General features: G+C 59.7%; 50 protein-coding genes and 1 pseudogene (2 of these 51 only partly in view). 25 read left to right on the top strand and 26 right to left on the bottom strand.

Annotated elements, in window-relative coordinates:
• The 4 genes in view from bioC to bioB are tightly spaced (at most 53 nt apart) and all read right to left on the bottom strand, a layout consistent with a single transcriptional unit that may run on beyond the window.
• Positions 1–805, bottom strand: the 5' portion of a protein-coding gene (bioC, locus tag B3I26_RS03405; RefSeq protein WP_296255076.1) for a malonyl-ACP O-methyltransferase BioC. 44 nt of this gene lie to the left of the window's left edge; only the first 805 of its 849 coding nucleotides appear in the window; its start codon is at positions 803–805; the stop codon falls past the left edge of the window.
• On the bottom strand, positions 798–1,529 hold the full coding sequence (locus B3I26_RS03400) for an alpha/beta fold hydrolase (RefSeq protein ID WP_296255075.1): 732 nt from the start codon (positions 1,527–1,529) through the stop codon (positions 798–800). The genes bioC and B3I26_RS03400 overlap by 8 nt, the downstream gene beginning before the upstream one ends.
• Entirely contained in the window at positions 1,522–2,712 is a 1,191-nt protein-coding gene (gene bioF / locus B3I26_RS03395) for an 8-amino-7-oxononanoate synthase (RefSeq protein WP_296255073.1), read from the bottom strand. The genes B3I26_RS03400 and bioF overlap by 8 nt, the downstream gene beginning before the upstream one ends.
• 53 nt (positions 2,713–2,765) lie before the next feature.
• On the bottom strand, positions 2,766–3,821 hold the full coding sequence (bioB, locus tag B3I26_RS03390) for a biotin synthase BioB (protein WP_166595644.1): 1,056 nt from the start codon (positions 3,819–3,821) through the stop codon (positions 2,766–2,768).
• Between the two features lie 107 nt (positions 3,822–3,928).
• Here bioB and B3I26_RS03385 point away from each other — a divergent pair, with 107 nt between their 5' ends.
• The 5 genes from B3I26_RS03385 to rarD all read left to right on the top strand — a co-directional run bounded on the left by B3I26_RS03385 (position 3,929) and on the right by rarD (position 9,920).
• Positions 3,929–4,663, top strand: coding sequence for a ComF family protein (locus B3I26_RS03385; RefSeq protein WP_296255071.1), 735 nt, complete (start codon positions 3,929–3,931; stop codon positions 4,661–4,663).
• A 125-nt stretch (positions 4,664–4,788) separates the two neighbouring features.
• Entirely contained in the window at positions 4,789–5,553 is a 765-nt protein-coding gene (locus B3I26_RS03380) for a TOBE domain-containing protein (RefSeq protein ID WP_296255070.1), read from the top strand.
• A gap of 105 nt (positions 5,554–5,658) precedes the next feature.
• Complete coding sequence (locus B3I26_RS03375; protein ID WP_296255068.1) at positions 5,659–7,587, top strand: PhoX family protein; 1,929 nt, start codon at positions 5,659–5,661, stop codon at positions 7,585–7,587.
• A 216-nt stretch (positions 7,588–7,803) separates the two neighbouring features.
• Positions 7,804–8,778: a serine/threonine protein kinase gene (locus B3I26_RS03370; RefSeq protein ID WP_296255067.1), complete on the top strand. Its 975-nt coding sequence runs from the start codon at positions 7,804–7,806 to the stop codon at positions 8,776–8,778.
• A gap of 248 nt (positions 8,779–9,026) precedes the next feature.
• Positions 9,027–9,920, top strand: coding sequence for an EamA family transporter RarD (gene rarD, locus B3I26_RS03365; RefSeq protein WP_296255065.1), 894 nt, complete (start codon positions 9,027–9,029; stop codon positions 9,918–9,920).
• Between the two features lie 224 nt (positions 9,921–10,144).
• Here rarD and B3I26_RS03360 read toward each other — a convergent pair whose 3' ends face one another.
• A complete protein-coding gene (locus B3I26_RS03360; RefSeq protein ID WP_296255063.1) occupies positions 10,145–10,663 on the bottom strand; it encodes a glycine cleavage system protein R in 519 nt (172 codons plus the stop codon).
• A gap of 474 nt (positions 10,664–11,137) precedes the next feature.
• Here B3I26_RS03360 and B3I26_RS03355 point away from each other — a divergent pair, with 474 nt between their 5' ends.
• On the top strand, positions 11,138–13,315 hold the full coding sequence (locus tag B3I26_RS03355) for a malate synthase G (RefSeq protein ID WP_296255062.1): 2,178 nt from the start codon (positions 11,138–11,140) through the stop codon (positions 13,313–13,315).
• 139 nt (positions 13,316–13,454) lie between these two features.
• Here the strand turns inward: B3I26_RS03355 and B3I26_RS03350 are convergent, their stop codons facing one another.
• Positions 13,455–13,901, bottom strand: a complete 447-nt coding sequence (locus tag B3I26_RS03350; protein ID WP_296255061.1) for a response regulator — start codon at positions 13,899–13,901, stop codon at positions 13,455–13,457.
• 225 nt (positions 13,902–14,126) lie between these two features.
• Between B3I26_RS03350 and B3I26_RS03345 the strand changes: the two genes are divergently transcribed.
• The 8 genes from B3I26_RS03345 (at position 14,127) to B3I26_RS03310 (ending at position 24,352) form a co-directional block, all read left to right on the top strand.
• Positions 14,127–16,061: a putative nucleotidyltransferase substrate binding domain-containing protein gene (locus B3I26_RS03345; RefSeq protein WP_296255060.1), complete on the top strand. Its 1,935-nt coding sequence runs from the start codon at positions 14,127–14,129 to the stop codon at positions 16,059–16,061.
• 10 nt (positions 16,062–16,071) lie between these two features.
• Positions 16,072–16,791: a 3'-5' exonuclease gene (locus B3I26_RS03340; RefSeq protein ID WP_296255059.1), complete on the top strand. Its 720-nt coding sequence runs from the start codon at positions 16,072–16,074 to the stop codon at positions 16,789–16,791.
• A gap of 241 nt (positions 16,792–17,032) precedes the next feature.
• The gene (locus B3I26_RS03335) at positions 17,033–17,551 is read left to right on the top strand and encodes an RNA polymerase sigma factor (RefSeq protein WP_296255057.1); all 519 of its coding nucleotides are present in this window, start codon (positions 17,033–17,035) and stop codon (positions 17,549–17,551) included.
• Positions 17,552–17,553: 2 nt separating this feature from the next.
• Complete coding sequence (locus B3I26_RS03330) at positions 17,554–18,537, top strand: FecR family protein (protein WP_296255084.1); 984 nt, start codon at positions 17,554–17,556, stop codon at positions 18,535–18,537.
• A 311-nt stretch (positions 18,538–18,848) separates the two neighbouring features.
• Entirely contained in the window at positions 18,849–21,284 is a 2,436-nt protein-coding gene (locus tag B3I26_RS03325) for a TonB-dependent siderophore receptor (RefSeq protein ID WP_296255056.1), read from the top strand.
• Between the two features lie 83 nt (positions 21,285–21,367).
• Positions 21,368–22,501: a PepSY-associated TM helix domain-containing protein gene (locus B3I26_RS03320; RefSeq protein ID WP_296255054.1), complete on the top strand. Its 1,134-nt coding sequence runs from the start codon at positions 21,368–21,370 to the stop codon at positions 22,499–22,501.
• Positions 22,498–22,695, top strand: coding sequence for a hypothetical protein (locus tag B3I26_RS03315; protein ID WP_296255053.1), 198 nt, complete (start codon positions 22,498–22,500; stop codon positions 22,693–22,695). The genes B3I26_RS03320 and B3I26_RS03315 overlap by 4 nt, the downstream gene beginning before the upstream one ends.
• Before the next feature lie 343 nt (positions 22,696–23,038).
• Complete coding sequence (locus B3I26_RS03310; protein WP_296255052.1) at positions 23,039–24,352, top strand: MFS transporter; 1,314 nt, start codon at positions 23,039–23,041, stop codon at positions 24,350–24,352.
• Between the two features lie 238 nt (positions 24,353–24,590).
• Here B3I26_RS03310 and creD read toward each other — a convergent pair whose 3' ends face one another.
• From creD to B3I26_RS03290, 4 genes are all read right to left on the bottom strand, one after another.
• Complete coding sequence (creD, locus tag B3I26_RS03305) at positions 24,591–25,964, bottom strand: cell envelope integrity protein CreD (protein WP_296255051.1); 1,374 nt, start codon at positions 25,962–25,964, stop codon at positions 24,591–24,593.
• Between the two features lie 111 nt (positions 25,965–26,075).
• Positions 26,076–27,497, bottom strand: coding sequence for a two-component system sensor histidine kinase CreC (gene creC / locus B3I26_RS03300; protein ID WP_296255050.1), 1,422 nt, complete (start codon positions 27,495–27,497; stop codon positions 26,076–26,078).
• On the bottom strand, positions 27,497–28,180 hold the full coding sequence (gene creB / locus B3I26_RS03295; protein ID WP_296255048.1) for a two-component system response regulator CreB: 684 nt from the start codon (positions 28,178–28,180) through the stop codon (positions 27,497–27,499). Before creB ends, creC begins: the two co-directional genes overlap by 1 nt.
• A 59-nt stretch (positions 28,181–28,239) precedes the next feature.
• A complete protein-coding gene (locus B3I26_RS03290; protein ID WP_296255047.1) occupies positions 28,240–28,740 on the bottom strand; it encodes an ATP-dependent zinc protease in 501 nt (166 codons plus the stop codon).
• A 196-nt stretch (positions 28,741–28,936) separates the two neighbouring features.
• Here B3I26_RS03290 and B3I26_RS03285 point away from each other — a divergent pair, with 196 nt between their 5' ends.
• Positions 28,937–29,830: an acyltransferase gene (locus B3I26_RS03285; RefSeq protein ID WP_296255046.1), complete on the top strand. Its 894-nt coding sequence runs from the start codon at positions 28,937–28,939 to the stop codon at positions 29,828–29,830.
• A gap of 46 nt (positions 29,831–29,876) precedes the next feature.
• Here the strand turns inward: B3I26_RS03285 and B3I26_RS03280 are convergent, their stop codons facing one another.
• Positions 29,877–30,428, bottom strand: coding sequence for a DUF2780 domain-containing protein (locus B3I26_RS03280; protein ID WP_296255045.1), 552 nt, complete (start codon positions 30,426–30,428; stop codon positions 29,877–29,879).
• Positions 30,429–30,639: 211 nt separating this feature from the next.
• Here B3I26_RS03280 and B3I26_RS03275 point away from each other — a divergent pair, with 211 nt between their 5' ends.
• The 4 genes from B3I26_RS03275 to B3I26_RS03260 all read left to right on the top strand — a co-directional run bounded on the left by B3I26_RS03275 (position 30,640) and on the right by B3I26_RS03260 (position 33,300).
• Positions 30,640–31,233 (top strand): fasciclin domain-containing protein, encoded by a 594-nt coding sequence (locus B3I26_RS03275; RefSeq protein ID WP_296255044.1) that lies wholly within the window; start codon positions 30,640–30,642, stop codon positions 31,231–31,233.
• Positions 31,234–31,380: 147 nt separating this feature from the next.
• Positions 31,381–31,935: a sigma-70 family RNA polymerase sigma factor gene (locus B3I26_RS03270; RefSeq protein WP_296255043.1), complete on the top strand. Its 555-nt coding sequence runs from the start codon at positions 31,381–31,383 to the stop codon at positions 31,933–31,935.
• Positions 31,932–32,606, top strand: coding sequence for an anti-sigma factor (locus tag B3I26_RS03265; RefSeq protein WP_296255042.1), 675 nt, complete (start codon positions 31,932–31,934; stop codon positions 32,604–32,606). Before B3I26_RS03270 ends, B3I26_RS03265 begins: the two co-directional genes overlap by 4 nt.
• A gap of 322 nt (positions 32,607–32,928) precedes the next feature.
• Positions 32,929–33,300: a hypothetical protein gene (locus B3I26_RS03260; protein WP_296255041.1), complete on the top strand. Its 372-nt coding sequence runs from the start codon at positions 32,929–32,931 to the stop codon at positions 33,298–33,300.
• 45 nt (positions 33,301–33,345) lie between these two features.
• Here the strand turns inward: B3I26_RS03260 and fdhA are convergent, their stop codons facing one another.
• From fdhA to alaC, 8 genes are all read right to left on the bottom strand, one after another.
• Positions 33,346–34,545, bottom strand: a complete 1,200-nt coding sequence (gene fdhA / locus B3I26_RS03255; protein WP_296255039.1) for a formaldehyde dehydrogenase, glutathione-independent — start codon at positions 34,543–34,545, stop codon at positions 33,346–33,348.
• A 197-nt stretch (positions 34,546–34,742) separates the two neighbouring features.
• The gene (purU, locus tag B3I26_RS03250; RefSeq protein ID WP_296255037.1) at positions 34,743–35,600 is read right to left on the bottom strand and encodes a formyltetrahydrofolate deformylase; all 858 of its coding nucleotides are present in this window, start codon (positions 35,598–35,600) and stop codon (positions 34,743–34,745) included.
• Between the two features lie 202 nt (positions 35,601–35,802).
• Positions 35,803–36,435: a sarcosine oxidase subunit gamma gene (locus tag B3I26_RS03245; RefSeq protein ID WP_296255035.1), complete on the bottom strand. Its 633-nt coding sequence runs from the start codon at positions 36,433–36,435 to the stop codon at positions 35,803–35,805.
• A 123-nt stretch (positions 36,436–36,558) separates the two neighbouring features.
• Positions 36,559–39,579 carry a sarcosine oxidase subunit alpha gene (locus B3I26_RS03240; protein WP_296255033.1) on the bottom strand — a complete coding sequence of 1,007 codons (3,021 nt, stop codon included), beginning with the start codon at positions 39,577–39,579 and terminating at the stop codon, positions 36,559–36,561.
• Entirely contained in the window at positions 39,576–39,899 is a 324-nt protein-coding gene (locus tag B3I26_RS03235) for a sarcosine oxidase subunit delta (RefSeq protein ID WP_296255032.1), read from the bottom strand. Before B3I26_RS03235 ends, B3I26_RS03240 begins: the two co-directional genes overlap by 4 nt.
• 21 nt (positions 39,900–39,920) lie before the next feature.
• On the bottom strand, positions 39,921–41,171 hold the full coding sequence (locus B3I26_RS03230) for a sarcosine oxidase subunit beta family protein (RefSeq protein ID WP_296255030.1): 1,251 nt from the start codon (positions 41,169–41,171) through the stop codon (positions 39,921–39,923).
• Between the two features lie 15 nt (positions 41,172–41,186).
• Entirely contained in the window at positions 41,187–42,440 is a 1,254-nt protein-coding gene (gene glyA, locus B3I26_RS03225) for a serine hydroxymethyltransferase (RefSeq protein ID WP_296255028.1), read from the bottom strand.
• 911 nt (positions 42,441–43,351) lie between these two features.
• Entirely contained in the window at positions 43,352–44,569 is a 1,218-nt protein-coding gene (gene alaC, locus B3I26_RS03220; protein WP_296255026.1) for an alanine transaminase, read from the bottom strand.
• 230 nt (positions 44,570–44,799) lie between these two features.
• Between alaC and B3I26_RS03215 the strand changes: the two genes are divergently transcribed.
• Positions 44,800–45,387 carry a hypothetical protein gene (locus B3I26_RS03215; RefSeq protein ID WP_296255024.1) on the top strand — a complete coding sequence of 196 codons (588 nt, stop codon included), beginning with the start codon at positions 44,800–44,802 and terminating at the stop codon, positions 45,385–45,387.
• A 177-nt stretch (positions 45,388–45,564) separates the two neighbouring features.
• On the opposite strand, the gene B3I26_RS03210 is transcribed toward B3I26_RS03215, so the two are convergent.
• On the bottom strand, positions 45,565–46,302 hold the full coding sequence (locus tag B3I26_RS03210; RefSeq protein ID WP_296255022.1) for a TraX family protein: 738 nt from the start codon (positions 46,300–46,302) through the stop codon (positions 45,565–45,567).
• A gap of 99 nt (positions 46,303–46,401) precedes the next feature.
• Between B3I26_RS03210 and B3I26_RS03205 the strand changes: the two genes are divergently transcribed.
• A complete protein-coding gene (locus tag B3I26_RS03205; protein ID WP_296255020.1) occupies positions 46,402–47,442 on the top strand; it encodes a low specificity L-threonine aldolase in 1,041 nt (346 codons plus the stop codon).
• 145 nt (positions 47,443–47,587) lie between these two features.
• Here B3I26_RS03205 and B3I26_RS03200 read toward each other — a convergent pair whose 3' ends face one another.
• Together B3I26_RS03200 and B3I26_RS03195 are read right to left on the bottom strand one after the other, a co-directional pair.
• Positions 47,588–47,890: a cell division protein ZapA gene (locus tag B3I26_RS03200; protein ID WP_296255019.1), complete on the bottom strand. Its 303-nt coding sequence runs from the start codon at positions 47,888–47,890 to the stop codon at positions 47,588–47,590.
• Positions 47,887–48,120, bottom strand: a complete 234-nt coding sequence (locus B3I26_RS03195; RefSeq protein WP_296255017.1) for a hypothetical protein — start codon at positions 48,118–48,120, stop codon at positions 47,887–47,889. Before B3I26_RS03195 ends, B3I26_RS03200 begins: the two co-directional genes overlap by 4 nt.
• Positions 48,121–48,441: 321 nt before the next feature.
• Between B3I26_RS03195 and B3I26_RS03190 the strand changes: the two genes are divergently transcribed.
• From B3I26_RS03190 to B3I26_RS28795, 3 genes and pseudogenes are all read left to right on the top strand, one after another.
• Positions 48,442–50,067 (top strand): methyl-accepting chemotaxis protein, encoded by a 1,626-nt coding sequence (locus B3I26_RS03190; protein WP_296255015.1) that lies wholly within the window; start codon positions 48,442–48,444, stop codon positions 50,065–50,067.
• A gap of 212 nt (positions 50,068–50,279) precedes the next feature.
• Positions 50,280–51,050: pseudogene (locus tag B3I26_RS28800) on the top strand (MCP four helix bundle domain-containing protein); the annotation flags it as partial.
• On the top strand, positions 51,033–51,905 hold the full coding sequence (locus B3I26_RS28795; protein ID WP_414707590.1) for a methyl-accepting chemotaxis protein: 873 nt from the start codon (positions 51,033–51,035) through the stop codon (positions 51,903–51,905). The pseudogene B3I26_RS28800 and the gene B3I26_RS28795, both read left to right, overlap by 18 nt.
• 126 nt (positions 51,906–52,031) lie before the next feature.
• Here B3I26_RS28795 and gbcB read toward each other — a convergent pair whose 3' ends face one another.
• Positions 52,032–53,132: a glycine-betaine demethylase subunit GbcB gene (gene gbcB, locus B3I26_RS03180; RefSeq protein ID WP_296255011.1), complete on the bottom strand. Its 1,101-nt coding sequence runs from the start codon at positions 53,130–53,132 to the stop codon at positions 52,032–52,034.
• A gap of 330 nt (positions 53,133–53,462) precedes the next feature.
• On the opposite strand from gbcB, the gene gbcA reads away from it, so the two are divergent.
• Entirely contained in the window at positions 53,463–54,761 is a 1,299-nt protein-coding gene (gene gbcA / locus B3I26_RS03175; RefSeq protein ID WP_296255009.1) for a glycine-betaine demethylase subunit GbcA, read from the top strand.
• Positions 54,762–55,590: 829 nt separating this feature from the next.
• Here the strand turns inward: gbcA and B3I26_RS03170 are convergent.
• The 3 genes in view from B3I26_RS03170 to dgcB are tightly spaced (each overlapping or abutting the next) and all read right to left on the bottom strand, a layout consistent with a single transcriptional unit that may run on beyond the window.
• Positions 55,591–56,394 (bottom strand): electron transfer flavoprotein subunit beta, encoded by an 804-nt coding sequence (locus tag B3I26_RS03170; protein WP_296255008.1) that lies wholly within the window; start codon positions 56,392–56,394, stop codon positions 55,591–55,593.
• The gene (locus tag B3I26_RS03165; RefSeq protein ID WP_296255006.1) at positions 56,384–57,604 is read right to left on the bottom strand and encodes an electron transfer flavoprotein subunit alpha/FixB family protein; all 1,221 of its coding nucleotides are present in this window, start codon (positions 57,602–57,604) and stop codon (positions 56,384–56,386) included. Before B3I26_RS03165 ends, B3I26_RS03170 begins: the two co-directional genes overlap by 11 nt.
• Positions 57,604–57,671, bottom strand: the final stretch of a protein-coding gene (gene dgcB / locus B3I26_RS03160) for a dimethylglycine demethylation protein DgcB (protein ID WP_296255004.1). 1,882 nt of this gene lie beyond the right edge of the window; only the last 68 of its 1,950 coding nucleotides appear in the window; its start codon lies beyond the right edge, outside the window — the gene reads right to left on this strand; the stop codon is at positions 57,604–57,606. The genes B3I26_RS03165 and dgcB overlap by 1 nt, the downstream gene beginning before the upstream one ends.

Below are 57,671 nucleotides of genomic sequence, written 5' to 3'. Positions count from 1 at the left end.
AGGTCGCCGGCAAACCTTCTTCCTGGCGGAACCCTTCATAGGCCGCCATCAACGCCTGAATGCGTGCCCGGCCAGTCAATCCTCCCGGACGACCCGGGTTGATATTGTGCGCGCCCAACGCTTTTAGCTCGTGGGTCAGGCTGCGTACATCCGGGTAATGCAGCACGTGCGGCATCACGTTCAGGCTGCTCACCTGCAAGCCACTGGCAGCGCAAAGTCGCTGGTATTGCTCGAACTCGCGAAAGCGATTGACGTGCACCATGCCGTCCACTGCTTGCCAGCTGTCGCGCAGTTCATACAGGGTGCCGACGCACAGACTGGCAAAGCCGAAAATACCTCCCGGCTGCAAGACCCGCTCGGCTTCGGCGAGCACAGAGGCAAAATCCGAACACCATTGCACAGCCAGGCTCGAGAACATCAGCCCAACACTCTCTTCGCGCAACGGCAGATTTTCCGCATCGCCTGCTACGAAATGCTGCGCACCGCCAAGTGGTCGGGCATGGTTGAGCATGCCTTCGGCAATATCCAGCGCAACGCCTTCACTGCCGGGCAGCCGCTGCGCCAGCGTCCGGCTGAAATAACCGGTACCGCTGCCCAAATCGAGCCAGCGGGCGGGCGTCATTTCAGGCAGGCGCGACATCAATTCGCTGCCGACCGCACGCTGCAGATCCGCAACGCTGTCGTAGCTCGGCGCCGCCCTGGAGAAAGACGCTGCCACCTGACGCTTGTCTGGCAGCGCGCTTTGGGTGTTCGCCTGTTGCTGTCTCACGGCCTTCAATACCGCGCAATGGGAAAGATCAGTCATCACCGGACTCATGTAGGAACGCCTGGACCGCTGCAGCCACGCCGTGGGGGTTCTCCAGGATGAACGCGTGGCTGGCCCGTTCGATCACGCCCACTTCGATATCGGGCAACAAATTGAGCAGATCCGCCGAAGCTTCGGCGGGTACCAATGCGTCAAGCCCGCCGAACAGGTGCAGTTGCGGACCGCGATAGGCTTGCAATGCAGATCGGGTGTCCATTTGTTCGAGCAGTTTCAGGCCTTCGATCAGACCGTTGCTGGTGCCGTGGGGCGCGCCAGCCTTGAGCTGCCGCGACAATGCACGGGACTCCTCTGCGCCCTGCACACACAACAGACTGAAGCGCTTGAGCGTGACCTCAGGATCGGTCTTGCAGCCGGCGATGAATGCGTCGAAGTCAGCCTGCGGCATCGCGTTTGGCCATTGGCTGCGGGCCACGAAACATACATTGCTGGCGAAGGTTGTCAGGCCACAACAGCGCTCGCCACGTCGCGCTGCCAATTCAGCGGCAAGCATGCCACCCAAGGACCAGCCACCCAGCCAGACGTTGTCAGGCAGGGTCGAATCGAGTTCGTCAAGCCAGTCGCTCAGATCGTCATTATCCAGATCAGGCAATGGCTCGATCTCGACCCGCAGATGTTCGTCCAGCCCGCGTAACGCTGCGGCCAAGGGCTCGAGTGGCGAAACGCCAAGTCCCCAGCCCGGCAGCAGGATCAATCGATCACGCATATCGCGGCTCCACCGATTCACACGTGTCCAGCAGCGGGAAACACTGCTCCAGTGCTTGCAACAATAGCTGCACCTGAGCCTCGCTGTGGGCCGCGGACAAGGTGACACGCAAACGCGCGCCCCCGGCCGGTACGGTGGGTGGGCGGATTGCCGTGACCATCAACCCGCGCTCGCGCAACATTTGGGATAAACGCAAGGCGCGCGCGCTGTCGCCAATCAGAATCGGCTGAATTGGCGTGAAACTGTCCATCAATGTAAGGCCCAGCGCCCGCGCACCGTCGCGGAACTGCTTGATCAGTGCTCGCAAATGCTCACGGCGCCAGTGCTCGCGGCGCAGCAATTCCAGGCTTTTCAGGGTCGCACAGGCCAGGGCGGGAGGCTGGCTGGTGGTGTAGATGTAGGGACGGGCGAACTGGATCAGGGTTTCGATCAGCTCGTCGCTGCCGGCGACAAAGGCGCCTGCCGTGCCAAACGATTTGCCAAGGGTGCCGATCAGCACCGGCACCTCATCCATGCTTAAGCCAAAGTGCTCGACGATCCCCGCCCCATTGGCGCCAAGCGGCCCGAAGCCGTGGGCATCATCGACCATCAACCAAGCGTTTTTTGCTTTTGCTACCTTGGCCAGCGCAGGTAAATCGGCTATGTCGCCGTCCATGCTGAACACGCCGTCGGTCACCACCAGGGTGTCACCAACGGCCTTTTCGAGGCGGCCATTTAGGCTCTCGGAATCGTTGTGCAGATAGCGAGAGAAGCGCGCGCCACTGAGCAACCCGGCATCGAGCAGCGAGGCGTGATTGAGGCGGTCTTCCAGCACCGTACCGCCTTGTCCCACCAGCGCCGTGACAGTGCCAAGGTTGGCCATATAGCCGTTGGAGAACAGCAACGCCCGCGGACGACCGGTTAGATCGGCCAAGGCTTCTTCGAGTTCATGGTGGGGGGTACTGTGGCCGATGACCAAATGCGAAGCCCCGCCGCCGACACCCCAGCGCTCGGCACCGGCTTTCCATGCGGCAACAACATCGGGGTGGTTCGCCAGCCCCATATAGTCGTTATTGCAGAAAGCCAGCAACGGCTTGCCGTCGACCACCACTTCAGGGCCTTGCGGGCTCTGCAGCAGCGGACGCTGACGGTAGAGATGTTCGGCACGACGGGCAGCGAGACGTGCGCTCAGATCGAAAGACATGCAGGCCTCAAGGCGTTAGATCGCGCATTTCATGCAGCAGAATCGGTGACGAATCAAACCGCGGCGTCGTAAAACATCTCGCTGCTTTTCTGTTCGATCAAAGCCTGTTCGATCGCCGCCTGGTGCACTTCATCGGAATGCTCCTCACGCGCTTCGGGCTGGATGCCGAGGCGCGAGAACAGCAGCATGTCCTTATCGGCCTGTGGGTTGGCAGTGGTCAGCAGCTTATCGCCGTAGAAAATCGAGTTGGCGCCAGCAAAAAAGGCCAAGGCTTGCATCTGGTCATTCATGGCTTCGCGGCCCGCAGACAAACGCACGTGGGACTGCGGCATCAGGATGCGCGCCACGGCGAGCATGCGGATGAAATCGAAAGGATCGACGTCTTCGGCATTGGCCAGCGGCGTGCCAGCCACTTTTACCAGCATGTTGATTGGCACCGACTCCGGGTGCTCTGGCAGGTTGGCCAGTTGAATCAGCAGATTGGCGCGGTCGTCCAGCGACTCGCCCATGCCAAGAATGCCGCCTGAGCAGATCTTCATGCCTGCATCGCGCACATAAGCCAAAGTCTGCAGACGCTCGCTGTAAGTGCGGGTGGTGATGATGCTGGTGTAAAAGTCCGGCGAGGTGTCGAGGTTGTGGTTGTAGTAGTCCAGGCCGGCGTCGGCCAGGGCTTTGGTTTGATCCTGATCGAGTTTGCCCAGCGTCATGCAGGTTTCAAGGCCCATGGCCTTCACGCCTTTGACCATCTCCAGCACGTACGGCATGTCTTTGGCCGAAGGGTGCTTCCAGGCAGCCCCCATGCAGAAACGGGTCGAACCGATGGCCTTGGCGCGCGCAGCTTCTTCCAGCACTTGCTGGACCTGCATCAGCTTTTCTTTCTCAAGCCCGGTGTTGTAGTGGCCGGATTGCGGGCAGTACTTGCAGTCTTCCGGGCAGGCGCCGGTCTTGATCGACAACAGGGTGGAGACTTGAACGCGGTTAGCGTCGAAATGAGCGCGATGCACGGTTTGCGCCTGAAACAGCAGGTCATTGAAGGGCTGTGTAAACAGCGCCCTGACCTCGGCTAAGGTCCAGTCGTGACGCAAAGTGGCATTAATGCTGGCGCTCATGGGCGGCTCCTTGATGTTTTCGGCAATACCCGGGCGGTTCGGCTCAAGCGACAAACCCTAAAGTCCACAGGCGCAACACGGATGTTCGGCATATTTAAGGAAGAGACATGCGCTGTCAACTGCACAACGGACGCCAGGTTTACATCTGGTTAAAAAACGTACAAATCTGCCTGCTGTGCGACGAGCAGACCGACTCGGACACTTCAATTTGCACGGCCTGCGCAAGCGACTTACCGTGGCTGACTGATCAATGCGAGCGCTGCGCGCTGCCGCTGTCGATGTCTGGCCTGACCTGCCTGCAGTGCATGCGCCGACCTCCGGCGTTCGACGAAGTCATCGCTGCGTGGCTTTACGACTTCCCCATCGACGTGCTGGTCACACGTTTCAAGCATCAAGGGAAGTGGCCGTTGGGTCGGCTGCTCGCCGAACTGCTCGGTTTGACGTTGCAACACCGCTTCGATGAAGGTCTTGCGCGACCCGACATGATGATTCCAGTGCCGCTGGCCAATAAAAGATTGCGGCAGCGCGGGTACAACCAGGCCGCAATGCTGGCGAATTGGCTGGGCGAGCAACTGCGCTTGCCGGTGGATGAACGGCTGGTCAAGCGCATAAAGGAAACACCTGCGCAACAGGGGCTGGATGCGAAGGCGCGCAAGCGCAATCTGCGAGAAGCGTTTGTTTTGGCCGAGCCTGCTGATGTGAAGGGTAAGCATGTGGCGCTGGTCGATGATGTACTGACCACCGGCTCCACTGCTGACGCAATTGCCCGGTTGCTGGTCAGGGCGGGGGCAGACAGGGTGGATGTGTATTGCCTGGCAAGGACGCCGAAGCCTGGCGACTGATCATCTCAATCTGGCGTATCGGCAAGATTGCCGCCGCCTGCAAGCCGGACGGCGTCGGTGGAGCGTGTTGCCCTTGAGGAAAGTGCCTTACACTCGACGCTCTTTTCTCAAAACAAATCCTGCCAATGTCGCTACCACCTTCCCTCACCCAACACATGGTCCGCCGCCCGCACCGCATCGCGCTGTTGCAGCACATTGCCGAACAGGGCTCGATCACCCGCGCGGCGAAGAGTGCCGGACTCAGTTACAAAGCGGCGTGGGATGCCATCGACGAGTTGAACAACCTGGCGCACAAGCCGTTGGTCGAGCGCAGCGTCGGCGGGCGTGGTGGCGGCGGCGCGCGGTTATCGGCGGAAGGTGAGCGGGTGTTGCGGCTTTACCAACGCCTGCAGGCGCTGCAGACCCAATTGCTGGAGACGCCTGAGGAATCCAGCGACCTGGCGCTGCTCAGCCGCTTGATGCTGCGCACCAGCGCGCGCAATCAGCTCCACGGCCAGGTCGCCGACATTACGCCGTTTGGACGCAATGACATGATCAGGCTGACCTTGGCAGGCGGTCTCTCACTCCAGGCGCAGATCACTCACGACAGCACCTTGCGACTGGAGCTGGACACCGGCACTGATGTCTTCGCGCTGATTAAAGCCAGTTGGCTGGAGCTACTGCCACCCGAGCAGTCGGCAACAACTGGATACAATTGCTTGAGCGGCAAAATCGATGAAATTCTCGACGGCGAAGAAGGCCCCAGCGAGGTCAGGATCGGCCTGTCCAGCAGCCAGACGTTGTGTGCGGTCGCCGAGCCCGATCACCTGAAGGCCTTGAATCTGAAGGTGGGTAGCGAAGTGAAGGTGCAGTTCGCGCCCTCTTATGTACTGATCGGCACGCCGCTATAGGTTTGCGCGCCACGCCGCGTCAAAAAGCGAGTCTCATTATCAAACGGACACAATAGCGTCATGCGGGCTGAATAAGGTTTGCGCCAAAACCGCAGGAAGCCCGTGATGAAATTACTCGAAGAACACCAACCCACCGACCTCGAAACGCTGGTGCTAAAAGACAGCGCCGGCCTCACTCGTCGGGGCTTTATCAGCGCCGGCGCCCTGTGTGGCGCCGCGCTGTTTCTGGGTGGCAATGTACTCAGCCGTAGCGTGATGGCCGCCAGCGTCAGTGCCGCAAACAGCGCATTGCTCGGTTTCGACAGCATCCCCTCCTCCACCGCCGACAACATCAGCCTGCCGCCGGGCTACACATCCTCCGTCCTGATCAGTTGGGGGCAGCCACTGCATGCCGGTGGCCCAGCCTTCGACCCTAGTGGCAAAGGCACAGCCCTAGCGCAGGAGCAACAATTCGGCGATAACAACGACGGCATGAGCCTGTTCACGTTCCCCGGTGACGATGCCGACCACGCCACGCGTGCGCTGATGGCGATCAATAACGAGTACACCAACTACCGCTATCTGTTCGATCACGGCAAAGACCCGCAATCGGCCGACGATGTGCACAAGGCGCTGGCCAGCGAAGGCGTTTCGGTGATCGAGGTGAGGCGCCAAGGCAGTCAGTGGACGTTCGCTCAGGGTTCTAAATACAACCGGCGCATTCATGGCAACACGCCAATTCGGCTCAGCGGCCCCGCAGCCGGTCATGAGTGGCTGAAGACCGAAGCCGACAAGACTGGCAAAGCGGTACTGGGCACCTTCCAGAACTGCGCCAACGGCAAGACGCCCTGGGGCACGTACCTGACCTGCGAAGAGAACTTCACCGACTGCTTCGGCAGCAGTAATCCTGCTCAGACATTCGATGCAGCTGCCAAGCGTTACGGCGTGGTCGCCACCAGCAAGGAGGTGAACTGGCATCCTCACGATCCGCGCTTCGATATGGCAAAGAACCCCAACGAATTCAATCGCCACGGCTGGGTGGTGGAAATCGATCCGTTCGATCCCTCGTCCACGCCCGTCAAACGCACAGCGCTGGGCCGCTTCAAGCATGAAAACGCAGCGCTTGCCGAAACCCAAGATGGCCGCGTGGTGGTGTACATGGGCGACGATGAACGCGGCGAGTTTATTTACAAATTCATCAGCCGCGACAAGGTCGACCATGAGAACCCGAAGGCTAATCGCGACATCCTCGATCATGGCACCTTGTATGTGGCGCAGTTCGATGATGGCGACGGCAACCCGGACCGCCCGAAAGGCCAGGGCAAGTGGATTGAGCTGACCCATGGCAAGAACGGCATCGACGCCGCCAATGGTTTCGCCGGTCAGGCCGAAGTGTTGATTCACGCAAGGTTGGCCGCCAGCCTGGTCAAAGCGACGCGCATGGACCGCCCGGAGTGGATCGTGGTGAGCCCCAGCGACGGTCAGGTTTATTGCACGCTGACCAACAACACCAGACGCGGTGAAGACGGCCAGCCGGTCGGCGGGCCGAATCCTCGTGAGAAGAACCAGTACGGTCAGATTCTGCGCTGGCAGGAAACCGGCGCGGATGCAGCGTCGATGGACTTTGCCTGGGATCTATTCGTGGTCGCAGGCAATCCGGGTGTACACGCGGGCAAACCGCAGGCGGGGTCGCACAATATCACCCCGCAGAACATGTTCAACAGCCCGGATGGCCTGGGGTTCGACAAGGCGGGGAGGCTGTGGATCCTGACCGACGGGGATTACTCCAACGCCGGGGACTTTGCCGGAATGGGCAATAACCAGATGCTCTGCGCCGATCCCGCGGGCGGCGAGATTCGCCGATTCATGGTCGGCCCGGTGGGCTGTGAAGTGACTGGCATCAGCTTCGCCCCGGACCAGAAAGCGCTGTTCGTGGGGATTCAGCACCCCGGCGAAAAAGGCGGCTCGACCTTCCCCGAGCACCTGCCCAATGGCAGGCCAAGGTCATCGGTGATGGTGATCACGCGGGAAGATGGTGGGGTGATCGGCGCTTGAATGGCCGGTTTGGCTGATTCAACGGATCACAAAACGCCCAATAGCAGTCCGGCTCGCCGGTGGCAGATCCCACCGCCGCCACAGCCGGCAAGCGGATTGCTACGCCATCAGCGGCAGCGCGACAGCGGTCTGGTTTTAATCCATTGATCGCAATGACCTCGCTCTGCGTTACCATGACTGGCCCGACGCGGCAGCCTGCTGCGCGCAGGAGTTAGCATGGCCCACCCGTTTGCAACACTCACACCCGACCTGGTGCTGGATGCCGTTGAAAGCATCGGTTTTGTCAGCGACGCGCGTATTCTTGCGCTCAACAGTTACGAGAATCGCGTCTATCAGGTTGGTATCGATGAAAGCCAGCCGCTGATTGCCAAGTTCTACCGTCCTAATCGCTGGACCAGCGAAGCCATTCTCGAAGAACACAGCTTCACTGCCGAGCTGGCCGACGTGGAAATCCCAGTGGTTGCGCCTCTGATTCACAACGGCCAGACCTTGTTCGAACACGCAGGCTTTCGTTTCACCCTGTTCCCGCGTCGCGGCGGCCGGGCCCCTGAGCCAGGCAATCTCGAACAGCTCTATCGCCTCGGCCAACTGCTGGGCCGGATTCATGCCGTCGGTGCCACTCGCCCGTTCGAACACCGCGAAGCGTTGGGTGTGAAGAACTTCGGGCACGATTCGCTGAATTACCTGCTGGAAAACAATGTCATACCGCGCAGCCTGCTGCCCGCCTACGAGTCAGTCGCCAAGGACCTGCTCAAGCGGGTCGAAGACGTCTACGCTGCCACGCCGCATCAGAACATCCGCATGCACGGCGACTGCCATCCCGGCAACATGATGACCCGCGACGAGATCTTTCATATCGTCGACCTGGACGACTGCCGCATGGGTCCGGCGGTGCAGGACATCTGGATGATGCTTGCCGGTGATCGCCAGGATTGCTTGAGTCAGCTGTCGGAACTGATGGACGGCTATAACGAATTTCACGATTTCGACCCGCGCGAGCTGGCGTTGATCGAGCCACTGCGTGCCTTGCGCCTGCTGCATTACAGCGCCTGGCTCGCCCGCCGTTGGGACGATCCGGCGTTTCCTCACAGCTTTTCCTGGTTCGGCACCGAACGCTATTGGGGCGATCAGGTGCTGGCGTTGCGCGAGCAACTGGCCGCGCTGAATGAGGAGCCGTTGAAGTTGTTTTGAAGCGCGTGGACGCTTCCGCCCGAAGGGCGTAGGCGTTCGTCCTGCTACGGATCGTAATCAGCCCGACTTGCCGGACGCGGCAGCAATCGAGGCGTATTTGTCGAGTCAGTTACACCGAATCAGCCAGATTTACTGCCGCTGCGCGCCAGATCGCTGGCAAGCGACGCTCCCACGCCCTTTGGGCAGAAACAGATCGCACGCAGTTCAGTACCTCCTAACACCATAAAAAACTTGCCGAAGGACCACCCATGCAAGCTGCCAACCCGCGTCGCGGGTACATTCTTGGCCTTAGCGCCTACATCATCTGGGGATTGTTTCCGATCTACTTCAAGGTGCTTGCTCAAGTGCCTTCTGTAGAAATCATCGTCAATCGCGCAATCTGGTCAGCGATTTTCGGCTCGCTGCTGTTGCTGGTGTGGAAACATCCGGGCTGGTGGCGGGAACTGCGAGACAACCCCCGGCGCCTTGCCGTGCTGGCGGTGAGCGGGTCGCTGATTGCGGCCAACTGGCTGATCTATGTCTGGGCGGTGAACAACAACCACATGGTCGAGGCCAGTTTGGGTTATTTCATCAACCCGCTGATCAACGTCATGCTGGGCATGGTGCTGCTGCGCGAAAGACTGCGTCCATTGCAGTGGGTGGCGGTAATCCTGGCGCTCATTGGCGTTGTGCAACAGGTCTGGCAGGTAGGCAGCCTGCCATGGATCTCGCTGGCGCTGGCGTTGACCTTTGGTTTCTACGGGCTGATTCGCAAAAAGGCGCCGGTCGCAGCACTGCCAGGGCTGGTGGTAGAGACCTGGATTCTGGTGCCGCTGGCAGTCGGTTGGTTGCTGTTCCACCCTACGGCGCACAGTGCACAGGCTGAATTCTGGACGACCTCAGAGGCTATCTGGCTGGCGGCCGCGGGCCCTGTCACGCTGATACCCCTGGTGTGCTTTAACGCGGCCGCCCGGCATCTGCCCTACTCTACGCTGGGTTTCCTGCAGTATATCGCCCCAACGCTGGTGCTGGCATTGGCGGTGTTGATCTTCGGTGAACACATGCCTTCAACCACCGTGGTGACGTTCTGCTTCATCTGGGCGGGTCTGATTATTTATAGCGTCGATGCATGGACGGCCCCCCGTCGCAGCGGAACAAGCTGATCAAATAATGCACAACAAGCGGCAGACCAGCTAACACATGGCCTGCAGGGAGATTTACTCAGGTTATCCACAGCCCCACCAAGGTTATCTGTGCACAATCCGCTGAACTTGCTCATTTTTTGATCAAAGGGTGCGAGTCCGTGATCCACGTGGGCCTCACGGTGCTATCCGCAGGTTATCCACAGGCAGGCTCACGATAAATCTGGATAAGTGACAGGCCTCGTTCACTCCTCGGCCTCGATCCTCAACTCCACCATCAACTCATCCGCCAACGCCTCAAGCCGCTCCTGCAACGTGTCCTTCGATAAGGTCGGCGGCAAGCCCAGCAACGCATGGGCGCGAAAGAGGGTTTCACTGCTCATGGGTGCTGGCTCCACATAAGTCACCAGGCGCTCGACGTTGACCCCTTGCTCAGTCAGCAATCGCGTGACGTCGCGGACAATGCCAGGGCGATCATTGCCCACCAGTTCCATGTGGATGTGCTGAAAGTGCGACGCGGGCTCGGTCCCGATCTCGGCAAACTGTACGCGGATGCCGTAGGCGGACAGGCTTTGCAATGCATCGCGCAACCGCGCTTGAGACTCGGCGGGCACATCGACGCGCAGAATGCCCGCGAACTGCCCGGCCATGTGCGTCATGCGGCTTTCCAGCCAATTACCACCGTGATTTGCAATGCACGATGCGATCTGTTCGACCTGGCCGGGTTTATCCGGGGCAAATACGGTGACAATGAGATGATCCACGGTCGACTCCCTCTTCTAGATAGGTCTACTGCCCGGTTTTGCACGCGTGCACGGGGGTCGCGCAAGTATAGGCAAGACTTGGAGACGCACCGTGGAACTTGCCTGAGCGACGATTTGTGTACCACTTTTATAATTATCTGGAACAATTCACAGTTTTTTTGAGAACATATGCAGCTCCGGGGTGACCAATTGTTTAAATCTGGTCGCTCGGTGACATTTCCAGTCCGATTTTCACATCGCAATTCATCATGTAGTATTCCGCCGCGTTCACTACATAAAGATCGGGAAGATGCCTGACCCAGCATCGCTGCTCCAGTGAAACCTGTTCTGCAAAGCGCAATCCGCCCTTTCCGTCAGGTGCCCCGGCTCAACTGCCAGCAATGGTGGCTGCCTGGGAGAGCAGTGATGTCGATGGCTTTAACAAAAGCGCGCTCGAGAATGAAGCGCAGATAGCTGAGCAGAGTGAGGCAAGCAATGACTGAACACGTTCAAGTCGGTGGTCTTCAGGTCGCCAAAGTCCTTCTGGACTTCGTGAACAACGAAGCCCTTCCTGAAACCGGTATCGAAGCCGCCGTGTTCTGGGCCGGTGCCGACAAGCTTATCCACGAGCTGGCGCCGAAGAACAAAGCCCTGCTCGCCAAACGTGACGACTTCCAGGCGCGCATCGATGCCTGGCACCAGTCCAATGCCGGCAAGGCCCACGACGCCGCGGCATACAAGGCTTTCCTGCAGGAAATCGGTTATCTGTTGCCAGAAGCGGCGGACTTCCGGATCACGACGCAAAACGTCGATGAAGAAATCGCACGCATGGCCGGGCCACAGCTGGTGGTGCCGGTGATGAACGCCCGCTTCGCGCTGAACGCCTCTAATGCCCGCTGGGGTTCGCTGTACGATGCGCTGTACGGCACAGACGCCATTTCGGAAGAAGGCGGCGCAGAAAAAGGCAAAGGTTATAACAAGGTTCGCGGCGACAAGGTCATTGCCTTCGCACGCGCCTTCCTCGACGAAGCCGCGCCATTGGCCGCTGGTTCCCACGTTGACTCCACCCGCTACCAAATCGCCAACGGCGTGTTGATCGTCAGCCTCAAGGGCGGCAGCAATACCGGTCTGCGCGACGACGCGCAACTGATCGGCTTCCAGGGCGAAGCGTCCACGCCGACCGCGATTCTGTTCAAGCACAACGGCCTGCACTTCGAAATCCAGATCGACGCCACAAGCCCGGTCGGCCAGACCGACGCGGCGGGCGTCCAAGACGTGCTGATGGAAGCAGCGCTGACCACCATCATGGACTGTGAAGACTCCATCGCTGCGGTCGACGCCGACGACAAGGTGGTGGTCTACCGCAACTGGCTGGGCCTGATGAAAGGCGATCTGTCCGAAGAGGTATCCAAGGGCGGCACGCGCTTCACCCGCACCATGAACGCCGACCGCGTGTATACCTCGCCGCAGGGCGAACCGGTGACACTGCATGGTCGCTCGCTGCTGTTCGTGCGTAACGTCGGTCACCTGATGACCATCGACGCGATTCTCGACACGCAGGGCAATGAAGTGCCGGAAGGCATTCTCGACGGCTTGCTGACCAGTCTGGCTGCGATCCACAACCTCAAGGGCAATACCTCTCGCGCCAACAGCCGCAGCGGTTCGGTCTACATCGTCAAACCGAAGATGCACGGCCCCGAAGAAGTGTCGTTCACCAACGAGCTGTTCGGTCGCATCGAGGAGGTATTGAGCCTGCCGCGCAACACGCTGAAAGTCGGGATCATGGACGAGGAGCGCCGCACCACGGTCAACCTCAAGGCCTGTATCCAGGCCGCCAGCGAGCGTGTGGTGTTCATCAACACCGGCTTCCTGGATCGCACCGGTGACGAAATCCACACCTCCATGGAAGCCGGCCCGGTGGTGCGCAAGGCGCAGATGAAGGCCGAAAAATGGATCGGTGCCTATGAGAACTCCAACGTCGATATCGGCTTGAAGTGCGGCCTGCAAGGGCGCGCACAGATCGGCAAAGGCATGTGGGCGATGCCGGACCTGATGGCGGCCATGCTTGAACAGAAGATCGCTCACCCGCTGGCCGGCGCCAACACCGCGTGGGTGCCTTCGCCGACCGCAGCGGCCTTGCACGCACTGCATTATCACAAGGTTGACGTGTTCGCGCGCCAGGCCGAACTGGCGCAGCGCGCACCCGCGTCGGTCGATGACATCCTGACCATCCCGCTGGCGCCGAATACCGACTGGACGGCCGAGCAGATCCAGAACGAACTGGACAACAACGCCCAGGGCATCCTCGGTTACGTGGTGCGTTGGATCGACCAGGGCGTGGGTTGCTCGAAGGTGCCGGACATCAACGACATTGGCCTGATGGAGGATCGCGCGACGCTGCGTATCTCCAGCCAGCACATTGCCAACTGGTTACGTCACGGCGTAGTCAGCGAACAGGAGGTGATGGAAAGCCTCAAGCGCATGGCACCTGTCGTTGACCGTCAGAACGCCAGCGATGCGCTGTATCGCCCTCTGGCACCGAACTTCGACAGCAACATCGCCTTCCAGGCGGCGGTGGAACTGGTGATCGAAGGCACCAGGCAGCCCAACGGCTATACAGAACCTGTGTTGCATCGTCGTCGTCGGGAGTTCAAGGCGAAAAACGGGTTGTAATTCAGCAGCAATAAAAAGGCGGCGTGCCTGCATGGCACGCCGCCTCTTTCATGACCCGCGACTGCGGTCGGTCAACAACATCTATATCGCGTGGCACAGTGCATCGCGGGCAAGCCGCTACACTGCGCCGGTGGTGAACCTACTCCATCCCCAACTCCCGTTTGACCAATCGCAACAGCTGCTTGGTATTGATCGGTTTGAGCAGGAAGTCCACCACGCTCAGGTGCATGGCATCGATGGCGTCGCGCACATGCGCATCGCCCGACACGATGATGATCGGCATCGCAGCCCGATCCGAATCCCTGACCTGCCGGATCAAGTCCAGGCCATTGCAAGGCGCCATTCGCAGATCGGTGATCAGCAGCGCAATGGAGGGCCGGGTTTGCAACAGGTGCATGGCGCTTGTACCGCCAGCAGCAGTGATACAGGTGATGTCGTTAAGACTGAGGATTTCGGAAAGAATTTCCCGAGCATCCTTGTCGTCATCGACGATCAACACCCGTTGTGGCGACTGCGATGGAGGCGCAAGCATCACCTCGTTAAGGGCCTCGCGCTCTTCATCACTCAAAATGTTGTGATCGAACATACCCGTCTCATCTTCCCGTCGACTTCATTCTGACAGCGCAAACAGACTGAATACGTTGCGCACTTTGTTGCTCCCTGCCAGGCCATTGCGACCTGCGCATGCTGTGGTTGTACACCACCGCGCTTTGCGCTCCAACGCGTTTTCCCGCGACCTAAGACTTACGTCCAATGGGAACTGCCCGATAAGCCGCCGACCATGACGCCATAACAACAAGCGGTATCGGTCATGAGCAAAGCGGACGCGTTCACCCAGGCTGGCAAGACGGCCATATTGCAGAACATCCACGGCACCATGCAATTCCTGCAAAAATTCCCGCCATTCAATCAGATAGAGAATGCTCATCTCGCGTATCTGGTTGAACAATGCCAGCTGCGTTTCTACGCTACGGATGAGAGCATCATCAAGCCTGGCGATGGGCCAGTAGAGCATTTTTATATCGTTAAACAAGGCCGTGTTGTCGGCGAACGGCCGCATGCGGCCAAGGGCGGCACCCAAACCACTTTCGAAATCACCACCGGCGAGTGTTTCCCCCTTGCGGCGCTCCTGGGCGAACGCGCCACGCGAACCGAGCATCGGGCGGCCGAAGACACCTTCTGCCTGCAGCTGAACAAACAGGCGTTCATCAAGCTGTTCGCCCTCTCCAGCGCCTTCCGCGACTTCGCCCTGCGCGGCGTCAGCAGCCTGCTCGATCAGGTCAACCAGCAAGTAAAGCAGAAGGCCGTGGAAACACTCGGCACTCAGTATTCGCTAAACACGCGCCTGGGAGAACTGGCGATGCGTCACCCGGTAACCTGCTCGCCGGACACAGCGCTGCGCGTGGCGGTCAAGCAGATGGACGAGCAACAGGTGGGCAGCATCGTTATCGTCGATGAAGCTAATGCACCGTTGGGGATTTTCACCCTGCGCGATCTGCGGCAAGTCGTGGCGGACGTCAACGCTGACTTCGGCCAGCCGATCAGTCACCACATGATTCAAGCGCCCTTCTATCTCAGTCCCGACGCCAGCGCGTTCGATGCGGCGATTGCCATGACCGAGCGCCATATCGCCCATGTCTGTCTGGTCAGAGATCAGCGCTTGTGCGGCGTGGTGTCCGAGCGCGACCTGTTTTCCCTGCAACGGGTGGATCTGGTGCATCTGGCGCGGACCCTGCGCAACGCGCCGCGTATCGAGTCGTTGAGCAACCTGCGGGGCGACATCGTCCAATTGGTGGACCGAATGCTGGCGCACGGCGCCTCATCGACACAGATCACACAGATCATCACCCTGCTCAACGATCACATGGTCTGCCGCGTCATCGAGCTGACCCTGGAAGAACGAGGCGATCCTGGCATCCCGTTCAGCTGGCTGTGCTTCGGCAGCGAAGGCCGGCGCGAGCAGACGCTCTACACCGATCAGGACAACGGCATCCTGTTCGAAGCTCCCGACGCAGCCGAGGCCGCGCGCATTCGCGGGCTTTTGCTGCCGATCGCCGAGCGGATCAATCAGGGTTTGGCGCAGTGCGGTTTTGCGTTGTGCAAGGGCGGGATCATGGCCAGCAACCCTCAGTTGTGCCTGTCGCGAATCGAGTGGGGGCGGCGTTTTGGCTCGTTCATTCGCGAGGCCACGCCTGAGAACCTGCTGTCTTCGAGCATTTATTTCGACTTGCGCGTGGTATGGGGCAATGAGAGCGGCGCTGAGCAACTGCGCCAGAGCATCCTGGGGCAAGTGGCGGACAACACACTGTTTCAGCGCATGATGGCTGACAACGCGTTGCGTCAGCGACCGCCGGTGGGGCGTTTCAAGGACTTCGTGGTGGCGCGCAAAGGCAGCGAGAAGGACACCTTGGACCTCAAGACCCAAGGCCTGACACCCTTTGTGGACGGTGCGCGTTTGCTCGCGCTGGCCAACGGCATTGCCGCGAACAATACCCTCGAACGCCTGCGCCAACTGGTCACCAAGGAAGTCATCGACCCGCTGGACGGCGCCGCCTACGAAGAGGCGTACCACTTCATTCAGCAAACCCGCATGCAGCGCCACCAGCAGCAGAGCCGACAGAACCTGCCGTATTCCAACCGGATCGATCCTGATGTGCTCAACCATCTGGACCGGCGAATCTTGCGCGAATCGTTTCGCCAGGCACAGCGGCTGCAAACCAGCCTGACCGTGCGTTACCAACTTTAAGCGACCGCCCATGAACCTGTTCCAATGGCTCAAGCCAGCCAAACGCGGCAAGACGCCCGACCTGACACCCGAACACCTGCAGCGCCTGAGCCAGTTGCCTCGCGCCACCGCGCTTAGCGAAAAGTCACTGCGCGAGCAACGCTGGGTGGTGCTGGATCTTGAGACCAGTGGCCTGAACATGAACCGTGACCAAGTGCTGTCCATCGGCGCCGTGGTCATCGAGGACGGCGCCATCGATCTGGGCCAGCTGTTCGAGCGCACCTTGTTGCGACCCGATCACAAGCTCAGCCCAAGCGTGTTGATTCACGGTCTGGGACCGAGTGCCATCGCAGCGGGCAGCGAGCCGGTTGAAGCGTTGCTGGATTTCATGACATTCGTGGATGACAGTCCGCTGTTGGCGTTTCATGCCCCCTTCGATCAGCACATGATCAGCCGCGCATTGAAGGAAAGCCTGGGCTACACGCTGCAGCATGCATTTCTGGACGTCGCCGAACTCGCGCCGCTACTGTTTCCACAGGCGTGCCTGCGCCAGGCCGGGCTCGATGACTGGACCGGTTTTTTTGGCCTGCAGGCCGAGCAACGCCATCACGCCAGCGCTGATGCGCTGGTGACCGCCGAGTTGGCGCTAATCCTGTTAAGCCATGCCCGGCGTCAGGACATGGACAGCCCGGCGCGGCTGCAACAAGGTCTGGCGAAATGGAGACGCGGGCGGCAGTCGCATTCGTTTTGACGTGTCCCCTTTACCCTGAGGACTCTGTACTGGCGCGGCGGCGATAACTTCCGTTGAATCACTGCCGCCGGCGGGCCGGGCTGCTACAGAAGATTGCGGCGCAGCCTCCCCCATCTGTTGCCATTTCCTACATTAAAGGCGCCGTTCAGCGCCTTACAATGCGAGCCATTGCCAGCATTCACTGGCTCTGACACAATCGCGAATAATTCTCGTTAGTTACTTTGTTCTCCTCGGGGCGCTCGTGTCGTCACTTCAAAGTCCTCAACATCAGCTTGTCGGAACGCTCTATCGCGACCATCGTGGCTGGTTGCTGGCGTGGCTCAAGCGTAACGTCGCCTGCCCGCACCGCGCCGAAGACCTGAGTCAGGACACCTTCATTCGTCTGCTGGGCCGTGAGCACTTCGATGCGCCGCGCGAACCCCGTGCGTTTCTCGTTCAAGTTGCCAAAGGCTTGCTCTTCGACCATTTCCGCCGCGCAGCGCTGGAGCAGGCCTACCTCAACGAGCTGATGCTGGTTCCGGAAGGCGAGCAACCGTCACTCGAAGAACAGCAACTGATTCTCGAAGACCTCAAAGCCATAGACCGCATGCTCGGCAAGCTGTCGAGCAAGGCGCGTGCAGCGTTCCTGTTCAACCGCCTGGATGGCTTGAGCCACGCTGAAATTTCCGAGAAGGTCGGCGTTTCCGTTCCCCGGGTCCGGCAATACCTGGCTCAGGGCATGCGCCAGTGTTACATCGCGCTGTATGGCGAGCCGACATGAGCATCACCACACGGCCGGTTTCCTCGCAGGTACTGGACGCAGCTATCGCCTGGCAGTTGTGCCTGGACCGCGGACAGGGCAACGAGGCCGAGCGAGACGAGTTCGCCAAGTGGTATGCCGCCAGCGAGGAACACGCTCGGGCATGGACGCAACTGGGGATACTCGATCAACGCTTCGTGCGCACCACAGGCCCGGCACGCTCGGCACTGATGCGCTCTCGCGAGGCCCTTGGCCGACAGGTGCGCAAACTGGGGCGCGGAGTGGCCGGTTTCGCATTGGCGCTGGGGCTGACGCTGTTTCTGGGTGATCGTTTGTTGCCGGTCCACTATTGGTTGGCAGACCAGCGCACCGCCACCGGTGAACAACGTACCATCAGGCTGTCGGACAATACCCTCATTCACCTCAATACCCACAGCGCGCTGGATGTGCGATTCGACGCAAGGCAGCGCCGGGTCATTCTTCAGGAAGGCGAGATTTTCGTCGAAACCGGCAGCCACGAAGACCCTCGGCCATTCATCGTCGAGACCGTTGAAGGCCAGATGCGGGCGCTGGGTACGAAATTTCTGGTCAAGCGCCGTGACGATGGGACCCTGCTTAGCGTGCTGCAATCGGCCGTCGCGGCGCACCCGCAGGCGTCCGCCAGCGAAATGATCTTGCGCGAAGGCCAGCAGATGCTGATTCAACGTCACAGCCTTGGGCCGATGGTGGCGATGGCCCCAGGCGCGGATGCCTGGATGCGCGGCATGCTGGTGGTGGACAACGCCCCGCTCAGCGACGTGGTTGCGGAAATCAGCCGTTATCGGCAAGGCCATCTGGGCGTTGCACCAGAAGTGGCCGATTTGCGGATTACCGGCAGCTTCCCGCTCAACGACACTGACCTTGCCCTGAAGGCGTTGATGCCCACACTGCCCGTGACAATCGAAGCGCGCACGCAGTGGTGGGTGACCGTCGTCGCCAGCGATGAGAAACAGACTCGCAAGTTGTGATCCTGCGCAATACAGGCTCTTTTCTGCCCGGAGGGCATAGGAGTACCGCTTGCTGGCGGTCTGTTCGGAATCGGCAGTCAACCCAGACGATCCGGGCGAGTTAAATCGAACGCGTTCGCCGGACTTGCTACGGCTGCGCAGCAGATCGTCAGTGAGCTGGACGCCTGCGAACCTGAGTCAGAATCGAAAGCGGACCGCAATCAGCAAACACGCCAGATTGTAAATCTAAATTATTTTCGATTCGCCTCTATCACTTTTCCAATCTCGTCCGGCACATAGGCATTGAGCCCAATTCAACCCAGGAGCCGCCCATGTCCCGCACGCTTCAAACCCTTCTGCGCCCCAGCCTGTTGGCTGTCGCCGTCGCCCTTGCCTTTCCGCTGACGAGCACGCAATTGATGGCGGCTTCGCAGGCGTCCAGTGTTCGTGCGTACAACCTGCCTGCCGCATCGCTTTCCACGACACTCACGCAGATCGCCAGCCAGGCTGGCCTGGCGCTGTCGCTGGACCCGTCGCTGGCTGCCGGCCGTACGTCGGCGCCGGTTCAGGGCCAGTTCGACGCGCCGGGGGCATTGGCTCAGGCGCTGCGTGGAACGGGTCTGCAACTGAGCCAGACATCGGCTGGCACCTACAGCCTGATTGCAGCACCGGAAGGCGTGATTGCGCTGCCTGAAACCAGCATTCAGGGGCGTCAGGACAGCGTTGAAAGCGCATGGGGACCGGCGCAGGGCTACGCAGCGACCCGCACGGCTGCCGGCACCAAGACCGACACCGCCCTGGCCGAAGCGCCGCGCTCCATCTCGGTTGCCACTCGCCAGCAGATGCAGGACCGTGCGGTACAGAACCTCGACGACGCGGTGCGTTACATGCCGGGCGTGGTTGCCTCCAGCTACGGCAGCGACAGCCGTGCCGAGTGGCTGAAAATCCGTGGTTTCGAGCCCACCCAGTTCCTCGACGGCCTGCCACTGCCCAAAGGCGCGTATGTGATGCCCAAGCTGGAAACCTGGGACCTGGAGCGCGTGGCCGTGCTGCGTGGCCCGGCTTCCTCGGTTTACGGTCAGACCCCACCGGGCGGCATGCTCGATATGGTCAGCCGTCGCCCTGATGCAGAATCCAGCCACGAAATCCAGGTCCAGGTCGGCAGCTACAACCGCAAGCAGATCAGCTTCGACAGCACCGGCAAGATCGACGACGCCGACAACTTCGAATACCGCGTCAGCGGTGTGGTGCGTGACAGCGGCACTTCGGTTGATCACATCGACGACAAACGCTACAACATCGCCCCCAGCCTGACCTGGAACATCGACCCGGACACCAAGCTGACATTCCTCAGCCAATTCAACCGCGACGATACCGGCAGCACCAGTCAGTTCCTGCCGATTCAGGGCACCAAATACCCGTCCGCGGCCGGGCACGTGAAATACCACGAGAACCTGGGCGACCCGCACTGGGAATACTACGACAAGACCTATTACGCATTGGGCTACGCGTTCGAACATCGCCTGAACGACGTCTGGCAGTTCAAGCAGAACCTGCGTTACACCAAAAGCGACCTGTCCTTCCATACCATCACGGCAGGCGGCTACTACGGCTCCGTGGCGGACGACGGCACGCTGGCGCGCGGCGCTAACATCGTCAACGAGGACATGAGCCAGTTCGCCGTGGACAACAACTTCCAGGCCGACTTCGAAACCGGCGCGCTCCAGCACACCCTGCTGCTGGGCTTGGATTACCAGCGCATCAACCACAATTACAAGTGGCTATATGGCCGCGCGCCCGATGGCAACATCATCACTCATCCATACGGTCTGGACTTCAGCAACGTTCCCTACACCGCTTATCAAAACTACAACCAGAAGACCGATGACGTCGGTGCCTATTTCCAGGACCAAATGGCACTGGATAACTGGCGTCTGACCCTGGGCGGTCGTCAGGACCTGCTCAAGACCGACACCAGGTTTTACAACTCCAATCAAAGTGACGATCGTACCGACAGCGCCTTCACCGGCAACGCGGCACTGAGCTATGTCTTCGATTCGGGTTTCACTCCGTACGTGTCCTACGCCGAATCGTTCCAGGCCGAACAGGGCGGGGCCAATGGCAATGCGTTCAAGCCGGGCACCGGCAAACAGTATGAAGTGGGTCTGAAATACCAGCCGCCGGGCACTGACCTGCTGTTCACCGCCGCGGCGTATGACCTGACCCGTAGCGATATCGTCCTGAGCGACATTCTAGGTGTGCAACGTCCGCTGGGCGAAGCCAAGGTTCGTGGCTTCGAACTGGAAGCGGTGGGTAACGTCACCGACAACCTGAAAGTGACAGCGTCGTACACTTACGCCAACAGCAAGATGACCAAAGTCACCGACCCGCTGGACAAGAATCGTCCTCTGCCGCTGACGCCGGAAAACCAGGCGTCGATCTGGGCTGACTACACCTGGCACACCGGGTTGCTCGATGGCTTCGGCCTGGGCTTCGGCGCACGCTATGTCGGCGAGACCGACAACATCGCCATCGGCAGCTACGGTTATGTCGCCGACAAAAACTACGGCCACAGTAACCCTTACACCGTGTACGACGCTGGCGTGCATTACGACCTGGGTCGCATGAGCAACGCGCTCAAAGGGGTCAGTGTGTCGGTCAATGCCAACAACGTCTTCGATAAGGAATACATCTCGACTTGCGACGGCTTCTATTGCTACTTCGGCGATCGTCGCAACGTACTCGCCAGCGTGGACTACAAATGGTAATCGTTTAAACTCCTCACGTCGTAAAACAAGGGTCGCTCCAAACAGCGGCCCTTTTTGCATTCGTTCATTCCGGTAAGCGCACCATGAAGAGCCAAACCATCCGCCGCTGGTCGTTCATCCACACCTGGAGCAGCCTGATCTGCACGCTGTTTCTGCTGATGCTGGCGATCACTGGCTTGCCGCTCGTGTTCCATCACGAGATCGATCACCTGCTGGGCAACGCTCCGGAGCTCAGGGAAATGCCCGCCAACACGCCGCGCATGGACCTGCAGCAACTGGTGCAAGCCTCTGAGGCCCATCGTCCGGGCGAGGTGGTGCAGTATTTCGGCTGGGATGAGGACGAGCCCAATGGCATGTATTCATTCATGGGCAAGACCGCAGGCGGCGACCCGAACGACACGCATACCTTCATGCTCGATTCCCGTACCGGACAAGCGGTGGAAACGCCTTCGGCCAATGGCGGCTTCATGATGGTCATGCTGCGCTTGCACGTTGACATGTATGCAGGGCTGCCCGGCAAGCTGCTGCTGGCGTTCATGGGACTGCTTTTTGTATTAGCGATTGTTTCGGGCGTAGTGCTGTATGCGCCGTTCATGCGCCGACTGGATTTCGCCACCGTACGCCCGAACAAATCCCCGCGCGTGCGCTGGCTCGACCTGCATAACCTGATTGGCGTCGTAACCCTGACCTGGGCATTCGTGGTCGGCTTGACCGGCGTGCTCAATGCCTGTGCCGACCTTGTGATTGCGCAGTGGCGCAATGACGCGCTGGCGGCCATGGTCGCTCCCTACCGTGACGCGCCGCCGCTGGCAGATCGCGCCCCGGCGACACGTTTGCTGGATATCGCCAAGGCCACCGTGCCCGGTGCCGAGCCATCGTTCATCGCGTTTCCGGGCTCACGCTTTTCCAGTGAGCACCACTATGCGGTGTTCATGAAAGGCAACACGCATCTGACTTCACACTTGCTGACACCGGTGCTGATCGACGCCAAGGACCTGAAGGTAACGGCCATCGTCAGCAGCCCGTGGTACATGGATGCGTTGCTGCTGTCGCAACCCCTGCACTTCGGTGACTACGGTGGCATGCCCATGAAGATTCTCTGGGGCGTGCTCGACGTGCTGACCCTCATCGTGCTGGGCAGCGGCCTGTACCTGTGGTGGGTGCGGCGTCGTGCGGCGGCGACGGTCAATGTTCACCACGCAGTGGAGGCGGCATGACCCGGCACAGGAAACACCCGGCATTCTGGAAAACCTTTGCCAAGCCCGTCTGGATCGCAGTGCTCACAGCCGCAGGCCTGTTCGCGGCGCTGCTGGGCGATGGCGCCTGGGACGTGCTGTCGTGGGTAGGCATGGGCATTCCGGCGTGGTTGAGCATCAAGGGACTACTGGTGCGGCGGCGCGCTTCGAGCTAAGCATGCCTCGCATCGCCCCTGCGCCGTAGCACGGCTTGCCGCAATAACATCAAGGTGATCGATTCCACTAACGAGCTGCTCAGGAGCAGTCGTCATACGACCTCTCAGTTCAGGTTGTTCGGCCTCAGCACAGCGGCGCCTTTAACACATGCCCTTTAAACATGAAGCGTGGCCCATGGCGCCTACCGCCAAGCGTTTCGTCACACCTCTGTGACATAAAGAAATACAATCGCCAAAAAATCAGTTTGCATTGACAACAAAAGATGCCTTTGTCTAAATCTGCTGTCATACGACGACGTATAACGATCGTCGCAGAATAAAAACAATAGCCAGAGTGGACTCGATGAAGATAAAAGGCATCCGTTGGTGGATGGTCGCCCTGATTACAGGCGGCCTCATCGTCAACTATCTCGCACGCAACACCCTCTCCGTTGCCGCTCCGACCATGATGAGCGAGCTCAACATTTCCACCGAACAGTACTCGCACGTCGTGATTGCCTGGCAGATGGGCTACGCGTTCATGCAGCCGGTCGCGGGCTATGTGATTGATGCCATCGGCACCAAACTCGGTTTTGCGCTGTTCGCCGTAGCGTGGTCGGTTGCCTGCGCATCGGCAGCCGTGGCGACGGGGTGGCAGAGCCTTGCGTTCTTGCGCAGCTTGCTGGGCATCACAGAAGCCGCGGGGTTTCCTGCGGCCATCAAGGCCACCACTGAATGGTTTCCAGCCAAGGAACGTTCGGTCGCCATCGGCTGGTTCAACATCGGCTCATCCATCGGTGCACTGCTCGCCCCGCCACTGGTGGTATGGGCCATCCTGCACAATGGCTGGCAAGTGGCGTTCATCATTGTCGGCGGCTTGGGTCTGTTATGGAGTGCGGGCTGGTTGCTGCTTTACAAACACCCGCGCAATCAGCGTCTACTGGGGGATCAGGAGCGCAATTACATTCTGGCCGGGCAGGAGTCCCACCTCAAAGACGCTCCGACCCAGCGGGCCAGCTGGAAAAAGATAGTGGGCACTCGCAACTTCTACGCCATCGCGTCGGCGCGGATGTTGTCCGAGCCCGCCTGGCAGACCTTCAACGCCTGGATTCCGCTGTATTTGATGACCGAGCGACACATGAACATCAAGGAAATCGCCATGTTCGCCTGGCTGCCTTTCCTCGCGGCCGATATTGGCTGTGTGCTCGGCGGCTATCTAAGCCCGTTTTTCCACAAGCATCTGAATGTGTCGCTGCTGACCTCTCGCAAAATGGTCATGGTCTTCGGCTCGCTGTGCATGATCGGCCCGGGCTGCATCGGCTTGGTCGACAGCCCTTACGTGGCCATTGCCTTACTGTGTGCGGGCGGTTTTGCCCATCAGACCCTCTCCGGAGCGCTCTACGCCATCACCTCGGACTCCTTCGGCAAAAACGAAGTGGGCACCGCGACTGGCCTGGGCGGCATGTTCGGTTTCCTGGGCGCGGCGTTGTTCACCCTGGTGCTGGGAATCATGGTCACCAAAGTCGGTTACTCACCCTTGTTCGTAGCCTTGGCTGCGTTCGATCTCGTGGCAGCAGCCATCATCTGGTTTGTCACCAAACCCCTGGTGACGCCCGCCGCGACGGTGCAATCCAGTGATGCACCGTCCAAGTCCCCGGACGTTATCCCCACTGTGTAAGACCGTCATCCCCATGAGAGCGAGCTTGCTCGCAAAGGCGCAATCACCAGACCGAGCCAATCTGGAATCGAATGCCCTTTCGCACGCAAGCTCCCTCCCGCGAGGGGGCGTGTTTGATCCGCCCAGGTGCGAAGGCTCGAGGCGAGCTGCATTCGCGAAGAGACCGGATGACAGCCACGTGTCGATCTCAGCCGCCAGGCCCTCCCCCACCCGTTGATCCTCCCGCAACCCGATCCAGTTACTCATGGCTCGCCTCTGCCGACGCTTCGGCAGGTTTGGTCGTGCGCTGTGCAATGGCGTACCAGTCCAGGTTGCGGGTCAACACCATGAACACTACCAACAGGCTGAAAAGCAGCAGCGAGCCCATCAGCAGCGCATAGTCTTCGGCACTGAGCAGCCCGTAGAGCAAGGCGTACAGCGCACCCAGCCCCACACCAAAAGCCCAGCCGCGGGCCACGCTGCGCAGCACATGACAGACATAAAAACCGAGCAGCGCGACGCAGCCGCTCGCCGAAATCAGGTACGCCAGACCGAACCCGATATGCTCGGACAACGACAACAGCAGCAGATAGAAAAGCGCCAGTGCAGCCCCCACCAACGCGTATTGCACCGGGTGTACGGCCAGCCCCTTAAGCACTTCGAACAGCAGGAAACCGGCAAACGTCAGCGCAATGAACAACAGCGCGTATTTGATCGAGCGATCGCTCTTCAGATACTGGTCGACCGGGGCAATGAAGCTCACGCCAAAACTTCGGTCCGTGAACTCATTGCAGACCGTGTCTGCAGCGCAGCGATTGAGGGTGTCTTGCAGGTTGGTGGAAAAGAACGACGTTTGCCACGTGGCGGTGAAGTCGGTCTGGGATATTTCCCGGGTGGTCGGTAGGTAATTACCCATGAAACTGGGGTGCGGCCAATCCGCTTTCAGACTCACCGTGCTGGACTTGCCCACAGGCGTGATCTGCAACTGCCCGGTGCCTTGCAGCCGCAGATCGAAAGCGAAGCTCAGACGCCTCTTTTCAGCCCCGGTTTCCAACGGCAGCATTGCCCGCACGCCTTCGCCGAGCAATGGCACATCAGTCCCTGGAATGAACGCCCGTTTCTCGCCATCAAGGTTCAGCTCAAGGGCGTTTTCGATGCCACGGATATCCGAAATGCCGATCGCGAGAAACGGCTCATCGAATTGATATTCGGCAAACTCGTCGCCGATCCCGAAGTGCTCGGGCAACACGAATTGGCCGCTGATGGTGTTATCGGCGTGAAACAGCCGAGCCTCATAGATGCCCCTGGCCCGGACCTCGGTCTTCACATCGCCGTTAAGTTCGAATTGATCCGGCAGGAAATACAACCGGCCGCGCTCTTCGACCGTTTCCTCATAACGTTGCTGGCTCGCATTGAGCCGGGAGACCTGAACCTTTTTGCGGTAAGGCACTATCACTAGCGGCCCGCTGATTTGCTGGCTATAGCTTGAACTGCGGGCGATGTCTGCGACGACCTCGTCGCGTCGATTCTGCCGATCCTCAACGATCCCGTGGATCATGATCAACGGGATCATCAGCAGCAGGATCAACAGCCCGATCATCCCCAATTTGTATAACGACATGCCCTTGCTCATACGGCTCTCCCGGTTTTCGATCGGCAGAGTGTGCAAAGCCTGTGTGCAGAGATGATGGGGGGAATGTGGAGATTGTGTGGAGTGCGGCTGGCACTGCAACTGAACCCAGCGTTACGACCGCAGGGTCAGGCTCACCAAAACCCCACCTGCAACGTTGGCAATGCCGAACGCGCCACCATGCAATTGCACCACTTCCTCGACAAAGTTGAGCCCGAGCCCCGTACTCTTGCGTCCGCTGTCGGGTCTTGGCAGTGAATAAAAGCGCTCGCTCAAGCGAGGCAACGCATAGTCCGGGATGGGCTCGGCGCTGTTGAAAAGCATCACCTTCAGCTCATCGCCCTTCTGCTCGGCATCGAAACGCAGGGTGCCGTTGACCGGCGTGAAATCCAGCGCGTTTTCCAGCAGATTGGCAAACGCCTGTCTCAGCAGGAACCGCTCGCCGATCAGCCTGACCTGCGACGTGATCAACTGCTCGACCTCCAACTGCTTGCCGGTGATGCGAACGTGCTGCGCGGCCAGCGTTTCGTCGATCAATTGAGCCAGGACAATGACCGCGTGCTCTTCCAGCCCCTGGCGCTGCTCGACCATCGCCAGATTCAACAACCGTTCGACCAGTTGCTGAACCCGCGCGCTTTCGCGATCGATGTTGCCGACGAAGCGGCGTCGCTGCTCAGCCGGCATGTCTTCATGCAGCAGTTCCGCCGCGCCGCGAATCGCTGCCAACGGGCTCTTCAACTCATGGGTCAGCGTGTGCACATAACGCTCCACGTACGCCTTGCCTTCCAACTGTGTACGCATGTGCTCTACGGCAGCGGACAGCTGCGCCAATTCGCCTCCTCGGTAGTGCGGCAGTGCAACGCGGTGGCCCTCGCTGACAGCCTGAGCGTAGGCTGTCAGACGCCGCAACGACTTGCTCAACCACCACGACAATAAACCTGCGAACAGCAACCCCAGCACCATCAGGCCCGCGCCGTACCAGAGCAAACGCCGCTCGGTCCGGTCGACATAGGGCTGCAATGAGCTATTGGGTTTGGCGACCGTCACCACGCCGATGATCTGGCCGTCGTTGCGGATCGGCGCACCGACGTGCATGACTGAGGAGTTCTTATCCTGTGGATCGCTGCGGGTCGAACGAGCGCCATATTCGCCGCGCAAGGTCAGGTAGACATCATTCCAGCGCGAGTAGTCCTGGCCCACGGCCTCGCCGCTGGAGTCGAGCAACACGATGCCATGAGTGTCGGTGACATAAACCCGGTTATTTACCTGATTCTTCGGCATGCCCCAGATGTTCGCTCCGGGCTGTCGCAAGCCGTAGGCTTTGAGCACCTCTGGGTAATGACTCTGGCTCAACGTGCCGTTTCTTACATCGTTGCGCAGCACTTCGGCCAGCAGATTGGCGGTATCGACCAGCGTTTCTTCGGTGGATTGGCGCACGCCCGGGCGCACTTCCTTCATCACGGTATTGAGCACGAAGAAGCCGGTCAGGCCGATGAATAGCGCATAAACCAGAAAGATCCGCAAACCCAGGCGCATCAGCTGCGATCCGGGCTATAGCTGTAACCCAAACCGCGATGCGTCTGAATCGGCTCGGCGTCGGCAGCAATCAGGCGCAGTTTGGCGCGTACGCTTTTGATATGGCTGTCGATGCTGCGCTCATAACCGGCATCGCTGGGTACGCCGACGGCATCGAGCAATTGCTCGCGACTGAACACCCGCTGCGGTTGCTCCAGCAGACATTGCAGCAGGCGGAATTCATGACGGGTGAGGTTCAGCGTGTGCCCCCGGTAGCTGATCAGCACCCGATCGGCGTCGATCGAAAATTGCCCGGCACGGGTAGATGACGGCTCAATGCGCGGCGTCGTACGTTTGAGGATTGCCCGAACTCGTGCGGTGATTTCACGCGGGCTGAACGGCTTGACGACGTAATCATCCGCACCGATTTCAAGACCGACGACGCGATCGATTTCGCCATCGCGAGCACTGAGAAACATCACCGGTACTTCGCTGAAACGGCGCAGTTGCTTGCAGGTTTCAAAACCGCTGATGTCGGGTAAGCCGATGTCGAGGATGATCAGATCGGCGGGGGTATTGCGCTGATGCTCGACGGCCGCCAGCCCCAGGGTTAACCAAGTCGTGGTGAAACCCTCGCCCTGCAAGGCATAGACGAGGGTGTCGGCGATGGCGGCTTCGTCTTCGACAATCAGAATGTGGGGCATGGCATCCGAGCACCGGTTCTAAAGCCGGAACGGTGCCGGATATCAGCCCTGCACGTCAATCAGCACTCGGGTTTGTCGGCCGTGTAACGGCGTGCAGGGTTTACTGCCGCGCCGAATTCACGCAAGGCTTTAGCGCCGATCAGCAGCGGATAGTTGAAGTGGCTGCGGTCCACGAGGTTGACCTCGACGGTACGCTTGACGTTGCCCAGGCACAGTTCAAGGTCCACCACAGGGCGCTTGGTCGGGTCCACCGGCTCGTCTTCATCCTCACCGTCTGCGCGGCCCTTGATACGGCTGATACGCGAAACCTTGTGCTCGTAGACCTTGTTGTCTGCGTCCTTGGTTGCCAGGCGGAATCGCACCCAGTCATCGCCATCGCGCTTGAACAACTCGATGTCCTTGGCCGACAGCGATGCAGTGAGCGCGCCGGTGTCCATCTTGGCCTTGAACGTCTCGCTGAATTCGGAGACCTGGATGTACTCGTAGCGGCCATACAACGTCGGTTCGGCGGCCATGACAGGCAACGCCAGCAGGGACAAAAGCGCCAGAAGGGATTTCACGTAACAGGTTCCTCGCAATGAATGGGCGTCGCACGGGCCCGATTTTAGACCGCAACTTTGTGTATCGTTCGCTTACCAAAGAAGAACCTGACGCTACACCTCCGCAGGTGAAACATCTGTCGACGACCGTCGGATTTGGCTACTGCGACCTACCTGCTTATCATTGCCCGCCCTTTTCATCCGCCACGAGTGATTTATGCGTCACCTGCTCACTGGAATTGCTGTCACGCTGCTGCTCTTGCTCAACACACTGGTGCTGTTTGGGCCGCTGATGATCTTCGCGCTGCTCAAGCTGATATTTCAGAGCGAAATGCGTGATCGCTGTTCGTGGGCCGTGATGTGGATCGCCGAGACCTGGATCGAGGTCAACAAGCTGATCTTCAGCCTGTGCCTTCCGACCCGCTGGGAAATCAGCGGCCATGAAGGCCTGCGCGGCGACACCTCATACCTGGTGATCAGCAACCACCAATCCTGGGTAGACATTCCGGCACTGGTCCAGGCGCTCAATCGTCGCACGCCGTTCTTTAAATTCTTCCTCAAGAAAGAGCTGATCTGGGTGCCCTTTCTGGGCCTGGCCTGGTGGGCGCTCGACTACCCCTTCATGAAGCGCTACACCAAGGCGTTTCTGGCGAAGAACCCTGAGCTTAAGGGCAAGGATCTGGAAATCACCAAAGAGGCGTGTGAGCTGTTCAAGCGCCAGCCGGTCACGGTAGTGAATTATCTGGAAGGCACGCGCTTTACGCCCGGCAAACATGCCGAACAGGCATCGCCCTATCATCACTTGCTCAAGCCCAAGGCCGGCGGCGTTGCTTTTGTGCTGGCGACTATGGGCGAGCAACTGGACGCTGTGCTGGATGTCACTGTGGTCTACCCGAGCGAGCGCATTCCTGGCTTTTGGGACCTGATTTCGGGTCGGGTGCCACGAGTGATCGTCGACATCCAGACCCTCGAACTCGACGCCGCATTGTGGCAAGGCGATTACGAAAACGATCCGGCGTTTCGGGAATACGTCCAGGCGTGGGTGAATCGGTTGTGGGTAGAGAAAAATGCACGGATCGAGGCGTTGCGTGGCGGTGTGCCACGCGCCTGACGCCTGCCTTCAGCAAGTTCAGCGTTGAGTTCGCCCCCCTCTGGAATTACTTGGCTCCCCAAGCCCCGCTCAACGCTGAAAGCGCAGAACCACTGGCGCCTTGCTGACCGAGGTATTGCAGGATCACCGGAACGAATTGGCTCACCATCGCGCTGTCCATGCCCAGCGCGCTGAAGGCTTTGTCCACGTCGCCCATGCTCTGCACGTTGCCCAATGCGTTATTGATGGCCGAGTTGCTGCTGCCTGATTTGCCTAGCATGCTGCCCAGGCCACCCAGGCTGCCGAGCGCAGAGGTGCCAGAGAGCTGATCCAGACCCGGCACCGATTGGCTCAGCTGTGTGTAGTCGTTGCCGGAAAGCTTATTCTTGGCCAGTCCCAACAGCGCACCGGTGCCACCGACTGCCTGTTGCGGGGTGACATTCAATTGCGTGCCCAAGGTATTGAGCAGACCGGCGGCTTCAGGCGCTGCGGTGGCCTTCTGCTGACCGCCGGTGGCGTTGGAAACGGCGTTTGCGGCGTCGTTAAGGTTGAACGCGAAAACCGGTGTTGCCGCCAGCGCTATCAACGTCGCCAATGCAGCGCCGCGTGCGTTTTTCATTGAAACCTTCATTGAAACAACCTCTCTTGCCGGGGAACCGGCCTTGGCCGGCTAACCACGCGTTGGACCCCGCTGCGCAAGTAAGTTCAAAGGGGCCGGCGTCGGCGCCCGCGACCGATTTGTACCGGGTCGCTGCATCCACTTCATGCAGCGCTGCGTATCCCTCGCACGGACAGACATTTTCTTTCCGACAAAAACAGGGATTTTGACCATGAAACGCTATTCGATTAAATCTCCACTGATCGCAAGCCTGCTGACCCTGGCGTTATCTACCACCCTCGTAACAGGCACCTCACACGCCGCCGACAGGATGCATCAGGACGTCATGGTGGGCGGGCAAGCCATGTCGCCGGGCAAGACCATCGTCGACAACGCAATGAATTCGGCCGATCACACGACATTGGTCGCCGCAGTGAAAGCAGCGGGCCTGGTTGACACACTCAAAGGCAAAGGCCCCTTCACCGTGTTCGCACCTGTCAACTCAGCCTTTGCAGCGCTGCCTGCCGGCACGGTCGATACGCTGCTCAAGCCGGAAAACAAAGCCACGCTGACCAAGATTCTCACCTACCACGTGGTGCCGGGAAATCTGGACATGGTGGAACTGAGCAAGCGGATCAAAGCCGGGGGCGGCAAAACCGAGCTAACCACGGTCGCCGGAGGCAAGCTTTGGTTGATGATGAATGGCCCGCACAACATCGTGATCAAGGATGAAAAGGGCAATGTCGCAGACATCAGTACGTACGATGTCATGCAGTCAAACGGTGTGATCCATGTGATCGATAAAGTGCTAATGCCTAAAAGTTGATGGCGCATTGCCGGTGCTGCCGCGAGCAGCATCGGTTTCCTCTCTACAACGCGAGTAAAAAAGGTGTTTGGAACTGCGACTCAACCTAGACTAATCTGCCAGCATTCTGGCCCTCATCATGGCCGCCGCCGCACCCATCCCGGGAGAATGCTTATTTCCTCTGTCGACGCCGATGAATTACGGCAACTGCTTGCCCAATGCTCGCTCGGCAACCGCCGCGCTTTCGAAAATCTCTATCGCAAGGTTTCCGGGCATCTGTTTGCCGTGGCGCTGCGCTGCATGGGTCACCGCGACCCTGCTGAAGACGTGCTACAGGAAGCCTTCGTGCGGATCTGGAACAGCGCCTCGCAGTACGAGCCGAACCTTTCGGCACCGATGACCTGGATGGTCAGCATCACCCGCAACAAGGCCATCGACCACCTGCGCAAACACCGCGAAGACCCGCTTACCGATGAGCAGGCGCTGGCGCTGGCCGACCCGTCGTCATCGGCTTATGAGCAAATCGAAAGCCTTCGAGATGCTGCGGCGCTGCAACGCTGTCTGGACACACTGGAAGGCATGCAGCGGCAATCGATCGTCACGGCATATTTTCACGGCGCTTCCCACAGTGAGCTGGTGTCGCAATTGGCAGCGCCGCTGGGCACCGTCAAATCGTGGATCCGCCGTGGCATGGAACGGCTGCGCAGGTGCCTGGAATCATGAACTATCGCCAACCTGAATTACGACGCGCCCTGGCCGCCGATTACGCCATCGGCCTGATGCCCTTGACGGCTCGCAGGCGCTTCGAAAACCTGCTGCTCGATGACCCGGACCTGCGCGCCGAAGTCGCACGGTGGCAGGAAAGCCTGGTCGGGCTGACCGGCTCGCTCGAACCGCAACCGGTTTCCGATCACGTGTGGCAGCGCATCGTCGCGCGCATTGAGCCGCAGCGTCTGCACGTGCCGGAAAAACCACCGTTCTGGAGCTGGATGCGGGTCGCCGCCATGGCCTGCTCGCTGTTGATCGCCGTCCTTGTGGGTGTGATCTACACCCGCGACAAACCGGACTTCAACGCCACGCTGGTCGCCGACAATCAGCAGCCGGCGCTGACCGTCCAGGCGTTCGACCGATACCTGAAAGTCGAACCGCTGGCCGTGGCCTCTGTCGACAGTGACCGCACTCTGGAGCTGTGGGCAATTGCGGCGGACGGTGTTCCCGTCTCGCTCGGCGTGCTGCCGAACGATGGCAAAGGTCGCATTGAGTTGAACGAACGCCAGCGCAAACTGCTCAGCGGGCAGACGACAATGGCCATCAGCCTGGAACCGAAAGGTGGCTCACCAACGGGCAAACCGACCGGTCCGATCTTGTATAAGGGGCAATTGGCTTCGTTGTAGAGGCCGCGCTCTGTCAAGGAATCGCGACGCCAATCAGGCGTTGCGGTTCGAAGATTCGGTCCGGTTGACGGGCCCACAATGCCGAACCTGACTTGATCGGTGGACGCGTGCTGACTGCATTGGCAAATCGTTCGCCGTTGCGCAGTTAAAACAGCGTCGTCACGGGCGCGCCTTTCGCTGCGCCTACGGCCAATAGCTTATTGCGATAAACGCAATCGCGAATCGGTCCTAAAACTGTCAATTCTGCCAGTAGGCAACTCGCGTCGAGCATCACAAAATCGAGGTCGCTAGCCACCCAAAAAATGTAACGGAGTATATGATCATGAAACATGGAATCGCTTGGGCTGCACTGACCACGCTCTTGATCGCGGGTAATGTCTACGCTGAGGCAGATATTTCCATCTGCCCGAAAGTGAGCGATATCAAGGCATCGGCGTTCAAAAGTGACGATGCTCACCTGCCGGCCCCTTATAACGAGGGCTATCAATATGAAGCCGTCGGCGCGAACGGGAAAAAATGGCGTGGCGAAACAATGGCAACCGCTGACAGCTTTCTGGAAAGCAAGTACGAACTCCGAGCTGATACCGTGGACGACCAGGACAAAAAAGTGATCTGCAACTATGTCGGAACCACCATTACTGACATGAACGGCACAGTCTCGAAACCGTATCTTAAGATGGGCATGGAAAAATGAAGAAAGGCGACCCGAAGGTCGCCTTTCAACATAGGATCGGCAGGCCTATGCCGCGCTAAACAGCTTGTGCGGGTCGATCACGAATTTCTTCGGAACGCCTGCGTCGAACTCACCATAACCGCGCGGTGCGTCGTCGAGACTGATGACTTGCACGCCAACCACTTCGGCGATGTTGATGCGGTCCCACATGATGGCCTGCATCAGTTGGCGGTTGTACTTCATGACCGGGGTCTGACCGGTGTGGAAGCTGTGGGATTTGGCCCAACCCAGGCCGAAACGAATGCTCAGGCTGCCGACTTTCGCGGCGGCATCCACGGCGCCCGGATCTTCGGTGACGTACAGGCCAGGAATACCGATCTTGCCCGCTACGCGGACCACGCCCATCAGTGAGTTGAGCACGGTGGCCGGGGCTTCGGCCTTGGCGCCTGCGTGGCCATGGCCTCGGGCTTCGAAGCCTACAGCGTCGACGGCGCAGTCCACTTCCGGCTCGCCCAGCAATTCGGCGATCTGCTCGTGCAGCGGCGTGTCTTTGGACAGGTCGGCGATTTCAAAGCCCTGCGCCTTGGCATGAGCCAGCCGCACCGGATTGACGTCGCCGACGATCACCACCGCGGCGCCCAGCAGACGTGCGGAGGCGGCAGCCGCCAACCCCACAGGACCTGCCCCGGCGATGTACACCGAGCTGCCAGGCCCTACGCCAGCGGTCACCGCGCCGTGGTAACCGGTCGGCAGAATGTCGGAAAGACAGGTCAGGTCGCGGATCTTTTCCATGGCCTTGTCGCGATTCGGCAGTTTGAGCAGGTTGAAGTCGGCATACGGCACCAGCACGTATTCGGCCTGGCCGCCGGTCCAGTCACCCATGTCGACGTAGCCGTAAGCACCACCGGCACGCGCCGGGTTGACGGTCAGGCACACGCCGGTGTGTTGTTCCTTGCAGGACCGGCACCGGCCGCAGGCAACGTTGAAGGGCACCGAGACCAGATCGCCGATTTGCAGGTTTTCGACGTCGCTGCCCTTCTCGATCACCTCACCGGTGATCTCATGGCCCAGTACCAGGCCGACCTGGGCAGTGGTGCGACCGCGCACCATGTGCTGGTCGGAACCACAAATGTTGGTAGAGACCACGCGCAGAATGACCCCATGCTCGATCTTCTTGCCGCGCGGGTCCTGCATTTTGGGATAGTCGATCTTCTGCACTTCGACCTTGCCTGCGCCGAGATACACCACACCACGATTACCAGACATGCTTTCACCTCGCTGATTGTTGTTATGAATACAGCCGTGTAGCGGAGTTATGCGTTGCTTGGGATGGCGGCAACGCACTGATTCTTGATCGTTCCCACGCTCCGCGTGGTCATGCAGCCCATGACGCTGCGCGTCAGACATCGCACGCAAAGCGCACCAGGCGATCCCCCACGCGGAGCGTAGGAGCCAACAGTGTCTTACAGGACCACCGTTCGATTGGCGTTGAGAAACACCCGCCGCTCAATGTGATAGCCCACCGCGCGGGCCAGGGTCAGGCCCTCGATGTCGCGCCCCTTGGCAATCAGGTCCTCGGGGTAGTGGCTATGATCCACGGCCTCGACGCCCTGGGCGATAATCGGGCCCTCATCCAGATCGTTATTGATGTAATGCGCCGTGGCACCGACCAGCTTCACGCCCTTGTTGTAGGCCTGGTGGTAAGGCTTGGCGCCCTTGAAGCCCGGTAACAGCGAGTGATGAATGTTGATCGCTTTGCCATCGAGCTTGCGGCACAGCTCCGGCGACAGCACTTGCATGTAGCGGGCAAGCACCACCAGTTCGGCGCCAGACTCCTCGATCACCTGCCAGACCTTGGCTTCCTGGGAAGGCTTGTCGTGCGGGTCGAGTGGGAAATGGTAGTAGGGAATCTCGTGCCAGCGCGCCAAAGGTTCGAGATCGGGGTGATTGGAGACCACGGCGACAACGTCCATCGACAGTTGGTTGATGCGCTGACGATAGAGCAGATCGTTCAGGCAGTGGTCGGCCTTGGAGACCATGATCACCACTTTTGGCCGGTAGTTCGGCGCTGTCAGCTCGAAAACCATACCAAAAGCCTGTCCGCGTTCGGCCAGGCCTGCGCGAAACGAGGCTTCATCGAAGCCGTCGGGCTGGCGAAATTCGACGCGAATGAAAAAGCGGCTGGACAGCCGGTCGTCGAACGAATGGTGCTCGGTGACATAGCAACCCTGCTCGAACAGATAGCGCGTCACCGCGTCTACCGTGCCCAGCACACTGGGGCAGTCAGCGGTCAAAATCCAGGTATCGGGGGCGCGGCTCATGCCTATTCCTCTGATCGTTTCCACGCTCCGCGTGGGAATGCATTTCAGGATCCTGTGCGTCCATCACAATGACGCGAAGCATCAGGGGCGGCGTTCCCACGCAAACGGTTCGACGCCTCGACGTAGGAACGATCATCTGTGCTGTGCTTACTGGCCAATTCGCGGGAAAGCTCGCTCGCACAAGTGAGGTGTCATGCCGGACTCAAGCGGCGATGCCCAAGCCATACTCGGCGCTCGCATCCTGCAGCCATAACCACCAGTAGTCGGCAAAGCTGCGGCGGATGACCAGCTCCCAGGTGTCTTCGCCGGTACGGCGAATCACCAGTTGCGACTTGGCAAACACAGTCCCGACGGCCTTACCCACCGGGAAATTGCTCGGGTGCACGTCATAGCTGGTGGATTTCATCAACACTTCGCGCGCATTCGGGCCGGTCAGTTCCAGCAGCGATTGACCGCCGCTGACGTTGACGATCGCAATGTGCTGGCGATCGAGCGCTTCGCGCAGTTTCTGCTCGATGGCAAATTCCTCACCGGTCGGCACGATCAGCAGCCACTCATCCGGGCCAAGCCACTGGATCGAGCGTTCGCCATCGGACACCAGCCTCAGCGCGCCGGGCAGTTCCATGCCCAGCGCCTTGTGCACGCCGGCTGCGAACAGCGGATCATGGCCGTTGCCACGAAGGGTCAGGTGGCCCAGCAGTCTTTTCTCGCGCAGCACCACACCCGGGTTGGTGCGGCCTTTGCCGACCAGGCTTTTCAGGTCGGCGTGAAACAGTGGCGACTCGGCTTTGACGTCGGTCGTTGGCCGCTGTTGATAAACGTTGGCTGTGGTCATAGAGCACCTGTGTTGAATTCTGTCGTTTCATCGGACCAAGCATCGCGGGGCAGCAATCGCGAATAATCCGCCCTCACAGGACACAGCAGTCCAATGTGGGAGCGGATTTATCCGCGAATCGGCTTACTCCACGTTCTGCCGCTCACCCTTCGGATCAAAGAACACCGAGGACACGATCTCGGCCTCGATCACCGATCCATCCGCCTGCGGGGAAAACACCCGCTCACCCATGCGTTTCAGGCCGCCCTTGACCACGCCCATGGCAAACGAGTAACCCAGCGAGTTGGCTGCGTAGCTCGATGTCACGTGGCCGACCATCGTCATCGGGATCGACTGTTTCGGATCGAACACCAACTGCGCGCCCTCTGGCAGCCACGTGTTCGGATCAACGGGCTTGAGGCCCACCAACTGCTTGCGGTCTTCACGTAAGCAGTCTTCGCGGTTCATCCCGCGCTGGCCGATCCACGAGAACGGCTTGGTACGACCGACGCACCAGCCCATGTTCAGGTCGTCCGGCGTCATCGAGCCGTCGGTGTCCTGACCGACGATGATGAAACCCTTCTCGGCCCGCAGCACGTGCATGGTCTCGGTGCCGTACGGCGTCAGGTTGAACTGCTTGCCAGCCTCGGCAATTTTTTCCAGCACGCCCATGGCGTAGTCGGCCTGAATGTTCACTTCGTAGGAAAGCTCGCCAGTGAAGGAAATCCGGAAAACGCGAGCGGGTACGCCACCGACCAGACCTTCTTTCCAGGTCATGAACGGGAAGGCTTCACGCCCCAGGTCGATGTCGGTCACTTCGCTGAGCAGCTTGCGACTGTTCGGGCCCGACAGGGTCAGAGTCGCGTAATGGTCGGTCACCGAGGTGAAGTACACCCTCAGGTCCGGCCACTCGGTTTGCTGATAGATCTCCAGCCACTGCAGCACGCGGGCTGCGCCGCCCGTGGTGGTGGTCATGATGAAGTGGTTGTCGGCGACGCAGGCGGTCACGCCGTCGTCGAAGACCATGCCGTCTTCCTTGCACATCAGACCGTAGCGCGCTTTGCCCACGTCGAGCTTGGTCCAGGCGTTGGTGTAGATGCGGTTCAGAAACTCCCGTGCATCGGGGCCCTGAATGTCGATCTTGCCCAGGGTCGAGGCGTCCAGCAGGCCGACGCTGTCACGCACGGCCTTGCATTCGCGACGCACCGCCGCATGAATATCTTCTCCGGCCTTGGGGAAATACCACGGACGTTTCCACTGACCGACGTCTTCGAATTCGGCGCCATTCTTGACGTGCCAAGCGTGCAGCGCGGTGAAGCGCACAGGCTCGAAGATGTGGCCGCAATGCCGGCCGGCTACCGCGCCAAACGTCACCGGCGTGTAGTTCGGGCGGAACATGGTAGTGCCCATTTCCGGGATCGTGACGTTCAGCGAACGGGCCGCGATGGCCAGGCCGTTGACGTTGCCCAGCTTGCCCTGATCGGTGCCGAAGCCCAGGGCGGTGTAACGCTTGACGTGCTCGACCGACTCGAAACCTTCGCGGGTCGCCAGTTCGATGCCAGCGGCTGTCACGTCGTTCTGCAGATCGACGAATTGCTTCGGCGCACGGGTTGTGGATTTCTCATGGGGCACCTGGAACAGCGCCAATGTCGGTTCCTCTACGCGGCTCAGCGCTTTTGGAATCACGCCTTCGACGGGCTGGAAACCAGCTTCGCTGGCGGCACGTACGCCACCTTCAAAACCGTCGGCAAGCGCATCACCCAGTGCATACACCCCGTTCACGCCACCGACGCAGATGCGCTTCTGCGGCGCTTCACCCGGTACGAAACCGAGGATGTCTTCACGCCAGACCGGCTTGCCACCCAGGTGCGACGCCAAGTGCACGATCGGGCTGTAGCCGCCGGAGCTGGCCACCAGATCACAGTCCAGCCATTCGCCGGGGCTGGTGACCTTGTGCGCTTTGACGTCGATGGCTGCAACGCGGGCGCCACTCACGCGCTTGCTGCCGCGGGCTTCGATCACCGCGCTGCCGGTGAGGATGCGGATACCTTTGGCACGCGCCTCTTCCACCAGCGCGCCGCGCGGGTTGTGGCGCGCATCGGCCACGGCGACCACTTGCAGACCGGCATCAAGCCAGTCCAGCGCAACGCGATAGGCGTAGTCGTTGTTGGTCGATAGCACCAGTTTTTTGCCCGGTGCCACACCATAGCGGCGGACATAGGTTGAAACAGCCCCGGCCAGCATGTTGCCCGGCACGTCGTTATTGCCATACACCAGCGGACGCTCGTGAGTCCCGCTTGCCAGCACCACACGTTTGGCGCGGACGCGGTGCATGCGCTGACGCACCTGGCCGATGGGCGCACGGTCGCCGAGATGATCGGTCAGGCGCTCGTGAATGGTCAGGAAATTGTGGTCGTGATAGCCGTTGACCGTGGCGCGTGGCAGCAGCACCACATTGTCCAGCCCCTTGAGCTCGGCAACGACGGTGGCGACCCACTCCGCTGCGGGTTTGCCATCGAGGCTTTCGCGGGAGTCCAGCAGACTGCCGCCGAACTCTTCCTGTTCGTCGGCAACGATCACTCGAGCGCCAGTGCGTGCGGCAGCCAGGGCAGCCGCGAGACCGGCAGGGCCTGCGCCGACCACCAGCACGTCACAGTGCTGGTTCATGTTGTCGTAGGTGTCAGGGTCGATTTCAGTCGGTGAACGCCCAAGACCTGCAGCCTTGCGAATGTACTTCTCGTAGGTCATCCAGAACGATTGCGGGTACATGAAGGTTTTGTAGTAGAAGCCCGGTGGCATCAGTTTGCCGCCGACCTTGCCGAGAATTCCCATCATGTCAGTGTTCACGCTCGGCCAGCCGTTGGTGCTGGTCGCGACCAGACCCGAGTACAGCGCCTGTTGCGTGGCGCGCACGTTGGGGATCTGCGTGGCTTCGGTAGCACCGATCTGCAACACCGCGTTGGGCTCTTCGGAACCCGCTGCAAAGATGCCGCGAGGACGCGAGTATTTGAAGCTGCGACCAATGATGTCGACGCCATTGGCCAGCAGGGCTGCGGCCAGGGTGTCGCCTTCAAAACCCTGATAGGTCTGGCCGTTGAAACTGAAGTTCAGGACCTTGCTGCGGTCGATGCGACCACCGTTGGGCAGGCGATTGGACTGGCTCATACCTGATCTCCCTGCGTGTTCTTGATTGCAGACGCCGGTGTTTCACTGAACTGAGGCTGGGTGCCAATCGGGTAGGTTTCGAGAATTTCGTACGTCATGGTGTTGCGCGTAACGTTGAAATACTGACGGCAACCGGCGGCATGAATCCACAGCTCGTGGTGCTGGCCGCGCGAATTGTCGCGAAAGAACATGTAGTCGCCCCACTCGGCGTCGGTGCAGGCCGCCGGATCCAGTGGACGCGGGATGTGGGCCTGGCCTGAGGGGTGGAATTCCTCTTCGGAGCGCAGTTCGCCACAGTGAGGACAGAAGATGTGCAGCATCGGAGTTTCTCCTGTGAGCGGTTAGTGCGCGACAGCCGCAGCGCCGTGTTCATCGATCAATGCGCCATTGTGGAAACGGTCGATTGAGAAAGGTTTGGCCAGCGGGTGCATTTCACCCTTGGCAAGGCTTGCGGCAAATACGTTGCCCGAGCCCGGCGTTGCCTTGAAGCCGCCGGTACCCCAACCACAGTTGAAGAACATGTTCGGCACAGGGGTCTTGGAAATGATCGGGCAGGCGTCCGGCGTGGTGTCGACGATGCCGCCCCACTGACGGTTCATACGCACGCGCGACAGCACCGGGAACATCTCGACGATGGCCTGAATGGTGTGCTCGATCACCGGGTACGAACCGCGCTGACCGTAGCCGACCCAGCCGTCGATGCCGGCACCGATCACCAGGTCGCCCTTGTCGGACTGGCTGATATACCCGTGCACGGCGTTGGACATGATCACGCTGTCGATAATCGGCTTGATCGGCTCGGACACCAGCGCTTGCAGTGGATGCGATTCGACCGGCAGCCGGAAACCGGCAAGCTTGGCCATGTGCCCGGAGTTACCGGCAGTCACCACACCGACCCGATTGGCGCCGATGAAGCCTTTGTTGGTTTCGACGCCAATGCACACGCCGTTTTCCTTGCGAAAGCCGGTCACCTCGGTCTGTTGAATCAGGTCCACGCCCAAGGCGTCGGCGGCGCGGGCAAAGCCCCAGGCCACGGCGTCATGACGGGCGACACCGCCGCGACGTTGCACGGTTGCGCCGATGATCGGGTAGCGGGTGTTTCGGGAGCAATCCAGATACGGAATCTCTTCGGCCACTTGCTTGCCGTTGAGCAGTTCGCCATCCACGCCGTTCAAGCGGTTGGCGCTGACGCGGCGTTCGGAGTCGCGCATGTCCTGCAGCGTATGGCACAGGTTGTAGACGCCGCGCTGGGAGAACATGACGTTGTAGTTCAGGTCCTGAGACAGGCCTTCCCACAGTTTCATCGCGTGTTCGTACAGGTGAGCCGATTCGTCCCACAAATAGTTGGATCGCACGATGGTGGTATTGCGGGCGGTGTTGCCACCGCCCAGCCAGCCCTTCTCGACCACCGCCACATTAGTAATGCCGTGTTCCTTGGCCAGGTAGTAGGCCGTCGCCAGCCCGTGCCCACCGCCACCAACAATAACCACGTCATAGACTTTTTTCGGGGTCGGCGTACGCCACATGCGCTGCCAGTTTTCGTGGTGGCTGAGGGAGTGTTTGAAGAGGCCGAAGCCTGAGTAATGCTGCATGGTGCTCCTCCTGTCTCAGCGGTAGACCGGGAAATCGGCGCACAGCGCGGCAACCTGGCCTGCAACGTTGGCCTCGACATCGGCATCGCCCAGGTTATCGAGGATGTCGCAGATCCAACCGGCCAGCGTGATGCATTGGGTGACTTTGAAACCGCGAGTGGTGACCGCCGGGGTGCCAATGCGCAGGCCCGAAGTCACGAACGGCGACTGCGGATCGTTGGGTACGGCGTTCTTGTTGACGGTGATGTGTGCCCGACCCAGCGCGGCGTCGGCGTCTTTACCGGTCAGGCCCTGACGGATGAGGCTGACGAGGAACAAATGGTTGTCGGTGCCGCCGGACACCACGTCGTAACCGCGCTCGATGAACACCTGCGCCATGGCCTGGGCGTTGTCGATCACTTGCTGCTGATACGCCTTGAAACTAGGCTCCATCGCCTCTTTGAAACACACCGCCTTGCCCGCGATGACGTGCATCAGCGGGCCGCCCTGTGCACCCGGAAATACAGCGGAATTAAGCTTTTTCTCGATGTCTTCGTTGGCCTTGGCCAGGATCAGCCCGCCACGTGGCCCACGCAGGGTCTTGTGGGTGGTGGTGGTGACCACATCGGCATACGGCAGCGGGTTCGGGTACAGGCCAGCGGCGACCAGCCCGGCGACGTGGGCCATGTCGACGAACAACAGTGCGCCCACTTTGTCAGCGATCTGGCGGAAGCGTGGAAAGTCCAGGGTCTTGGAGTAGGCCGAGAAACCGGCAACGATCATTTTCGGCTGGTGTTCGACCGCCAGGCGCTCGACTTCGTCGTAATCGATCAGGCCGGTGGTCGTGTCGATACCGTACTGCACGGCGTTGTACAGCTTGCCCGAGGACGACACCTTGGCACCATGGGTCAAGTGGCCGCCGTGGGCCAGGCTCATGCCCAGAATCGTATCGCCCGCCTGCAGCAAGGCCAGGTAAACGGCGCTGTTGGCCGAAGAGCCGGAATGCGGCTGGACGTTGGCATAGTCGGCGCCGAACAGCAGCTTGGCGCGATCGATGGCCAGTTGTTCGACCTTATCGACGTGTTCGCAACCGCCGTAGTAGCGCTTGCCGGGATAGCCTTCGGCGTATTTGTTGGTCAGGCCGCTGCCCTGAGCCTGCATCACGCGCTTGCTGGTGTAGTTCTCCGAGGCGATCAGCTCGATATGATCTTCCTGACGCTGATCTTCGGCGTTCATAGCAGCCAACAGTGCATCGTCATAACCCTGGATCTGGTCTAGCTTGCTGAACATCGCGGTTCTCCCAGCGGCGGCGCGGCGCCTGAATGATCGACAGGGCTTTCGAATTGCCCTTTGGAGCGATGGTAGGGCTGACGCAGACTGCCCAGATGCCTGCGCACGCCACACAAAGGCGCGTTTACGACATGGGTTGCAGAGCCGGTGAATGCGGGGTATCAGAAGTGTCGCGTTGTCTGAATTTATGACTGCTTCGCAGCCAATCGTCGGCAAGCCGGACTCCTACGCCCTCCGGGCAGAGGCGACACTGCGCAAACAAAAATGCTCGGGCGAGGCCGGATATCTTGGCCGAGCAAATTGAGACAGACCCGGTCATGCCCTTGATTCTGGCCGAAGGCCGTACGCGTCCGGGCAGAGGCGAAACCGCGCAAACAAAAATGCTCGGGCGACGCCGGATATCTTGGCAGAGCAAATTGAGACAGACCCGGTCGTGCCCTTGATTCTGGCCGAAGGCCGTAGGAGTCCGGCTTGCCGACGATCTGCCGGGAACCGGCAGCAGAGCCTGTGAATGCGGGGTATCAGAAGAATCGCGGCGTCTGGATTTATGACTGCTTCGCAGCCAATCGTCGGCAAGCCGGACTCCTACGCCCTCCGGGCAGAGGCGAAACCGCGCAAACAAAATGCTCGGGCGAGGCCGGATATCTTGGCCGAGCAAATTGAGACAGACCCGGTCATGCCCTTGATTCTGGCCGAAGGCCGTAGGAGTCCGGCTTGCCGACGATCTGCCGGGAACCGGCAGCAGAGCCTGTGAATGCGGGGTATCAGAAGAATCGCGTTGTCTGAATTTATGACTGCTCCGCAGCCAATCGTCGGCAAGCCGGACTCCTACGCCCTCCGGGCAGAGGCGAAACCGCGCAAACAAAAATCCCCGGGCGAGGCCGGGGATTTGGGTGGGGCGGATGCCGCTATCAGACCGATTTTGCAGGTAACTGACCGTCGGCCCGGAACATCCCGCGAATGCCGCGCACGGCCTGACGAATTCGGTCCTGATTCTCGATCAGGGCGAAACGCACATGGTCGTCGCCGTACTCACCAAAACCGACCCCCGGCGAAACGCAGACCTTGGCTTCGAGCAACAGCTTCTTGGCGAACTCCAGCGAACCCAGGTGCGCATAGGCTTCGGGAATCTTTGCCCAGACGTACATCGACGCTTTGGGGTTTTCCACCATCCACCCCAGTTCGTGCAGACCCTTGACCAGCACATTGCGCCGTTGGCGGTATTGCTCGGCGATGTCGAGCACGCATTGCTGATCGCCCTCCAGCGCCGCGATGGCCGCTACCTGCAGCGGGGTGAAGGTGCCGTAGTCGTGGTAACTCTTGATCCGCGCCAGAGCGTTGACCAACTCCGGGTTACCGACCATGAAACCGATCCGCCAGCCCGCCATGTTGTAGCTCTTGGATAAGGTGAAAAACTCCACCGCAATGTCCTTGGCGCCCGGCACCTGCATGATCGACGGGGCTTTCCAGCCGTCATACACGATGTCGGCGTAAGCCAGGTCATGCACCACCAGCACGTCGTACTGCTTGGCCAGCGCAACCACGCGCTCGAAAAAATCCAGCTCCACGCACTGCGCGGTCGGGTTGGACGGGAAGCCCAGGATCATCATCTTCGGCTTTGGAATCGAGCCGCGAATGGCCTTTTCCAGCTCGGCGAAGAAGTCCACACCCGGCACCAGCGGCACGGAGCGCACCTGCGCACCGGCAATCACGGCACCGTAGATGTGAATCGGATAACTGGGGTTGGGCACCAGCACCGTGTCTCCCTGATCGAGGGTGGCAAGCATCAGGTGCGCCAGGCCCTCTTTCGAACCAATAGTGACGATGGCTTCGCTCTCAGGGTCGATGTCGACTTCGAAGCGCTTTTTGTACCAGCTGGAAATCGCCCGACGCAGACGCGGAATGCCACGCGAAGTCGAGTAGCCGTGAGTGTCTTCACGTTGGGCGACGGTTACCAGTTTTTCGACGATGTGCGGCGGCGTTGCCCCATCGGGGTTGCCCATGCTCAGGTCGATGATGTCCTCACCACGACGACGAGCAGCCATTTTCAGCTCGGCAGTGATGTTGAACACGTAAGGGGGGAGTCGATCGATGCGCGCAAAACGGCGCGGCGAACCTTGGTCTGCCATGCTGGCCTCTGAAGACGTAAGCGCCCGGAACCGTCCGAGCGACGCTGGCCACTGCGGTGGCCTGTGCGGACGATAATGGCAGTGATGGCGGTTTGTCCAGCCCCCACATGTACTGCTTCAAATAGAATTTCAGACGAATGGAAGTTAAAACCTGTCACTTATGACAGTTATCAACATCCTTGAAAGGGTGGACACTCATGTGGCACGAAACGGGCAAAGGAGAAGCCATAATGCGTATCGATATCTATATTAATGATGACGAAGTGAATGATTCCGTTCCAAGTGAGTTGCTGTCATTCGCGCTCGAAAGCGATGAGATTGTACTGGCCGGTGAAAAATACCAGGTCCAGCGTAGACGCCAAAACAACAGCGAAAGCGTATTAGAAATTCAGTTAACGACAAGTATACCAAGTGCCTCGTTAAAGAAAGGAATAATGAATGAACCAAGGAGTGCTCGGCCACAGCCCCGAACTGCTGCTGACAGGCTCGGACCCCAAGTGATCGACAACTACTATATCAACAATAACAATAACAATAACAATAACAACAACAATAACAACAACAACGACAACGACAACGACAACGACAACGACAACGACAACGACAACAATATCACGCGCGATAGAAATCAACCGACCAACACAAAAACACGTTCAATCACTATTGACGCAGACAGTATAAAATCGGATAAAACTGCCCAGAACCTGTTAAAAACGGCGGTGCAAAAAACGACTGAATACGGTAAGAACCACGTAACAGTGAGAAGTCGGTTACTGGACCTAGACCTTAAAAAGTGGGAGATCACTCTTGAAGAATGACCCACGTTCACCGTGGGGGTAAGCGGTGCTAGACGTTGTAGGGCGTCGCCGGTTAATCCGGCGCAATGAACAACTGCGTGAGAGGATCCCGCTAGCGCGAAACTATAGCCGCGGCCCTTGCAACAAGCCAATGTGCGAGCCCTGTTTAAGGCAGGGCTGTTTTTTCGCCAATACGAGTTAAAAGCACCTGAAGCCAAACAACAGCAAAAAATGCAGCGGATAAATAAGGTACGCCCAGCGCCGCATCGGCCAGACGATGAACGCCGGGCGCCAGCGCAACAACGCAAGCCCCGCCCACGGCCCGAGCAGGCAGGCAATCAGCGCGCCTATTGAAACCGGGTCGCCCCAGCGCATGCCGTCGATGATCTTCGGCCATTCATTGCTCAACAGGCACACCACGCCGGGCAGCACCGCCAGCCACAGCGACCTGTGCAGTACCAACAGACACGCGCTGGGTAACAGCACGCCATAGGTGCCGAACATCAATTGCGGGCCGAATACGACACCGATACCCAGCGCCACAAGCCCCAGGATTCGCGACGACCACGAACGGCTGAACATCCCTTGCGCCATCAACAGGCCTAACGCCAGCGTCGGCAGAACATTCAACGTTGTCACGTCCTCGGCCATGTACAAGCGATAAGGAAACTCCGCCACGACCGAAAACACCGCCAGCCATGCCAGGTATTTCCAGTTTGGCCGTGTCTGACTCCCGTGCGCCACGCTACGCCCGACATTCATCGCTATCGCCAGGCAGAACCAGGCAAATGCCAGGCGCCCTGGCACGTACAGCCCATCGACATGCCAGCCCACATAGCGCAGGTGATCGAGGACCATGCTTAGCATCGCCAGCCACTTGAGCAGGTCCAGTGCCCGATCACGCACAGGTTGTTGGTTTGAATTCGTCTCGCTCATCTCACTTCGCTGTCTGACTGAATGTTGTGACGCAAGAATGCATGACCAACATCCTGAAATCTGGTTAAAGTCGCAGCCTTCGATTACAGGGAAGCAGCCATGTCAGACCAAAGCCAGCAGTTTGCCAGCGACAACTATTCGGGCATCTGCCCGGAGGCCTGGGCGGCCATGGAACACGCCAATCACGGGCATCAGCGCGCCTATGGTGACGACCAGTGGACAGCACGCGCGGCCGATCAATTCCGCCAGTTGTTCGAAACCGACTGCGAGGTGTTCTTCGCCTTCAACGGCACGGCTGCCAACTCACTGGCGCTGTCTTCGCTCTGCCAGAGTTATCACAGCGTCATCTGCTCTGAAACCGCCCACGTCGAGACCGACGAATGCGGTGCGCCGGAGTTTTTCTCCAACGGCTCCAAGCTGCTGACCGCCCGCAGCGAGAACGGCAAGCTGACGCCGGAATCTATCCGTGAAGTCGCCCTCAAGCGTGCGGACATTCACTATCCAAAACCGCGTGTCGTGACCCTGACCCAAGCCACCGAGGTCGGCAGCGTGTACCTGCCTCAGGAGCTCAAGGCCATCAGTGATACCTGCAAGGAGCTGGGCCTGAACCTGCACATGGACGGCGCGCGCTTCGCCAACGCGTGTGCGTATCTGGGGTGCACACCCGCTGAACTGACCTGGAAAGCCGGCATTGACGTGCTGTGTTTTGGCGGCACTAAAAACGGTATGGCGGTGGGCGAGGCGATTCTGTTCTTCAACCACACGCTGGCCGAAGACTTCGACTATCGCTGCAAGCAGGCCGGACAACTGGCGTCGAAAATGCGCTTTCTGTCGGCACCCTGGGTCGGCCTGCTGGAAAACGACGCCTGGCTCAAACACGCACGCCACGCTAACGGCTGCGCGCAGTTGCTGGCCAATTTGGTGAAAGACATTCCGGGCGTGGAACTGATGTTCCCGGTGCAGGCCAATGGGGTATTCCTGCAGCTGTCGGAAGCGGCGATCGCAGCGCTCACCACCAAGGGCTGGCGCTTTTACACCTTCATCGGCAGTGGCGGCGCACGTTTCATGTGCTCGTGGGACACTGAAGAAGCCCGCGTGCGGGAGCTGGCAGCGGATATCCGGGTGGTGATGGGCGCTTGAGCATCCGCTGCGCAGCCGATCGGCGCCATGAGCGCAAATCCTCTGTGGCGACACGGCTTGCCCGCGGCGGCGCGCGAAAGTTCGCTGCCGCTGGCGAACCGATTGCTACGCGGCGCAGGCGCTGCACAGCCACCGCCGTACAGACTCAGCCCTGCGCAATCACCTTCTCGATCACTTCGACCGTCGCGCTGACCTTGTCCTCATAACGGCTCAGCTCTTGGGCATGTTGCTGTTTGAGTTCGATCTGTTTGGAGCATAGGTTCAGCGCCGCCAGCACCAGCAAGCGGTCACCGATAAGGGTCGGGTAGTTGCGTTTGGTCTCGGACAGCGCCGACTTGAGCATGACCACGGCGTCCATCAAAGTCCGCTCCTGACCTTCAGGCGCCTTGATCGTGTAGTCGTTGCCAAGAATGGAAATGACCTTGGTGGTGTCGCGGTCGTTGATCATGCGTCAACCGCGCTGACGCTGGTGGCGCGATCGACCAGCGCCTGGATGCGGGCAGCGGTCGCGCCCTGCTTCTCTTCCTGTTCCAGCAGGCTTAACTGCAAGCTGTCGTTGTCATCCCTGGCTTGCTTGAGCTCTTCGGCGAGCGTGCTATTGGTGTTCTGCAGGTCCTGGTTTTGCTGCACCAGGTCGGCAACGAGCTTTTCCAACTGGCTTAGGGATGCTTCCAACATTTTGATTTCTCAGGCAAATTTCAAAGGGCGCGTACGATAAAGAAAAGTCGTTCCAGCTACCAGTGAAATCAGGGCTTTGACGCCACTACACCGAACAGACAAGCACTCGTATTACTTCAATTGCGCAAACGCATAACGGACCTGATTGACTGCATTTTCCCTGTCTTGTTCCTGCTGTTCGTCAGATCGCCTCCGTTGCGAGATAAGTGCACAGCAATGGACGAAAGTGTTCAAGTCTGTGCAGTGGCTACCGATAAGCCATGCGTCAATATGATTACCTACCTTCGCCTCGCATGGATCGCGGCTTTCCCTGGAACCGTCATGTCCCTACGCAACATCAATATCGCGCCGCGCGCCTTTCTCGGTTTTTCCATCATCGGTGTATTGATGCTGGTGCTTGGCATTTTCGCTCTAACGCAGATGAGCAAGATCAACGACGCGACAGAACAGATGGCCACCAACAGCGTGCCGAGTATCAAGGCGCTGGACAAGCTGACCGAAGCCAGTATTCGCCTGCGCGTACTCTCCTACCGGTTGCTGCTTAATCGTGATGCCGAAACCCAACGCAAAACCGTCGATCTGCTGGCACAACGCAACAAGCAGATCGAGGACGCGCGCATTGTCTACGCCAAACTGATCCTCGCCCCCGAGGAACACGCCGCCTACGATCAATACGTGAAATTGCTGGGCGACTACCGACAGCTGGAGGACCGGATGAAGTCGCTGAGCAGCGCCGAAAAGCTTGAGGAGCTGGCGGCCCTGCTCAACACCGAACTGATGACCAACTCCGATCAGATGAACGTGGTATTGGCCAAATTGATCGAGATATGCACTCAGCAGTTCCAGGATGCGAAACAGGTCGCTTCGCACCAGTACTCGACCGCAATCACAATGGTCGTCACCTTGCTGGTCATCGCTACCGCATTGACGCTGCTATTCGCCTGGCTGCTGACCAACAGCATCACTCGGCCTATCGCGTCAGCGTTAAACGCGGCAGAGGAAATCGCCGAGGGTGATCTGACCCGTACCGTCCACGTTGATGGCACCGACGAAGCCGGTCGCCTGCTCGCTGCGATGTTGAAGATGCAGTCCAAACTGCGCGACACCTTGCAACGTATCTCTGGCTCGGCCACTCAGCTGGCCTCGGCGGCAGAAGAGCTCAACGCGGTCACCGACGAAAGCGCCCGCGGCTTGTCGCAGCAGAACAATGAAATCGAACAGGCCGCAACCGCGGTCAACGAGATGACCAGCGCGGTAGAGGAAGTGGCGCGCAACGCCGTGAGCACCTCCCAGGCCTCGCAAAACGCCACGAGTTCGGCCGGCGATGGCCGCGACCTGGTGCAGGAAACCGTCAGCGCCATTGAGCGCATGAGCAGCGACGTACAGGGCACCGCCAAACTGATTGGCAACCTGGCCGACGAATCTCGCGACATCGGCAAGGTACTGGACGTGATTCGCGGCCTGGCAGACCAGACCAACCTGCTGGCCCTCAACGCCGCGATCGAAGCGGCCCGCGCCGGTGAGGCAGGTCGAGGTTTTGCGGTGGTCGCCGACGAAGTGCGTGCCTTGGCCCATCGCACCCAGCAGTCGACCAGCGAAATCGAGCGCATGATTGGCAGCATTCAGGGCGGTACCGAACAAGCGGTCAACTCCATGCGCAGCAGCACCGAGCGCGCCGAATCGACCCTGAGCATCGCCAAAGGCGCGGGCGTTGCGCTGGACACCATTAACAGTGCAGTGGTCGAAATCAACGAGCGCAACCTGGTGATTGCCAGTGCCGCCGAAGAACAGGCGCAAGTGGCTCGCGAGGTGGACCGCAACCTGGTCAACATCCGCGACCTGTCGACTCAGTCGGCCACCGGCGCCAATCAAACCAGCGCGGCGAGCAATGAACTGTCGCGTCTGGCCGTGGACTTGAACGGCATGGTGGCACGCTTCCGCTTGTAATCCCTGCCAGCAAGAAGAAGGGGAATGCACAGATGGGCATTCCCCTTTTTTTATCGCTGCTCACTTGCCCTCTTCGCGAAAAGCACCCGAAGGTCATTTCGAAATATTACGATTTCATTCAAGCCCCCGGCTTTACGACCGATAGGCAGTAAACCAGCTTCACAATCCTGCCTGGGCGCAATCGTCACGCCCGCTCTTTCGGAAGATCCGCTATGTCACTGCGCAACATGAATATCGCTCCACGCGCGTTTTTCGGTTTTGCCCTGATTGGTGCCCTGATGCTGATTCTCGGCATCTTTTCCCTGACGCAAATGAGCAAGATTCGCGAAGCTGGCGATGAAATCGCTCTTAACAGCGTGCCCAGCATCCGCAGTCTGGACAAGATGATCGACACCAGCGTAAGGCTGCGCGTCCTGTCGTTTCGTCTTTTGGTCAATCGCGACCCGGCGGTGCAGCAAAAGACCCTTGACGCCATGACTTCGCGTTTCCAACAGATGGGAATTGCCCAAGCGGCTTACGAAAAGCTCCCGGCAACAGCAGATGAGAAAGCGACCTACGCCGAATTCCAGCCTCAGCTGGTTCAGTACCGCCAGCTCGAAGACCGTATGCGCGGCTTGAGCCGTGACGGAAAAATCGACGAGCTCACCCAACTGCTTAACGTCGAGTTACAGGAAAACTCCGACAAGATGAATGCCACCCTGTCGAAGTTGGTCGAAATCAACACCAAACAATCCGACGCCGCCAACTTAAGCGCTGGCGAGCAGTACCACACCGCCTTCACGCTGGTCGTCGCCCTGCTGATCATTTCGACGGTGCTGACCCTGCTGTTCGCCTGGCTACTAACCAACAGCATCACCCGCCCGATCAGTTCGGCACTCAAGGCGGCCGAAGAAATCGCCGAGGGCGACCTGACGCACAGCATCGTGGCAGACGGTCCCGACGAGGCCGGCCGACTGCTCGCCGCCATGCTCAAGATGCAGTCCAAACTGCGGGATACCTTGCAACGTATCTCTGGCTCGGCCACTCAGCTGGCCTCGGCGGCAGAAGAGCTCAACGCGGTCACCGACGAAAGCGCCCGCGGCTTGTCGCAGCAGAACAATGAAATCGAACAGGCCGCAACTGCGGTCAACGAGATGACCAGCGCGGTAGAGGAAGTGGCGCGCAACGCCGTGAGCACCTCCCAGGCCTCGCAAAACGCCACGACGTCTGCCAGCGATGGTCGCGACCTGGTGCAGGAAACCGTCAGCGCCATTGAGCGCATGAGCAGCGACGTACAGGGCACCGCCAAGTTGATTGGCAACCTGGCCGACGAATCTCGCGACATCGGCAAGGTGCTGGACGTGATTCGCGGCCTGGCCGACCAGACCAACCTGCTGGCCCTCAATGCCGCCATCGAAGCGGCCCGCGCCGGTGAGGCAGGTCGCGGTTTTGCGGTGGTTGCCGACGAAGTACGTGCCCTGGCCCATCGCACCCAGCAATCGACCAGTGAAATCGAGCGCATGATCGGCAGTATTCAAGGGGGTACCGAGCAGGCGGTCAACTCCATGCGCAGCAGCACTGACCGCGCCGAATCGACCTTGAACATCGCCAAAGGCGCGGGCGTTGCGCTGGACACCATCAACAGTGCAGTGGTTGAAATCAATGAGCGCAACCTGGTGATTGCCAGCGCTGCCGAAGAACAAGCGCAGGTGGCTCGCGAAGTGGACCGCAACCTGGTCAACATCCGCGACCTGTCGGCTCAGTCAACCACAGGTGCTAACCAGACCACCGCCGCCAGCAACGAGCTGGCGCGCCTGGCTGTAGATTTGAACGGCATGGTGGCGCGATTCAGGTTGTAATGATCTACACCAGGGACGCGCCATGAGCGGCGCGCTCCCCGCCCGATCGCTTCCAGCAGCGCGGCCTGCTAACGGTGGCGTTCTTGAGGTCGCCACCGCCGGCGTGCCGTACGCCTGCCTAAACCGTCAATACTCGATCCGGACGTCGCCTTTCGGCACGCTGCAGCACGACAGGATATAACCCTCTTCCACGTCGTCATCGGTGATGCCGCCGTTGTGCTCCATCTCCACCTCACCGCTGAGCTTCATGACTTTGCATGTACCGCAGATGCCCATGCCGCAGGCCTTGGGGATCATCAGCCCCAGCTTGGCAGCTGCGGCGTGGACGGTTTCGCCTGGCGCCACACGAATGCTCTTGCCGGTGTCGGTGAACTCGACCTGATGCAGCTCCGCGACATCGAGATCCGGTGCGTCGGCAGCCTGCTCGGCGTGCTCCACGGCGTCGGCCCGGGCCTCCGGCGGCGTCGCCCCGAACGACTCTTCGTGATACTGAGCCATGTTGAAACCGTTGGCTTCCAGCAGGCGTTTGACAGCGTTCATGTACGGCGTCGGGCCGCAGCAGAACACCTCGCGCTCCATGAAGTCCGGTGCCATCAGCTCCAGCATTTTCTGGTTCAGGTAGCCACGATAACCAGCCCACGGCTCGCCCAGTCCATGCTTCTCGCAGACGATGTGCAGCGAGAAATTGTTGATCCGCGAGGCCATCTGCTCCAGCTCGCGGTGGTAGATGATGTCCTTGGGTGACCGCGAGCTGTGCACGAATACCATGTCGACGTTGGCGTTAGTGTCGTAGTACCAGCGCGCCATGGACATGACCGGGGTGATGCCGACCCCGCCACTGAGGTAAAGGATCTTGGGGTTCGGGAAGTCGATGGCGTTGAACAGGCCAACCGGGCCGTGCACCGCCAGCTCCTGACCTTCATGCAACGTGTCGTGCAGCCAGTTGGACACCTTGCCGCCGGGCACGCGCTTGATGGTGATCGAGAAGCTGTACGGTACCGACGGCGCACTGGAAATGGTGTAGGAGCGCATGATCGGCACGCCTTCGATTTCCAGCTCCAGGGTGACGAACTGACCCGGCTTGAAGAAAAACAGAATCGGTTGGTCGGCCATGAAGCAAAAGGTGCGTACGTCCCAGGTTTCCTGGATCACTTTGACGACCCGCACCAGGTGGCGGCCATTGGCCCAGGTCTGCGTGTTGACCGGGTTGAGGAAACTCTGGGACATACTCACTCTCCACGGCCGACTGTCGGCCTCTTATGGTGGCGATTCTGCGTAACGCACGAGCATGCTATTTACCTATCAGCGACATTCACATGCTCATGGCGACCAGCCCCGATCTATAGGGGTTGCGTAGTCGGAAACGGATTCGGCCATGTCGCCCATGGATAAGGTTCACCGCTCGCCCGGCTACACACTCGCCGACATCGAGAAGCAGATATTTCAACCCTAAACATGAGCGACAGAAAACACCGTCGCCTTGCGTGCCAGACACCGACCACAACCGTATCAGCCACATTCGTAGACTGCCCAAAATGCGGTCTGAGGACATCAAAGATGGACGTCACCGCAACTCTGAGCCTGGGCGATCCGCTGGAACCCGCACGCAAGGCCACCGCTGAAATGCTGCAGAACCGCGAGCGCACTTACTCGCTGCCGCAGCCGTTCTACAGCGATGAGCGGCTGTTTGAAATCGACATGCAGGAAATCTTTCAAAAAGAGTGGCTGATCGCGGGCATGACCTGCGAGATCCCGGCAAAGGGCAACTTCCTGACTCTGCAGATTGGCAAGAATCCGATCCTGGTAGTGCGCGCCGCGGACGGTTCGGTCAACGCCTTTCATAACGTCTGCCGCCACCGCGGCTCGCGTCTGTGCACCAAGGAAAAAGGCAAGGTCGCCAAACTGGTGTGCCCATACCACCAGTGGACTTACGAACTGGACGGCCGCTTGCTCTATGCGGGCACCGAGATGGGCGCCGACTTCGACATGAAGCAGTTCAGCCTCAAGCCGGTGAACTGCAAGGTGGCTGGCGGCTACATCTTCATCAGCCTGGCGTCCAACCCGCCAGCGATCGACGAGTTCCTGCAGACGCTGAATCACTACATGGAACCGTACGACATGGAAAACACCAAGGTGGCGGTGCAAACCACCCTGGTTGAAAAGGCCAACTGGAAGCTGGTGCTGGAAAACAACCGCGAGTGCTATCACTGCAACGGTTCGCACCCCGAATTGCTGAACACCCTGCTGGAATGGGATGACGTCACCGATCCACGCGCCGACCAGGCATTCAAGGACCACGTCGCCGCCTCCGCCGCGGCCTGGGAAGCCGAAAAAATTCCGTTCGCCCACAAGAGCTTCGGCCTGCGTAACCGGATCGTGCGCATGCCGCTGCTCAAAGGCACCGTCTCGATGACCATGGACGGTAAACAGGGCAGCAGCAAACTGATGGGCCGCATCAAGAACCCGGACCTCGGTTCGATGCGCATCCTGCACCTTCCGCATTCCTGGAACCACTGCATGGGCGATCACGTGATCGTGTTCACGGTGTGGCCGATCAGCGCACAGGAAACCCTCGTCACCACCAAGTGGCTGGTGCACAAGGATGCCGTTGAGGGCGTGGACTACGATGTCGCACGTCTGCGTGAAGTCTGGGATGCCACCAACGATCAGGACCGCCGACTGGCCGAAGAAAACCAGCGCGGCATCAACTCGATCGCCTACCAGCCAGGCCCGTATTCGAAAACTTATGAGTTCGGCGTGGTCAACTTCATCGATTGGTACAGCGCCAAGCTTCTCGAAAATATGGGCGCCGAGCCTGCGCAGTACTTGAAGGGTGTGGCGGTTAATCACGAGTAACCAGAGAATCCTTCGCTGCGAATGTAATATGCCAGTCGCATCCTCGATTCGCCCGGCATAACGCATTCGCCAGCAAGCTGGCCTCTGCAACGGCTCCCCGCTGATTAAAAAACAGCCAAGTGCCCGCCCCCTTCGCGTCACGGCGTTCGCCGCCATCCACAAACAACTTATCCACAGCGCCGCCCACAGCAATTGTGGGAAAGTCGTTTTAGCTCAATGCAAAAAAGTAGAAAAAACGATGACTTATGCAAAACCTCCCAGCGCACAGGGATGATCATGACTTGATCAACGCTCTGTAAGGCATGCGTAGTAAGGCCTGTAGAGGACTGACAACACCTTATCCACAGAACTGCCAACAGCGACTGTTTGTAAATCGCAAGGGATGCCATTTGGCTATGGAAAAAATGCGGGCGCATTGGTGTTGGGCACTTTGGGACGCTCTGCCAAATGAAAGATGCGGCACTGGTCAATATCTACTCAATGGCGTGCAGACCACGTATGGCTTAATCCCTGGCCGTGGCCTAACCGTTTACCCACAGGCGGATTCACAGACATTGTGGGTATGTAGGCATGACGGCGGTCCAGAATCGAACGCGGCTGCTCGATACAAACTCCCAGTTCTCCGATCGGTTGCAAAGGGTCCGCCCAAGAAGTCAAAGGCGTGTTCTCGATGTTGTCATGCGAGCTAACGCCCAGCTCATTCAGCAGAGAGGGTCTCCAACAAGCCCTCCGCGCGAATGGATCGGTATTGTCGATTACCGACCCAAGACGGTTGAAGGAGTCAAAAGTATGTTTGCGTCTGCACATGCAACATTACTCAGAATGACTCTCACCGAACCACCCCCTCTTCCACCAACAGCTTCAATATCGCCGCAGCGCCCTCCTGAGCACTTACACCCTTGAGCACTTGACCACTGCCACCACTGGCTTTCGCCGTAGCTGCTTTCATCCGATCTGCACCGCTTTTTGCCTTGATGACTTTCAAACGTTTTGGCCGGGGTTTGGCAGGCGTCAGTTCGGAGGTTGTGGATAACTCATCGATTACCCATTCAGTCTGTTCGACGTCCAGCGTGCCGCGCTGAGCAGGGCCGAACGCACTTTGCCGGGGTTTGGGCGCGGCGTTATCCACAGTGGCCAGGAAGGGCAGACGAACCTTGAGGCGCCGACGCTGCCCGCGTGGCAGTGCCTGGAGCAGCTGCGCACTGCCATTGTTGATGGATTCCACCTCGGCCATACCGACCACCAGCGGCCAGCCAAGTCTCTCGGCCAACAGGTACGGCAACATGCCGGAGCCTTCGCCGGTTTCGGCCTGGGTGCCCGCGAGGACCATTTGCACGCCGGATTCGCGTATGTAATCGGCCAGCCCTGGCAGTGCATCGGCGTCTTGAGGTTGCTCAAGCACATGCAGTTCTTTCAGGCCCATGCCCAGGTACGCCCGCAGCGCGGGCTCTTCGGCCTTACCGGCATGCAGCACGTGCAGGTTATCCCCAGCCAGTTGCAGGCCCAACTCGACAGCGCGGGCGTCCTGTTCAGCACGACGCGGACGACCGGAAGTCGGGTGTGCGCCGATGGAAACGAGGCTGATGATATGAATGCCGCTTTTATCCACAGGCAATTTGTTGTCAGGCTGCATCGCGCTTCGCCCCGTTCCGGTAGGCCTGGACGGCGTCGATCAGTGCACCGAGTATCGCCGCACTTTCGCCAATCACTGATAAATCCGCGCGTTTGATCATGTCGCAGGTGGGATCGAGATTGATCGCCACCACCTTGTCGCAAGCGCCAATACCTTGCAGGTGCTGGATCGCACCGGAAATACCGACGGCCACATACACCCGTGCGGTTACCCAGGTCCCGGATGCGCCGACCTGTCGATCGCGACTCATGAAGCCGTCATCCACAGCCACCCGAGAGGCGCCCTTGGTCGCTCCTAACGCCGCTGCCGTGCGGTGAAACAGGTCCCAATCCTTGACCCCATTGCCTCCTGAGAAAATGAATTCCGCTTCGGCCATGGGGATAAGTGCCGGATCGACCGCGACCGCGCCCATATCCTCGATACGGGGCAAGCTGCGCACCAAGGCTGTGGACAACTCCATTGGCAACGCTTCGTGGCGGGTTTCGCTGACCGGCTCAGCGCACTCTGCAGCGGCCAGAATCAGGCGCGATACCGGGCGCATCAGATCTTCACGGCCCGCGCCTGCGCGGCCGGTGGCTTGTTCATCCTTGACCTGCCAAACGCGAGTCGCCGGGCGCTCACCGATGCTTGCGGCAAACCGCCGACCCAATTCACCGCCACCGGTGCGGCTATCGGGAAGCAGCCAGTGGCGCGGGCCGAACTGGTTATCCACAGCTCGCAGGCCTTGTACCCGCTGTTCAGGTGAATAGCCGCTGAATTCGCCGCCATCGAGCACCAGCAGACGGTCAACGCCCGCCGTTTCGAAGGCGCTTTCCTTGTGCTCGCCGAAAACCACGGCCAGTACCGCACCGTCCTGCCCGGCCAGACCGTGGGCCAGGCCCAGCAAGTCGCGGTCGTGGCTGCTCAAGCGGCCACCGACCATGTCGGGCACGACAGCGATATAGAAAGCCGGCGCCGCAACCTGATGCAATGGCAGTTGCACGTCAACAGACGCCGAACGCTTGACCGCTGCGCCCTGCTGCGCGCCGGTGCGGTCGATACGCTTGATGCCGTTGGGGCCGATGAAGCCGATGCCGTGGACGTTCTTGCGGATGACGCCATTGGGCCCCATCCAGCTGCTCTGCGTGGGTTGCATCGTGGCGTGCAGCGGGTGCAAGCGGTTACGGGCGATCCATTCGGCCCGGGGGTCGCGGCGGATAATGTCGCTCATCAATGCACCTCCGCAGGTTTGCGTTTAACCGGCGCCGATTTAGCGGGTGCGGCGGCGTCTTCGAGCA

This window comes from Pseudomonas sp. UBA5706, from assembly GCF_002419965.1.
In the GTDB taxonomy this organism is placed as follows: domain Bacteria; phylum Pseudomonadota; class Gammaproteobacteria; order Pseudomonadales; family Pseudomonadaceae; genus Aquipseudomonas.
Note: the sequence above shows the minus strand (reverse complement) of the source record. Positions and strands in the feature narration are given on the sequence as shown.

Excerpts from the sequence above, each read along its gene's own strand:
- B3I26_RS03355 (WP_296255062.1), top strand. The coding sequence starts at position 11,138 with ATGACTGAACACGTTCAAGTCGGTGGTCTTCAGGTCGCCAAAGTCCTT.
- glyA (WP_296255028.1), bottom strand. The coding sequence starts at position 42,440 with ATGTTCAGCAAGCTAGACCAGATCCAGGGTTATGACGATGCACTGTTG.
- B3I26_RS03350 (WP_296255061.1), bottom strand. The coding sequence starts at position 13,901 with ATGTTCGATCACAACATTTTGAGTGATGAAGAGCGCGAGGCCCTTAAC.
- rarD (WP_296255065.1), top strand. The coding sequence starts at position 9,027 with ATGCAAGCTGCCAACCCGCGTCGCGGGTACATTCTTGGCCTTAGCGCC.
- alaC (WP_296255026.1), bottom strand. The coding sequence starts at position 44,569 with ATGGCAGACCAAGGTTCGCCGCGCCGTTTTGCGCGCATCGATCGACTC.
- B3I26_RS03270 (WP_296255043.1), top strand. The coding sequence starts at position 31,381 with ATGCTTATTTCCTCTGTCGACGCCGATGAATTACGGCAACTGCTTGCC.
- B3I26_RS03230 (WP_296255030.1), bottom strand. The coding sequence starts at position 41,171 with ATGCAGCATTACTCAGGCTTCGGCCTCTTCAAACACTCCCTCAGCCAC.
- B3I26_RS03400 (WP_296255075.1), bottom strand. The coding sequence starts at position 1,529 with ATGCGTGATCGATTGATCCTGCTGCCGGGCTGGGGACTTGGCGTTTCG.
- B3I26_RS03240 (WP_296255033.1), bottom strand. The coding sequence starts at position 39,579 with ATGAGCCAGTCCAATCGCCTGCCCAACGGTGGTCGCATCGACCGCAGC.
- B3I26_RS03380 (WP_296255070.1), top strand. The coding sequence starts at position 4,789 with ATGTCGCTACCACCTTCCCTCACCCAACACATGGTCCGCCGCCCGCAC.
- B3I26_RS03200 (WP_296255019.1), bottom strand. The coding sequence starts at position 47,890 with ATGATCAACGACCGCGACACCACCAAGGTCATTTCCATTCTTGGCAAC.
- B3I26_RS03195 (WP_296255017.1), bottom strand. The coding sequence starts at position 48,120 with ATGTTGGAAGCATCCCTAAGCCAGTTGGAAAAGCTCGTTGCCGACCTG.
- creD (WP_296255051.1), bottom strand. The coding sequence starts at position 25,964 with ATGAGCAAGGGCATGTCGTTATACAAATTGGGGATGATCGGGCTGTTG.
- creC (WP_296255050.1), bottom strand. The coding sequence starts at position 27,497 with ATGCGCCTGGGTTTGCGGATCTTTCTGGTTTATGCGCTATTCATCGGC.
- B3I26_RS03320 (WP_296255054.1), top strand. The coding sequence starts at position 21,368 with ATGAAGAGCCAAACCATCCGCCGCTGGTCGTTCATCCACACCTGGAGC.
- B3I26_RS03245 (WP_296255035.1), bottom strand. The coding sequence starts at position 36,435 with ATGACCACAGCCAACGTTTATCAACAGCGGCCAACGACCGACGTCAAA.
- B3I26_RS28795 (WP_414707590.1), top strand. The coding sequence starts at position 51,033 with ATGCTCAAGATGCAGTCCAAACTGCGGGATACCTTGCAACGTATCTCT.
- B3I26_RS03260 (WP_296255041.1), top strand. The coding sequence starts at position 32,929 with ATGAAACATGGAATCGCTTGGGCTGCACTGACCACGCTCTTGATCGCG.
- B3I26_RS03315 (WP_296255053.1), top strand. The coding sequence starts at position 22,498 with ATGACCCGGCACAGGAAACACCCGGCATTCTGGAAAACCTTTGCCAAG.
- fdhA (WP_296255039.1), bottom strand. The coding sequence starts at position 34,545 with ATGTCTGGTAATCGTGGTGTGGTGTATCTCGGCGCAGGCAAGGTCGAA.
- bioF (WP_296255073.1), bottom strand. The coding sequence starts at position 2,712 with ATGTCTTTCGATCTGAGCGCACGTCTCGCTGCCCGTCGTGCCGAACAT.
- B3I26_RS03275 (WP_296255044.1), top strand. The coding sequence starts at position 30,640 with ATGAAACGCTATTCGATTAAATCTCCACTGATCGCAAGCCTGCTGACC.
- B3I26_RS03280 (WP_296255045.1), bottom strand. The coding sequence starts at position 30,428 with ATGAAAAACGCACGCGGCGCTGCATTGGCGACGTTGATAGCGCTGGCG.
- bioB (WP_166595644.1), bottom strand. The coding sequence starts at position 3,821 with ATGAGCGCCAGCATTAATGCCACTTTGCGTCACGACTGGACCTTAGCC.
- B3I26_RS03285 (WP_296255046.1), top strand. The coding sequence starts at position 28,937 with ATGCGTCACCTGCTCACTGGAATTGCTGTCACGCTGCTGCTCTTGCTC.
- B3I26_RS03165 (WP_296255006.1), bottom strand. The coding sequence starts at position 57,604 with ATGAGCGACATTATCCGCCGCGACCCCCGGGCCGAATGGATCGCCCGT.
- B3I26_RS03370 (WP_296255067.1), top strand. The coding sequence starts at position 7,804 with ATGGCCCACCCGTTTGCAACACTCACACCCGACCTGGTGCTGGATGCC.
- purU (WP_296255037.1), bottom strand. The coding sequence starts at position 35,600 with ATGAGCCGCGCCCCCGATACCTGGATTTTGACCGCTGACTGCCCCAGT.
- B3I26_RS03210 (WP_296255022.1), bottom strand. The coding sequence starts at position 46,302 with ATGAGCGAGACGAATTCAAACCAACAACCTGTGCGTGATCGGGCACTG.
- B3I26_RS03310 (WP_296255052.1), top strand. The coding sequence starts at position 23,039 with ATGAAGATAAAAGGCATCCGTTGGTGGATGGTCGCCCTGATTACAGGC.
- gbcA (WP_296255009.1), top strand. The coding sequence starts at position 53,463 with ATGGACGTCACCGCAACTCTGAGCCTGGGCGATCCGCTGGAACCCGCA.
- B3I26_RS03340 (WP_296255059.1), top strand. The coding sequence starts at position 16,072 with ATGAACCTGTTCCAATGGCTCAAGCCAGCCAAACGCGGCAAGACGCCC.
- B3I26_RS03385 (WP_296255071.1), top strand. The coding sequence starts at position 3,929 with ATGCGCTGTCAACTGCACAACGGACGCCAGGTTTACATCTGGTTAAAA.
- B3I26_RS03235 (WP_296255032.1), bottom strand. The coding sequence starts at position 39,899 with ATGCTGCACATCTTCTGTCCTCACTGTGGCGAACTGCGCTCCGAAGAG.
- B3I26_RS03265 (WP_296255042.1), top strand. The coding sequence starts at position 31,932 with ATGAACTATCGCCAACCTGAATTACGACGCGCCCTGGCCGCCGATTAC.
- B3I26_RS03190 (WP_296255015.1), top strand. The coding sequence starts at position 48,442 with ATGTCCCTACGCAACATCAATATCGCGCCGCGCGCCTTTCTCGGTTTT.
- B3I26_RS03170 (WP_296255008.1), bottom strand. The coding sequence starts at position 56,394 with ATGCAGCCTGACAACAAATTGCCTGTGGATAAAAGCGGCATTCATATC.
- gbcB (WP_296255011.1), bottom strand. The coding sequence starts at position 53,132 with ATGTCCCAGAGTTTCCTCAACCCGGTCAACACGCAGACCTGGGCCAAT.
- B3I26_RS03205 (WP_296255020.1), top strand. The coding sequence starts at position 46,402 with ATGTCAGACCAAAGCCAGCAGTTTGCCAGCGACAACTATTCGGGCATC.
- B3I26_RS03375 (WP_296255068.1), top strand. The coding sequence starts at position 5,659 with ATGAAATTACTCGAAGAACACCAACCCACCGACCTCGAAACGCTGGTG.
- B3I26_RS03215 (WP_296255024.1), top strand. The coding sequence starts at position 44,800 with ATGCGTATCGATATCTATATTAATGATGACGAAGTGAATGATTCCGTT.
- creB (WP_296255048.1), bottom strand. The coding sequence starts at position 28,180 with ATGCCCCACATTCTGATTGTCGAAGACGAAGCCGCCATCGCCGACACC.
- B3I26_RS03345 (WP_296255060.1), top strand. The coding sequence starts at position 14,127 with ATGAGCAAAGCGGACGCGTTCACCCAGGCTGGCAAGACGGCCATATTG.
- B3I26_RS03325 (WP_296255056.1), top strand. The coding sequence starts at position 18,849 with ATGTCCCGCACGCTTCAAACCCTTCTGCGCCCCAGCCTGTTGGCTGTC.